Here is a 55,393-nt window from a genome sequence, read left to right on the forward strand (position 1 = left end):
ACGGCGTCCGTCATGCCGTGGTAACAGCATGACGGACGCCGTCCGGTCGATCTTCTCGGGTCCTGCGGTCAGCGGCGCTTCGCGCCGCCCGGCCGGTTGCCTCCGCCACCGCTGGGCCGACCGCCCCGGGCGCCGCTGGGGCGCTTGCCGGTCGGCCGGGAGCCGACCTTGGGGGCGGCGCCGGCCAGCGCCGCGTCCGCCTCGATCGGCTGGTCACCGGTCGACGCGGGACGCGGGGCGCCCTTCGGCGTGACCTCGCCGCGGGCGATGGCCGCCCGGCGGGAGAGCACCCGCTTGTTGTGCGCGCTGATCCGCGGGTCCTGGTTCTTCAGCAGCACCAGCAGCGGGGTGGCCAGCAGGATCGAGGTCAGGAACGCCACCGCCATGCCGACGAAGAGCACCAGGCCCAGGTCCTTCAGGGTGCCGGCGCCGAGCAGGCCGGCGCCGATGAACAGCAGGCCGCCGACGGGGAGCAGCGCCACCACCGACGTGTTCAGCGAACGCATGAGGCTCTGGTTGAGCGCCAGGTTCGACGCCTCGCCGTAGGTGAGGTTGTTGTTCGCGGTGATGCCCCGCGTGTTCTCCTGCACCTTGTCGAAGACCACCACCACGTCGTAGAGCGCGAAGCCCAGGATGGTGAGGAAGCCGATGATCGTCGACGGCGTGACCTCGAAGCCGACAAGCGAGTAGATGCCGGAGGTGAGGACCAGGTTGGTGAGCAGCGAGACGATCGCGGCGACCGCCATCCGCCACTCGAAGCGCAGCACCAGGTAGATCGACACCACGGCGAGGAAGATCAGCAGGCCGAGGAACGCGCGGGAGGTGACCTGGCTGCCCCAGGCCTCGGAGACCTGGCTGCCGCTGATCTGGTCGGCCGGGATGCCGAACTCCTGCGCCATCGCGGTCTTGGCCGCGTTGGCCTGCTCCTGGCTGAGCTGCCCGGTGCGCATCTCGTAGGTCTCGCCGCCGGCCCCGCCGACCTTCTGCGCGGTGACCACCTCGACGCCGGGGGCCTCCTTGGCCAGCACGTCGTCGATGGTGCGCTCGGCCTGGTCGAGCGTGCCGACGCTGGCCGGCACCTGGAACGAGTTGCCGCCGGCGAACTCGATGCCGAGCTTGAACCCGTTGATCGCGAAGCTCAGCACCGCGATCAGCACCAGCGCGCCGGCCACGCCGAACCACAGCTTGCGCTTGCCGACGATGTTGAGATCGGCCTCGCCCCGGTAGAGCCGGGCGGCCAGACCACTCTTAGCCATCTCAGGCCTCCTTGACGCGCGGGTTGCGGGCGGTGCCCGGCTCGGCCGACCGGGCCGGCAGCGCCCGGCCCAGACCGCTGACCCGCGGGGACAGGAACGCCCGGGTGCGGGCGAACATCGTCATGATCGGGTGACGGAAGAGGAACACGACGACCAGGTCGAGCACGGTCGCCAGGCCGAGCGCGAAGGCGAAGCCCTTCACCGCGCCGACCGACACGATGTAGAGCACCACGGCCGACATCAGCGTGATGGCGTTCGCCGAGATGATCGTCCGGCGGGCCCGGATCCAGGCGCGGGGCACCGCGCTGCGCGGGCTGCGGCCCTCGCGGATCTCGTCCTTGAGGCGTTCGAAGTAGATGACGAACGAGTCCGCCGCCACACCGAGTGAGACGATCATGCCGGCAATGCCGGCGAGCGTGAGCGTGAAGCCGATCGACCGGCCCAGCACCACCAGCGCGCCGAAGACCAGCAGCGCGGAGAGCACCAGGCTGAGGAAGATGACCGAGCCCAGCAGCCGGTAGTAGAAGAACGAGTAGATGATGACCAGCAGCATGCCGATGCCGGCGGCCAGCAGGCCGGCCCGCAGGTGGCTGTCACCAAGCGTCGCGGTGACGTTCTGGCTCTCCTGCGGCTCGAACGTGACCGGCAGCGCGCCGTAGCGGAGCTGGCTGGCCAGCGCGTTCGCCGACTTGTTGTCGAAGCTGCCGGTGATCTGCGAGTCGCCGGTGAGCACGCCCTGGATCTCCGGCGAGGAGACGATCTCGTTGTCCAGCACCACGGCGACCCGGCACTTGCCGTCCTGGCCGAGCGCGGTCTGGTCGCAGGCCTGGCCCTCGTTGTTGAACGCCTCGCGGGTCAGCGCGGTCCACTTCTCCTGACCGTCACCCTTGAAGGTGAGGCTGACCACCCAGGCGCTGGTCTGGTCGAGCTGGGCGGAGGCGTTCTTGACGTCGGTGCCCTCCACCTTGGCCACGTCGAGCAGGTACTTGGCGCCGGACTCGCACGCCACCGCCTTCTGCTTCGGGTCGTTGATCGAGCCGGCCGGCCGCTTGTCGAGCTGGGCACAGGTGATGGTCGGGACGTTGAACTGCATCTCGACCGGGAGCACCGCGGTCTCCTGCGGGGAGAGCGTGCCGAACGGCTTGAACGCGGCGGCCTGCGCCGGGTCGGCCGGGGCCTGGAGCCCGGAGGCGGCGGCCCAGGCGGCCGCGCCCACCTTCTGCTCGACGGCCTTGCGCTGCTGCTCGATGCTCTGCGGCACCGGCGCGGCGCTGGCGCTCGGACTCGGCGCGGCGCTCGCCGGGGCCGACGGCGTCGGCGTGGCGCTGGCGCTCGGCGCGGGGGCCATGCCGCCCTGCCCGCCGGCGCTCGGCGACGCGGTGACCTTGGCGCTGGCGCTCGGCTTCGGCGACGCGCTGCCGGACGGCTTCGGTGAGGCGCTGCCCGAGGGCTTGGCGCTGCCGGACGGGGCCGCCGAGGCGCTGGGGCTCGGCGGCGGGGCGGCGGCCGCGCCGCTGCCGTCGGTGGCCTTGAGCACCTTGCGGAAGCGCAGCTCGGCGGCGCTGCCCACGTCGGTCAGGTCACGGTTCTCGCCGGGCAGGGAGATGACGATGTTCCGGTTGCCCTCGGTGACCACCTCCGCCTCGGCCACGCCGTAGGCGTTGACCCGGCTCTCGATGATCTGGCGCGCCTCTTCGAGGTTCTCGGCGGTCGGCGGCTTGCCGTCCACCGTGTTGGTGGCCTCGAGCGTCAGCCGGGTGCCGCCGATGAGGTCCAGGCCGAGCCGGGGCTCCAGCCGGTCCTTCCAGCCACCGCTGGCGCCGCCCGAGAAGAACACCAAAAGATAGAGGACGACGAAGATGAACCCGAGCACGGCGAGTTGCCGTCCGGGGCGCATCTGTCCCTGAGGTGGTGCCACGGCTGTCCTGTCTCCCTGTACGGTCGCGCCGCTTCCACGGCGGCGACACCTGTCGGGCCGGGGGTGTCCGCCCGACTGCTCCGGCTGGCCGGCACCGGCGACCGGCACGCAGACCCCGGCGCGACGCGGGGGCGTCGCGCGGGTCCGGCCGCGTGCCGACGACGGACGCCGACCCAACTATCCACTTGTGGGGGTGTTTCCGCTGCCCCGTCCGGGGCGACTGGTCACTCCTTGATCGGCTCGGCTTCCTCGCTGATGGTCTCGGCCTCGGGCGCCTCGGCCCGCTTGACCACCCGGGCCACGGCGGGACGCGCGTACCGGGTCTGCACACCGGGGGCGACCTCGAGCAGGACCGTCTCGTCCTCGACCACGGTGACCGTGCCGTGCAGGCCGCCGATGGTGACCACCTCGTCGCCCGGGGCGAGAGCGGACTGCATCTGCTCCGCCTCCCGGCGGCGCTTCTGCTGCGGACGGATCATCATGAAGTACATGACGACGAAGAGCAGAGCGATCATGAGGATCGGCGTCAGACCGCCGGCTCCCCCGCCACTCGCTGCTGCGTAAAGCACGGTGTCGACCTTCCGGTTGGCCCCCGCCGGCCCCGGGGGGCACCGCAGCGGAGGCGGATTCTCACGTCCTGTACAGACCGCGGCGAAGTCTAGTCCCTGCTCCTGAGAAGACCGAATGCGGCACAGATCACGTTAGGATCACGGCCGATCGGTCTGCGTCGAGAACAGATCGGGGCCCGAAGGGGCTTCCATGCCAAATGTACCATTCGGGGGGTTGCGCCCCAGGTGCCGCCAGGCCGCCTCGGTCGCCACCCGGCCCCGGGGCGTCCGGGCCAGCAGCCCGGCCCGCACCAGGAACGGCTCGCAGACCTCCTCGACCGTGTCCGGCTGCTCCCCCACCGCCACCGCGAGGGTGGAGACCCCGACCGGGCCGCCCCGGAACGAGTCCACCAGCGCCTTGAGCACCGCCCGGTCGAGCCGGTCCAGGCCGAGCGCGTCCACGTCGTAGACGGTCAGCGCGGACCGGGCGGTCTCCACCGTGACCACGCCGTCGGCGCGGACCTCGGCGTAGTCCCGGACCCGGCGCAGCAGCCGGTTGGCGATCCGCGGCGTGCCCCGGGACCGGCCGGCGATCTCCGCCGCGCCCTCCGGCGTGATCGGCACGCCGAGGATCCGGGCGGACCGGTGCAGCAGCGTCTTGAGGTCGGCCGGGGAGTAGAAGTCCAGGTGCGCGACGAAGCCGAACCGGTCGCGCATCGGGCCGGTCAGCAGACCCGACCGGGTGGTGGCGCCGACCAGCGTGAACGGTTCCACGTCCAGCGGGATGGCGGTCGCGCCGGGCCCCTTGCCCACCACCACGTCGACCCGGAAGTCCTCCATGGCGCTGTAGAGCAGTTCCTCGGCCGGCTTGGCGATCCGGTGGATCTCGTCGATGAACAGCACGTCGCCCTCGGCGAGGCTGGTCAGGATCGCGGCCAGGTCGCCGGACCGCTCGATCGCCGGCCCGCTGGTCACCCGGATGCCGGCGCCCAGCTCGGCCGCCACGATGTTGGCCAGGCTGGTCTTCCCGAGCCCGGGCGGGCCGGAGAGCAGGATGTGGTCGGGCGGGGAACCGCGCCGCATCGCGCCCTGCAACAGCAGGTCGAGCTGGTCGCGGACCCGGTCCTGGGCGATGAACTCGGCGAGCCGCTTCGGCCGGACGCTGGCCTCCGCGTCCAGCTCCGCGTCGCTGACGTACGCCGAGACCAGGTTCTCGTTGCTCATCCGCGCGCTCCCCCCGACGGCCGGCCGACCGACCTCATCGGGTGCGGCCCAGCAGGCGGATGGCCTGCTTGAGCAGGACCGGCACCGGCGGGGTCGCACCGTCGACGGTCTCCGCGACCGCGGCCACCGCCTGCTCGGCCTGGGCCGCCGACCAGCCGAGCCCGACCAGCGCCTGACGCACCTGCTCCGGCCAGGCGCCGGCGGTCACCCCGGCCGCGCCGTCCGGGCCGATCGCCACCGGACCGATCCGGTCGCGCAGCTCCAGCACCAGCCGCTCGGCGCCCTTCTTGCCGATCCCCGGCACCCGGGTCAGCGCCGCGGTGTCGGCGTTGGCGATGGCCTTGCGGACCGCGTCCGGGGTGTGCACGGCGAGCACCGCCTGGGCCAGCCGCGGGCCGACCCCGCTCGCGGTCTGGAGCAGCTCGAACAGCTGCTTGGCGTCGTCGTCGGCGAAGCCGTAGAGGGTGAGCGAGTCCTCCCGGACCACCAGGCTGGTGGCCAGCCGGGCCGGCTGGCCGACCCGCAGGTCGGCGAGCGTGCCGGGGGCGCACTGTACGGCCAGGCCGATGCCGCCCACCTCCACCACCGCGTGATCCGGACCGGTCGCGGTCACGGTGCCGCGCACACTCGCGATCATCGTCGCGCCCCTCCTCGTCGGGCCTCGTCGGCGGCCGCGGCCAGCTTGGACCGGGTGCCGCCCCGCCAGACGTGACAGATGGCCAGCGCCAGCGCGTCGGCGGCGTCGGCCGGTTTCGGCGGCTCCGCCAGCCGCAGCAGGCGGGTGACCATGGTGGTCATCTGCTTCTTGTCGGCCTGACCGGAACCGGTCACCGCCGCCTTCACCTCGCTCGGGGTGTAGGTCGTCACCGGCAGCCCGGCCCGCGCGCCGGCGAGCACCGCGATGCCGCTCGCCTGGGCGGTGCCCATCACGGTGCGCACGTTGTGCTGGCTGAACACGCGTTCCACGGCGACCGCGTCCGGCCGGTGCTCGGCGACCAGGTCGGTGAGCGACCGGTCCAGGTGCAGCAGGCGCAGCGGCAGGTCGTCCCCGGGATCGGTGTGGACGACGTAGTAGGCGACAAGCGTGCAGGCGCGCCCGGGGAAGCCCTCGACCACGCCGACCCCGCACCGGGTCAGCCCCGGGTCGACGCCCAGCACGCGCACGCCGCCTCCTCCCCGAGCCGTCAGCAGTACGTGTGTTCGACACACCCTACTGGTCGGGTCCGACCAGCGGACGGGCGGACACGCCGGGGGCGGAACGGGGCGGAACGCACCACACACCGAAGCGGTCGAGTATGTGTCGCCGCCCCATGTGCCCGGGGCCACACGCCTCGTAACTTCTTGCGCCATGACGGCAGAACCCGTGGCGGTCCCCCACGTCGTACACGTCGACCTCTCCGGTCGCAGCGCGCTGGTGACCGGTGGTGGCAGCGGCATCGGACGGGCCTGCGCCCTGCGGCTGGCGGCGGCCGGCGCCTCGGTCGTGGTGCTGGACCGCAACGTGGAGGCGGCCAAGGCGGTCGCCGCCGAGGCCGGCGGCCGGGCCGAGGGCGTCGACCTGGCCGACCCGGAGGCGGTGGGCCGGCTCGAGGTGGACGCCGACATCGTGGTGAACAACGCCGGCCTGCAGCACGTCGCGCCGGTGCAGGAGTTCCCGGTCGAGCGGTTCGAGTACATCCAGCGGGTGATGGTCGAGGCGCCGTTCCTGTTGATCCGCCGGGCGCTGCCCCGGATGTACGCGAACGGCTGGGGGCGGATCGTCAACATCTCCTCGGTGCACGGGCTGCGCGCCTCGCCGTTCAAGGCGGCGTACGTCTCGGCGAAGCACGCCCTCGAAGGGCTGTCCAAGGTGGTCGCGCTGGAGGGCGCCGCGCACGGCGTGACGGCCAACTGCATCAACCCGGCGTACGTGCGGACCGCGCTGGTGGAGAGCCAGATCGCCGACCAGGCGGCCAGTCACGGCATCGGCGAGGACGAGGTGATCGAGAAGATCATGCTGGCGCGGGCGGCGATCAAGCGGCTGATCGAGCCGGAGGAGGTGGCGGAGTTGGTGGCGTACCTGTGCGCGCCGCCGGCCGCGTTCCTCACCGGCGCCTCGATCGCCCTCGACGGGGGCTGGACGGCCAACTAGTGGCGCCGCGCACAATGTCGGTCATGTCGTCGCCGGTGGAGTTCCTGGAGCTGCTGGCGCGTGAGGCCGCCGCGGTCGAGTTCGAGGGTCCGCTGGTCGCCGCGCGCGCCGCCGGCCTGCCCGCCGACCGGCTGGCGGAGCTGGAGCAGGCGAAGGTGGTGGCGCTACGGGTGCGGGCGCTGCTGGAGCGCCGCCGGCGCCGGGAGACCGAGCTGTCCGGCCTGTACGACACCGCCAGCGACCTGGCCGGCCTGCGGGACCTGGACGACGTGCTGCGCGCGATCGTGCACCGGGCCCGGATCCTGCTCGGCACCGACGTGGCGTACATGACGCTCAACGACGACGAGCGCGGCGACACGTACATGCGGGTCACCGACGGGTCGATCTCGGCCCGGTTCCAGCGGCTGCGGCTGGAGATGGGCGACGGGCTGGGCGGTCTGGTGGCGCAGACCGGCACCCCGTACGTCACCTCGAACTACCAGGAGGACGAACGGTTCCGGCACACCGGGGAGATCGACGGCGGGGTGGGCGAGGAGGGCCTGGTGGCCATCCTGGGGGTGCCGCTGCGGCTGGGCTCCAGCGTGATCGGCGTGCTCTACGCGGCCAACCGGTCGGCGCGCCCGTTCGCCCGGGAGGAGGTGTCGCTGCTGGTCTCGCTGGGGGCGCACGCCGCGGTGGCGATCGACACCGCGCGGCTGCTGGCCGAGACGCGGGCCGCGTTGGCGGAGTTGTCGGCGGCGAACGGCACGATCCAGGCGCACAGCAGCTCGGTGGAGCGGGCCGCCGCCGCGCACGACCGGATGACCGCGCTGGTGGTACGCGGCGGCGGGATGGAGGACGTGGCGGCCGCGGTGACCGAGGTGCTCGGCGGCGCGCTGCTGGCGTTGGACGCCGAGGGGCGGCGGCTGGCCCGGGTCGGCGAGATCGACGAGCCGGACCGGGCGGACATCGTGGAGGCGGTCGCCGCGTCGCGCACCGAGGGGCGCAGCGTACGCCGGGGCCCGCTCTGGTACGCCGCGGTGGTGGCCGGCACCGAGAACCTGGGCGCGCTGGTGCTGCGCCCGGACGACGAGCTGGTCGACGCCGACCAGCGCATCCTGGAGCGGGCCGCGCTGGTGACCGCGTTGCTGCTGCTGTTCCGCCGCACGGTGGCCGAGGCGGAGGGGCGGGTCCGGGGCGAGCTGCTGGACGACCTGATCGCCCGCCCGTTGCGGGACGCCGACGCGCTGCGCGGCCGGGCCCGCCGGATCGGGGTGGACCTGGACGCCCCGCACGTGCTGGTGGCGGTCGGTGACGACGCGTTCGCCGAGACCGGTTCGGCCCGGCAGCGGGTGCTCTCCTGGGCCACCACGTACGCCTCGACGCGGGGCGGGCTGGCCGCGGCGCGGGACGGCCGGGTGGTGCTGATGCTGCCCGGCCGGGACGCCGGCGGCGCGGCCCGCGCGGTGGCCCGGGACCTGTCCCGGGTGACCGGCCGCCCGGTGACCGCCGGGGCGAGCGGGCCGTCGACCGGTCCGGCGTCGCTGGCGGTCGCGTTCGCCGAGGCGGAGCGTTGCCTGACCGCGCTCGGCGCGTTGGGCCGGGCCGGGCAGGGCGCGAGCACCGCGGAGCTGGGCTTCGTCGGGCTGCTGCTCGGGGCGGTCGGCGACGCCGGCGACCGGGACGTGGCCCGGTTCCTCACCGCCACCGTGGGGCCGGTGGTCGACTACGACGCCCGGCGGGGCACCGCGCTGGTGCGGACGCTGGAGGCGTACTTCGGGGTGGGCGGCAGCCTGGCCCGGGCGGCCGAGCAGCTGCACGTGCACGTCAACACCGTGACCCAGCGGCTGGAGCGGGTCGGGCAGTTGCTCGGCGCCGACTGGCAGAAGCCGGAGCGGGCGCTGGAGGTGCAGCTCGCGCTGCGCCTGCACCGGCTGCGCACCCCGGCCGGCTGACGTCGGCGCGCACCCCGGCCGGCGGGCGCGCGGGCCGGGCGTCAGCGGACGCGCAGGCCGTCCAGGACGGCGTCCACGATCCGCTCGGGCAGGATGCGTTCGTCCAGCTCGGGGTGCCAGTGCAACATGCGCTGGGTGAGCATCGGCGCGGTGAGCAACGCCATGGCCACCTCGATGTCGAGGTCGGCACGCAACTCGCCGCTGTCCATCGCGCGGCGCAGCACGTCGCGCATGGCCTGCCGCCGGGGCTCGATGATCGCCTCGTAGGCCTGCCGGTGGGCGGAGCTGCGGCTCACCTCGGGCACCAGGCAGGGCATGATCTTGCGGGCCCGGGGGTCGGTGTGCTGGCCGACGGCGCCGACCAGCAGCACCAGGTCGTCCCGGACGGAACGCCCGCCGGGGCGGGGCGGGACGCCCTTGAGCCGGCGCAGCGCGTCCAGCAGCAGCGCCTCCTTGCCCGACCAGCGGCGGTAGATGGTGGCCTTGCCGACCCCGGCCCGGGCCGCGATCGCCTCGATGGAGAGCGCCTCGATCGTGCTGCCCTCGGCGAGCAGGTCGAGGGTGGCTTCCACGATCGCCTCGTCGGCGCGGGTGCTCCGCGGTCGACCCGGCGATCGCGGAGCACCCGTCGTGGACGTCATGTCAGACATTGTCCACGAACCTACGCGGTCCCGGCCAACTCCGGCTCGGTGGCCGGGGCGGCGTCGGGCGCGACGACCGCCCGCCCCGGCATCCACCGCACCACGATCACGATGCCGAGCGCGGCCACCAGCGCGGAGATGCCGGCGGCCCAGTGCATCGCGGAGACGAAGGAGTCGTTGGCGGCGTCGATCAGTCGCGGCGCGGCCGGGCCGAGGCGGTCGGCGACCGCGTACGCGCCGGAGACCGACTCCCGGGCGGCGTCTCGGACCGGGGCGGGCAGCGCGGCCACCGCGGGGCCGACCTGGTCGCGGTAGACCGCGGAGAGCACCGAGCCGAGCACCGCCACGCCGAGCGCGCCGGCCACCTGGCGGACCGTGTTGCTGACCGCCGAGCCCACGCCGGCCTTCTCGCGAGGCAGCGCCGACATGATCGACTCGGTGGCCGGCGGCATGATGTTGGCCATTCCGGCGCCCTGCACGAAACCCACCGCCGAGAAGATCCAGATGGGCGTGTCCGCGTCGATGAACACGAACGCGGCGAGCGCGATCGTGGTCAGCAGCAGCCCGACCGCGGCGACCGCCCGGCCGCCGTAGCGACGGACCATCGCGGCGCTGCGCGGCGCGAAGATCAGCTGGGCGGCCGCGAAGGGCAGGAAGAGCAGGCCGCTCTCCAGCGGGCTGTAGCCACGCACGAGCTGGAGGTAGAACGCGCCGAAGAACATCACGCCCATGGCGGCGAAGAAGACCAGCCCGACCAACGCCACCGGGGCGGCGAACCGGGGCACCCGGAACAGTCGCACGTCCAGCGACGGGTGGTCACTGCGCAGCTCGTGGGCGACGAACCAGCCGAGCACCGCGAGCCCGCCGACGATCGCGGCCCAGACCTGCGGCCGGCCGAAGCCGTGCTCGCCACCGTCGATGATGCCGTAGGTGAGGGCGACCAGGCCGACCACGGAGAGCAGCACGCCGAGCACGTCCACCCGGCCGGGAGCGGGGTCCCGGGACTCGGGGACCAGCATCGCCACCAGCGCCACGCCGACGACCACCACCGGCACGTTGATCAGGAAGACCGAGCCCCACCAGAAGTGCTCCAGCAGGGCGCCGCCGAGCACCGGGCCGATGGCCACGGCGAGACCGACCGCGCCGGCCCAGACGCCGATCGCGCGGGCGCGCTCGCGCGGGTCGAAGACGTTGGAGATGATCGAGAGCGTCACCGGCATGATGGCGGCGCCGCCGACGCCCATCAGGGCCCGCGCGCCGATGAGCTGCGCCGGGTCCTGCGCGTACGCGGAGAGCAGCGAGGCCAGCCCGAACAGCACCAGCCCGAGGATCAGGAAGCGCCGGCGGCCGAACCGGTCGCCGAGCACGCCGAACGTGAAGAGCAGGCCGGCGAAGACGAGGGTGTAGGAGTTGATCGCCCACTCCAGGTCGCCCTGGCTGGCGCCGAGGCCGTGCACCGGGTCGGCGAGCGTACGCAGGGCGACGTTGAGGATGGTGTTGTCGAGGACGACCACGAGCAGGCTGATCACCAGCACGCCCAGGATCGCCCACCTCCTCGGGTGCCCGGTGTTTTCGTGCGCTTCCATCTGGGTTCTCCCCCCGACTCACCCGCGTCCGAATACGATACGGGGCAGACTCGTAACGCTGCCGAGCGTAGGTGAGCGAGTTTCGATACGGAACAGGTCCGTATCGAATGTGTGCCAGGTCACGCCAGTGCGCCCCCACCCCCATACGCGGGCCCGCACCGGGCCTCAGACGCCCCGCCCCGCCGCCACGCGCCGCCCCCCATGCGCCTGTTTCACGGAAAGAGTGGCCTTCGGGGCCCAGTTAGCCACTCTTTCCGTGAAACAGGGTGCCGGGGCGTCGGGGCCCCGGGGGCGGGGGCGTGGGCGGGGGCGGGCGGGGGGGGCTCAGGCCGGTGGGCCTGCGGCCAGCGCCAGCCGAAGCACCGCGTCCCGCACCGGCAGCAGCCGCCGGGCCTGGGCGAGCCGCCCGGCCCACCGCGCGCCGGCCGCGATCCGCTGGGTGGGCCGGCGTCGGCGCCTGTCGTACGCCCGCAGCGCGGCCGGCAGGTCGTCGGCGTCGCGGACGCAGTCGGCCAGCGCGACCGCGTCGATCAGCGCCTGGCAGGCGCCCTGCCCGAGGTCGGGGGTCATGGCGTGGGCGGCGTCGCCGAGCAGTGCCGTCCGGCCGGCCACGTAGGACGGCAGCGGCGTCAGGTCGCGGATCTCGTGCCGCAGGACGCCGGGCGGGGTGAGGACGTCCAGCACCCGGCGCACCGGCGGGTGCCAGTCACCGAAGAGGCGGCGCAGCTCGGCGACGTCGTCCACCGGCGCGGGATGCCCTTTCGGGAGGCGCACCGAGGCGTACCAGTTGGTCCGCCCGTCACCGATCGGCGTGAGCCCGAACCGGCGGCCCCGCCCCCAGGTCTCACCCCCCTCGGACAGTTCCACGTCAGCCACCCCGCGCCAGGCCACCGCGCCGGCGTAGCGCAGCGGACAGCGCTGCCCGTGCAACGCGACGCGGACCACGCTGTTGATCCCGTCCGCGCCGACCACCAGGTCGTACGCGTCGACGAGCGCGCCCGGGTCGACGACCGGCGCGGCGAATCGCAGCGCCGGTCCGGGCAGCGCGCCGGCCAGCGCCGCGAGCAGCGCCGGCCGGGTGATGAGGTGGACCGGCTCGCCGTGGCGGCGTTCCAGCCGGTCGACGTCGATGGCGGCGATGCGGCTTCCGTCCGGTCGCCGGATCGATCCGCCGCCCTGCCGGCGGGCCCGCCGACGCACCTCGTCGCCCACGCCGAGCGTGTCCAACGCGCGCATCGCCGTGGGCCAGATGCCGAGGCCGGTCCCGGTCTCCGGCAGCCCGGCGGACCGCTCCAGGACCGTGACCTCCCAGCCTGCGGCGCGTAACCCGATGCCCGCCGCCAGCCCTCCGATGCCGCCACCGACCACCACCGCCCGACCCGCCATGCCGGCCACCGTACTACAGATGTAGTCGCTTTCACTACACCTGTAGTCTGATCCGGTGACCGATCGCCGGCAGCTCCTGCTCGACGCCGCCATCCGGGTGCTCGGCACCCGGGGTCCGCGGCAGCTCACCCACCGGGCGGTGGACGCCGAGGCGGGCCTGCCCGAGGGCTCCGCGTCCAACCGGTTCCGCACCCGGGAGGCGCTCGTCGACGGCGTCCTCGCCCGGCTGGTCGAGGTGGAGACGCTGGCCTGGCAGCGGCTCGCCGTCGATCTGCCACCCGGGGACGTCGCCGGCTTCACCCGCGTGCTCGGCCGGCTGATCCGCCGGTTCACCGAGGAGGAGCGGGTGGTCACGCTGGCCCGGTACGCGCTGTTCGTGGAGGCGGCCGTGCGGCCCGAACTACGGCCCGCCATCGAGGCCGGGCGGGCACGGCTGGCCGAGTGGGGGGTACCGCTGGTCGCGGCGCTCGGCTCCACCGATCCGGCGACCCACTTCCGGAGCCTGCTCGCGCTCGTCGACGGGCTCCTCGGCAACCAGCTCGCCGCCCCCGAGGAGGCGTTCGATCCGGAGTCGGCGGTGGCCGCCCTGCTGCACGGCTTCCGCGCCGGCTGAACGCCCGCCGACGGCGCACCCGCCAACGGCCCGCCCGCCGACGGCGCTCCCCGCCAAGCAGGCGCCCACCAAGCGGGGCGCCCATCTCTACCGGAGGCGTTGAGCGGGGGCCCCGCCTTCCAGGCAGGCGGCGGTGGCCTCGGCGAGGGTGGTGAGGCGGCGCGGGGCGGCAGGGCCGGGCGGGAACGGCTCGATCCAACCCGGCCCGGCGGCGAGCAGACGGACGTCCGGGACGTCCCGCCGGAGCCGGACCAGGCGGTACGCCCGACCGGTCACCGGGGTCTGCGACCAGACCACCACCACCCGGGGCCGGACCCGGGCCACCGCGCTGGCCAGCGCGGACCAGGGCAGGGCCGAGCCCAGATGCAGGCAGCCCCGACCGTGCTCGCGCAGCGCCGCCGCCAGGGCGTGCAGCCCCAGGCAGTGCGTCTCGTGCTCGGCGCCGGCGAGCAGCACCCCCTCGACCGGCAGCGGTCGGGTCGGTTCCCGGCGGAACACGTCCAGCCCGACCCGGACGCCCTCGGACAGGGCGTGCTCGACCGCGATCTCGGCGGCGCTGTGCCCGCGCAGCGCGCCCAGCAGCGGCAGGCAGACCTGCTCCCAGAAGGACGTGACCCCGACCTCGGCGGCGAGGTCGAGCACCAGCCCGGCGACCTGGTTGTCGTCCAGGTCCTCGGCGGCGGTGATGAGCCGTTTACGGGCCGACTCGGCGGCCCCGGCCGGCATGTTCTCGGTCAGCAACGGACGTACCCCCGGGTAGCTCTTCTACCTGGGGGTTCGTCCGGGCGGCCCGATCCGGATGCGCCACCGGGAGGTTCATTCGCGCCGGGCGGCTCCCCGACGCCGGGCCAGGTGCGCGACAGTGCCCCAGACGCCCCGCCGGAACAGCAGCACGACCAGCACGAAGATGCCGCCGGTGACCAGCCCGATGGCCTCGAACCCGGAGAACGACAGCCAGTCCTCCAGCCGGACCACCAGCGCCGCGCCGAGCACGCCGCCCCACAGCGTGCCGATGCCGCCGAGCACCACCACGATGACCGCCTTGCCGGACGTGGTCCAGTGCAGCACGTCCAGCGAGACGAACCGGTGACCGACGGCGAACAGCCCGCCGCCGAGCCCGGCGAGGAACCCGGAGAGCACGAACGCGGTCAGCTTGTAACGGTGCACCGGGTAGCCCAGCGCGCGGGCCCGCGCCGGGTTGTCCCGGATGCCGACCAGCACCCGGCCGAACGGCGAGTGCACGATCCGCCACGCCGCGAGCAGCCCGAGCAGCACGATCGGCAGGATCGCGTAGTAGAAGTAGTAGTCGTCGGTGAAGTCGGCGCCGAAGAACGCGCGCGGCACGCCCTGGAGGCCGTTCTCGCCCTGGGTCACCGAGCGCCACTCGTTGGCCACGTAGTAGACCATCTGCGCGAACGCCAGCGTGACCATCGCGAAGTAGATCCCGGTGCGCTTCACCGCCAGGTAGCCGATCGGCAGCGCGAGCAGCGCCGCGGCCAGCGCCCCGGCCAGCACCGCGGCCGGGAACGGCAGGCCGGCGTGGATCGCGACCAGCCCGGTGACGTACGCCGAGGTGCCCCAGAACGCGGCGTGCCCGAACGACATCAGCCCGGTGAAGCCGAGCAGCAGGTCCACCGAGACGGCGAACAGCGCCCAGCACAGGATGTCCACCGCGACCGCCGGGTAGAGCCCGTTGGGCAGCCAGAGCGCCACCAGCAGGCCGGCGGCCAGCAGCGCGTACCGGACCCAGCCGGGCGCCCGCGCGACGGCGAGCAGCCCGGACCGGGCAGCCGGACGGGCCGATTCCTCGGTGGGGGTGTCCACCGTACTGCTCACGCGGGTGCCTCCTCACGGCCGAACAGGCCGGCCGGGCGCCACAGCAGCACGGCGGCCATCACCACGAACACGACGGTCTGCGACACGAGCGGGTAGTCGGACAGGTACGCCTCGCCCCACGCCTGTATCAGGCCGATGCCGAAGCCGGCGGCGACCGAGCCGAAGATCGAGCCGAGCCCGCCGATCACCACCACCGCGAAGACCACGATGATCAGGTCGGCGCCCATCAGCGGGTTGACCGCCCGCATCGGGGCGGCGAGCACCCCGGCCAGCCCGGCGAGCGCGATGCCGAAGCCGAAGACCGGGGTGACCCACCTCCCCACGTCGATGCCGAACGCCCGGGTCAGCTCCGGCCGCTCGGTGGCGGCCCGGACCACCATGCCGATCCGGGTCCGCCCGAGCACCCACCAGACCGCCACGCAGAGCAGCACGGTGAAGCCGAGGATGAACACCCGGTACGTCGGGAAGTCGAACAGCCCGAAGTCGACGGTCCCGCTCAGCTCGGCGGGCGTGGCGTACGGGCTGGACTGCACGCCGTACCGGGACTTGACCAGGTCCTGCAGGATCAGCGTCAGGCCGAAGGTGAGCAGGAAGTTGTAGAGCGGGTCGAGCCGGGTGAGCCGGTGGATCACCGCCCGTTCCAGCGCCATGCCGAGCAGGCCCAGCGCCAGCGGCATGATCACCAACGCGGCCCAGAACGGTACGCCCGCCTCGGCCAGCAGCACGTACGCCCCGAACGCGCCGAGCATGTAGAACGCGCCGTGGGCGAAGTTCACCACCCGGAGCATGCCGAAGATGACCGCGAGCCCGAGGGCGAGCAGGGCGTAGAACGCCCCGCCCACCAGCCCGTTGAACGTGTTCTGCAGGAAGCCGGACATGTCAGAGCTTGCAGTCGGCCGACGGGGCGCGGAACGCCTCGGCCGCCGGGATGGTCTTCAGGATCTTCACGTAGTCCCACGGTTCCTTGACCTCGGCCTGCGGCTTCACCTGCGCCAGGTAGGCGTCGTGGACGACCCGGTGGTCCTCCGCGCGGATCTTGCCGTTGCGCAGGAACAGGTCGTTGATCTCCTTGCCCTCCAGCTCCTTGACCACGGCGTCGGCGTCGTCGGTGCCGGCGGCCTGCACCGCCTCCAGGTACTGCATGGCGGCGGAGTAGTTGGCCGCGTGCGCGAACGACGGCCGGGTGCCGGTCTCTTTCTGGAACCGGTCCGCCCACTCCCGGTTCTGCTTGTCGAAGTTCCAGTACCAGGCGTCGGTGTAGGTGGTGCCGGCCAGCGCGGCCGGGGTGAGCGAGTGGATGTCGGTGATGAACATCAGGCCGACGGCCAGCCCGACGCCCTTCTCCCGCAGCTTGAACTCGTTGTACTGCTTGACCACGTTGACCAGTTCCGCGCCGGCCTGCATGGTGCCGAGCACCTGCGGCTTCGGGTTCAGCGTCGGCGCCTTGAGCAGGAACGACGAGTAGTCGCCGCTGGTGTTCGGGAACGGCGCGCCGTCGGAGCCGACGACCTGCCCGCCGGCCGCGGTGATGGCGGCCGTGAAGCTCTTCTCCATGTCCTGCCCGAACGCGTAGTTCGGGTAGAGGATGTACCAGTTCTTGCCGACCTGCTCGGTGGTCACCGTGCCGGTGCCGTGCGCCAGCATGTAGGTGTCGTACGCGTAGTGGAACGTGTACTTGTTGCAGCTCTTGCCGGTCAGGTCCGTGGTCGCCGCGCCGATGTTGAAGTAGAGCTTCTTCTTCTCCTTGGCCACGTCGGCGACCTTCAGCGCGGCCGACGAGGTCGGCACGTCGAGGATCGCGTCGACGCCCTTGCGGTCGACCATCTCCTGGGCCTTGCTGTTGGCCACGTCCGGCTTGTTCTGGTGGTCGGCGGTCTCCACGCTGATGTTCTTCGTGACCGCGTCGTCGCCGTGCTTGGCCTTGAAGTCGGCGATGGCCATCTCCACGGCCTTGACCGAGTTGCGCCCGGACAGCTCCGAGTAGGCCCCCGACTGGTCGTTGAGCACGCCCAACACGATCTTGTCGCCGGTCAGCTTCGAGTCGCCGCCGGACTGCGGGCCACCGCCGCCGCAGCCGGCCACCAGCAGCGCCGCCGCCGAGGCGGCGGCCACACCCACGCTCCTACGCATGGTCATCCCTTCATCGCCGCGCGGTCCGCGCGGGTTCGGCCGTCGACTGTCAGATCCCGAGGTACGCCAGCAGCTCGCGTTCCCGCGAGCGCACCTCCGTGTTCTCCATCGCCTCCGCGATCCGGCCCTCGGCCAGCAGGTAGTGCCGGTCGGCGACGCCGGTGGCGAAGTGCAGGTTCTGTTCCACCAGCAGCACGGTCACGCCGTGCCGCTTGGCCTCCCGCAGCAGGTCGCCGACCTGCTGCACGAGCAGCGGCGACAGCCCCTCGGTGGGCTCGTCGCAGAGCAGCAGCCGGGCGCCCATGCGCAGCACCCGGGCCAGCGCGAGCATCTGCTGCTCGCCGCCGGAGAGCATGGTCGCGGCCGAGTCGCGCCGGGCGTGCAGCGCGGGGAACGCCTCGTACACCCGCGCCAGCGGCCACGGGTCCGGGCCGACCCGGGGCGGCAGCGTCAGGTTCTCGGTGACCGTGAGCGTGGCGTACGCGCCGCGGTCGTCGGGGACCCAGCCGAGCCCGGCCCGCGCCCGCTTGTACGCCGGCAGCCGGGAGATGTCCCGCCCGTCGAGGTGCACCGCGCCGCGCTGGCCGGGGTGCAGCCCCATCACGGACCGCAGCAGCGTGGACTTGCCGGCGCCGTTGCGCCCGACCAGCGTGACCACCTCGCCGGCGGCCACCTCCAGGCTCACCTCGCGCAGCACCTGGGCCTCGCCGTACCAGGCGGACAGGTTCTCAATGCGCAGCATCGCTGGCTCCCAGGTAGGCGGTGATGACCCGCTCGTCGGCGCGGACCTGCTCGTACGGCCCCTCGACCAGCACGGTGCCGGCCTGGAGGACGGTGACCGTGTCGGCGAGCCGGCCCACCACGCTCATGTTGTGCTCGACCATGACCACGGTCCGTCCGGTGCGGACGGTGGCGATCAGCTCGACGGTGCGGTCGACGTCCTCCAGGCCCATCCCGGCGGTCGGCTCGTCGAGCAGCAGCACCTTCGGGTCCAGGGCGAGCGCGAGGGCCAGCTCCAGGGCCCGCTTGCGCCCGTACGCGAGCGCCTCGGCCGGGGCCTCGGCGAGGTCGGCGAGACCGACCATGGCCAGCAGCTCGTCGGCCCGGTCCCGGTAGCGGCGCATCAGCTTCGCGGACCGCCAGAACCGCCAGCCCAGCCCGCTGGACGACTGGAGCGCCAACTCGACGTGCTCGCGCGCGCCGAGCTGCGGGAAGAGGCTGGTGATCTGGAACGACCGGGCCACACCGAGCCGGGCCACCCGCTCCGGGGGCAGCCCGGTGACGTCCCTGCCGTCCAGCTCGATGCGGCCACCGCTGGGCGGCAGGAAGCCGGTGAGCAGGTTGAACAGCGTGGTCTTGCCGGCGCCGTTCGGGCCCACCAGGGCGTGCACGGTGCCCGACGCCACGTCCAGGTCGACGCGATCGACGGCCCGGAAACCCCGGAAGTCCCGGGTCAGCCCACGGGCCGACAGGATCGCTTGCCCGGCCATCGCCTCACCCTCCGCAGGTCCGTCCGCCACGGCCGGGTCGGTGACCGGGGTCACAGGGCCGTCGCGTGCAGGAAACCTACGGGGCGTCGAACGGGTCGAGCCATGTCGATGCGCCACACATTCCCCCCGCCCGGCACGGGGCGGACCGCCACAGGCGCCGGGCACCGTCGACCCATCGGCAGCCGTCGACATGTGGCCCGGCACCGTGACCGGGCCGGCTCCCGCGACCGGGTAGCGGACCCGGCCCGGTGACCGGGTAGGGGGCTCACCGGCCGGGCGCTGCGGGCCATCGCCGGCCTGGGCCTGGACCGCCACGCGCGCTGGCATGTGGCGATCACGCTGATGGCGTACGTGAAGGGCGTCGCGGTCAACCTGGCGGCCGGCGCGCAGGCGGTGCAGGACACCGGGCTCACCGACGAGGAGTGGGTGGACGGCAGCAGGACACGTTCCACCGGCTGATGGCCGGCGGCCGACTGGCCACCATGGACGCGCTGACCGCCGGCGGCGTCGACCTGGACCTGGAGACGGTCTTCGACTTCGGTCTGCGACGGCTGCTCGACGGCGTCGCGGTCCTGGTCGACGGCGGGCTCAGTCCGGGAACGTGACCACCCAGCGGGCGCCCTCGCCCCGGGCCAGCCGGTCCAGCGCGGCGGGCGCCTCGGCCAGCGACACCGTGCCGCTGACCAGCGGCGCCAGGTCGAGGTCACCGGCGGCGAGCGCGGCGGCCAGCTCCGGCACCTCGCGGTCCGGGTCGGTCGAGCCGTAGACCGAGGAGCGCAGCGTCCGCGCCGAGTGGAAGATCTCCATCGCGGAGAGGCTGAGCAGGTCGTCCCGGCCGCCCATGCCGACCACGGTGACCGCGCCCCCGCGCCGGGTCGCCCGCCAGGCGGCGCGGATGGTGGCGGCCCGGCCGACGCACTCGAACGCGTGATCCACCCCGCGCCCGTCGGTGCGGGCCCGGATCTCCCGGCTCAGCGCGTCGTCGGCGGGCAGGAAGTCGGTCGCGCCGGCGGCCAGGGCCAGCTCCCGTTTCGCCGCCACCACGTCGACGGCGAGGATCGGCGCCGCGCCGGCCCGGCGCGCGGCGGTGAGCACGGCCAGCCCGACGCCGCCCAACCCGATCACCGCGACCGACTCGCCGGCGGCGACCCGGGCGGTGTTGCGGACCGCGCCGGTGCCGGTGAGCACCGCGCAGCCCAGCAGCGCCGCCTGCGCCGGCGGCAGCCCGGCCGGCACCGGCACGGCCGCCCGTTCCGGCACCACCACCTCCTCGGCGAGCGCGCCGAGCCCGAGCGTGACCTGCACCGGCTCCCCGTCGGCGGTCTCGCCGCGCGGCACCGAGGCGGCGCTGTTCGCGACACACAGCCAGGGCTCGCCGTGCCGGCAGTGCCAGCAGTCGCGGCAGGCGGGCGCCCAGTTGAGCACCACCGGCGTGCCCACGGGCAACGCGGTGCCCGGCCCGACCTCGGCCACCACGCCGGTCGCCTCGTGCCCCAGCACCAGCGGGTACCCGGGCGTCAACGTGCCCTGCACCATGGCCAGATCGGAGTGGCACAGGCCGGCCGCGCGGATCCGGACCCGCAGCTCACCCGGGCCCGGGGCGGGCAGGCGCACCTCCTCGACGGCCGGGGTCGCGCCCCGGCCGCGAACCACGAGCGCCCTCATCGCCGGACCGCCGGCAGCGGGCGCGGGACGGGCGGCGTGGCGACGGGATCCATGGCGTCCTTCGGGGCGGAGATCGACGGTGGGTCCTCGACGCTACCCCCGACTAGTTTGGAGCCGACGCCGACCCGAGGAGGCACCGTGGACTTCGCCCTGTCCGACGAGGAACGCGCGATCCGCGACACCGTCCGCGCGTTCGTCACCCGCGAGGTGATGCCGCTGGAGGCGGAGCTGCTGCGTCGCGAACGCGCCCACCGCCCCGGCCTGGACCGCACCGAGCTGCGCGAACTCCAGCTCAAGGCGAAGACGTTCGGCTTCTGGGGACTGGCCACCCCGGAGGAGTACGGCGGGATGGCGCTGCCGGCGGTCACGCAGTCGTTGATCTGGACCGAGCTGGGGCGCAGCTTCGTGCCGTTCCGCTTCGGCGGCGAGGCCGACAACATCCTGTTCCACGCCACCGAGGCGCAGAAGCGCGAGTTCCTGCTCCCCACCATCGCCGGGGACCGGATCTCCTGCTTCGCCATCACCGAGCCCGGGGCCGGCTCGGACGCGGCGAACATCAAGCTGCGCGCCCGCCGCGACGGCGACGACTGGATCCTCGACGGCGAGAAGACGTTCATCACCAACGGCAACGACGCCGACTTCGCCATCGTGGTGGCGGTCACCGACCCGGAGAAGGGCGCCCGGCGCGGCGGCGCCACCGCGTTCCTGGTCGACCGCGCGATGGGCTGGCGGTCGGAGTTCATCCCGACGATGGGCGAGGGCGGCCCCGCCGCGCTGGTCTTCGACGGCGTACGGGTGCCGCACCGCAACATCCTCGGCGAGATCGGGCAGGGCTTCACGCTCGGCATGGAGTGGATCGGCAAGGGCCGCTACACCATCCCCTCGCACGCGATCGGCATCGCCGAGCGGGCCCTCCAGATGGCGATCGACCATGCCAACACCCGGGAGACGTTCGGCGCGCCGATCGCCACCAACCAGGCCATCCAGTGGATGATCGCCGACTCGGAGACCGAGCTGGAGGCCGCCCGCTGGCTGATCCTGCGCTCGGCCTGGACCGTCGACCAGGGGCTGGACCCCCGGCACGCCGCCTCGATGGGCAAGCTCTACGGCGCCGGCATGGTCAACCGGGTGGTGGACCGGGTGCTCCAGATCCACGGCGGCATGGGCTACACCCGGGAGCTGCCGATCGAGCGCTGGTACCGGCAGGTGCGCCTGTACCGCATCTTCGAGGGCACCGACGAGATGCAACGGCTGATCATCGCGCGGGACCTGCTGCGCGGCTACACGAGGATCGGTGGCCACCTGGCCTGAGCCGGGGCTCAACCGGCCAGCGCCTCCAGTGCCAGGTCGACGTCCGCCTCGGTGGTGTAGAGGTGGAACGAGGCGCGCACCCGGCCGGCCCGCACCGCCGCCCGCACCCCGGCCCGGGCCAGCTTCTCCTGCGCGTCCGGCACCTCGACGGTGACGATCGCGCTGTCGCCGGGCGGTCGCCCCAGCCCGGCCAGGAACCGGTTGGCCAGCGCCACGTCGTGGTCGCGCACCGCCACCGGGTCGAGTTCGGTGAGCAGCTCCAGCACCGGGGCCGCGCCGGCGTAGCAGAGCCAGGACGGGGAGATGTCGAACCGGCGGGCGTCGTCGGCCAGCCGCAGCGGCAGGCCGTAGAACGAGGCGCTCGGGTCGCGGCCGGCGTACCAACCGGCGGCGTCGGCACGCATCCGCTCGCGCAGCGCCGGCGCCAGGTAGGCGAAGGCCGCACCACGCGGCGCCATCAACCACTTGTACGCCCCCACCAGCACCGCGTCCGCCCGGTCCGCCGCGAACGGCAGCCACCCGCAGGCCTGGGTGGCGTCGACCACCACGAGCGCGTCGTGTGCCCGGGCCGCCGCGACGATCTCGTCGTACGGGGCGACCGTGCCGTCGGCGGACTGCACCAGGCTGAACGCCACCAGGTCGGTTCCGGCGTCGATGGCGTCGACCAGGCCGTCGAGCGGGACGGTGCGCACCCGCACGCCGCGCTCCTCCTGCACCAACCAGGGGAACAGGATCGAGGTGAACTCGACCTCGGGCACCACCACCGTGGCGCCCGGCGGCAGCGCCGCCGCGATCGGCGCCGCCAGCTGGGAGACCGCCGCGCCGATGCTCACGTCGGCCGCGTCCACGCCGACCAGCCGGGCGAACGCGGCACGGGAGCGCCCGACCGACTCGTCCCACACCTCGAACGACACCCGTCCGGTACGCCAGTCGGCGAGCACCTGCTGCATCGCCGTCCACACCGGATCGGGCGGCAGCCCGTAGGTGGCGGTGTTCAACCAGCCCGGCTCCGGTTGCCACAACTTCCGTGCCTGCTCCAGCTCCATGTCACCGACGCTAACCACCCCCACCCCCACCCAAAACCGCCAATCCCACCCCCGTGGCCCACCCCACCCCCGTCCCTCCCCCGTCCCTCCCTCCCCTCCCCCACTCCCCTCGCCGATCTTGCGGTTTCGGCCCCTTCGGTGGGCGCTTCGTCCGTTTCACCGGGGCAGAAAGTGCAAGATCGCGCGAGGGGGCGGGGTGGGGCCGGGGGGCGAGGGCGGGGGGTTAGGGGGTGGTGGAGGGGGCGAGGGGGCGGGTGGGGGCGGGTGGGGTTCCGGTGTCGGCGGGGCGGTCGTCGTCGTCCTCGTCGAGCATGCTGGTCTCGTCGAACGGGCGGTCGCCGGAGAGCACGGCGCGGGCCTGGTCCCGGTCGAACTCCCCGGTCCAGGTGCCGACCAGCACGGTCGCCACGGCGTTGCCGGCGAAGTTGGTGAGTGCCCGAGCCTCGGACATGAACCGGTCGATGCCGACGATCAGGCCGACGCCGTCGACCAGGTCCGGTCGGTGCGACTGGAGGCCACCGGCCAGCGTGGCCAGCCCGGCGCCGGTCACGCCGGCCGCGCCCTTGGACGCGATCACCATGAACACCAGCAGCGAGATCTGCTCCCCGACCGCGAGCGGCTTGCCCAGCGCGTCGGCCACGAAGAGCGCGGCCATGGTCAGGTAGATCGCGGTGCCGTCGAGGTTGAACGAGTACCCGGTGGGGACCGTGATGCCGACCACCGGCCGGCTGACGCCGACGTGCTCCATCTTCGCGATCAGCCGGGGCAGCGCCGACTCCGACGACGAGGTGGACAGGATCAGCAGGAACTCGCGGCCCAGGTAGCGCAGCAGCGAGAAGATCGAGATCCGGGCGATCAGGCGCAGCAGCAGGCCGAGCACCACGATCACGAAGATCAGGCAGGTGGCGTAGAAGCCGAGCATGATCTGCGCCAGGCTCTTCAGCGCGTCCACGCCGGTGGCGCCGACCACCGCCGCCATCGCGCCGAACGCGCCGATCGGCGCCAGCCACATGATCATCGCCAGCACCTTGAAGACCAGGCGCTGGAGCACGCCGATCGCCCGCAGCACCGGCTCGCCCCGACGGCCCATGCCCTGCACCGCGAAGCCGACCAGCAGCGCCACCAGCAGGGTCTGGAGCACCTCGCCCTCGGTCAGCGCGGAGACCAGCGTGGTCGGGATGATGCCGAGCAGGAAGTCGACGGTGCCGCCGCCCTCCTCGCCGGCCGCGGACCGGCCCGCGTCGGCCACGTCCGGCCCCAGGTCCAGGCCGGCGCCGGGGTGGATGATGTTGCCGACCACCAGGCCGATCGCCAGCGCCACGGTGGACATGACCAGGAAGTAGCCGAGCGCGAGACCGCCGACCTTGCCCACCTTGGCCGCCTGCCGGACCGAACCGACCCCGAGCACGATGGTGCAGAAGATGACCGGGCTGATCATCATCTTGATCAGGTTCACGAATCCGGTGCCGAGCGGTTTCAGCGCCTTGCCGACGTCCGGTGCGAGCAGGCCGACCACGATGCCGGCGACGACGGCGGCGATGACCGCCAGGTAGAGGTACCGGGTCCGGTCCCGGCGGGCGGGCCGGACGTCCTCGGGGGCGGAGGTGGTGGTGTCCATGCCCATACTGTGAGGCAGGTCTCAGCGAACCGCACGAGGGGCGGGCAGGTCCGCGAGCGTGGTCGCCAGCTCCGCCCGGACCCGGTCCAGCGGCCAGGCGGCCAGTTCGGGCAGGCCGTGCCGCGCCCGCAGTCGCCGCACCGCCGCCAGGCCGACCAGGTAGCCGCAGCGCGCGGGCAGGTCGCCGCGCAGCGGCGAGTCCCGTTTGAGGAAGTAGGCGGCGTGGTGGTCCGGGTCGGTGGCGTCCAGGTCGGCCCGGACCCGGCCCAGGATCTCCGGCCAGCGGTGGCGACACTCGTCCAGCCAGGCCCGGTGGCCGGGACGACCGAACCAGAGGTACGCCTCCGGCGGCCGGCCCGGGTCGAGTTCGGCGGTGACCTGGGTGGCCAGCCCCTCGGCGAAGAGTTGGTTCGCCACCCCGTGCTCGGGCCAGCCGCGGATCCCGGCCCGCCGGTCGTGCACCACGTGCGCGGCCTCGTGCCGCACCAGCAGCCCGACGTCCTCCCCCGGGCCGAGCAGTTCCACGGCGAGGAAGAGCGCGTAGCGACCGCCCAGGTCGTCGGCCCAGCCGTTGGCCTGGTGCAGCCCGACCAGCACCACGCACTCGACCGGTCCACCCGCACCGGACCAGCCCAGCGCGCCGGCCGCGTCCGCGACACCGGCGGGCAGCAGTCCGCGTACCGCCTCGGCACGGTCGGCCAGGTCGGCGACCCGGTCGCGGAGCCCGGCCACGGCGGCGGTCGCGGACGCCGGTTCGGACCAGTCGCCGTCACGGTCGAGCACCCGGAACACGTCCGGGTGCCGGTCCAGGTAGCCGGACCGCCAGTGCCGCGGCCAGCGGTCGGCCGGCGCGGACCGGCATTCGCGCAGGCAGGCCAGCGCGTCGGGCACGAGGTCACGGACGTGCAGCAGATGATCGGGCGGCATCCCGTCGATGCTGCCCGATCACCGCCCGCCCCGCACGGTCAGCTCACGTTGGCCGGGCCCAGGACGCTCTTCAGGTCACCCATCAGCGCGGTGGTCGCGGCGACCCGGAACGGCCCGAGACGCAGCGTGGTGACCTTGCCGCCGTTGAGCAGCTTGACGTGCACCTCGGTGTCGCCGGGGTGCAGCACCAGCGTCTCCTTGAGTCGCTCGACGAGCGGCGGCGTGCAGCGGTGCACCGGGATGGTCAGCGTGACCGGCTTGTTCGCCGGGTTGCTGGTGACGTCCGGCATGGACATGTCCATCGCCATGATCCGGGGGGTGTCGTCGCGGCGGTCCACCCGGCCCTTGACCACCACGATCGCGTCCTCGGCGATGTACTGCCCGATCACCTCGTAGGTGTTGGGGAAGAACAGCGTCTCGACGCCGCCGGCGAGGTCTTCGAGCGTGGCCGAGGCCCAGGCCCGGCCCTGCTTGGTGACCCGGCGCTGCACGCCGGAGAGGATGCCGGCGAGGGTGACCACCGCGCCGTCGGGCACGGTGCCCTCCTCGGACAGCGCGGCGATGGTGGTGTCGGCCGCCGCGCCGAGCACGTGTTCCAGGCCGAACAGCGGGTGGTCGGAGACGTACAGGCCGAGCATCTCGCGCTCGAACGCCAGCTTGTCGCGCTTGTCCCACTCGCTGTCCGCGATGACCGGCATGACGGTGGTGCTGCCGGCGTCCGCGTCGCCGAACCCGGCGCCGAACAGGTCGTACTGGCCGACCGCCTCCTTGCGCTTGACGTCGGCGTACGCGTCGATGGCGTCGGCGTGCACGGCGAGCAGGGCCTTGCGCGGGTGCTTCAGCGAGTCGAACGCGCCGGCCTTGATCAGCGATTCAATGGTCTTCTTGTTGCAGGCCACCGCGTCGACCTTGGACAGGAAGTCGTAGAAGTCGGCGTACTCGCCCTTCTCCTCGCGGCAGCGCATGATCGAGGCGACCACGTTCGCGCCGACGTTGCGGACCGCGCCGAGGCCGAAGCGGATCTCCTTGCCGACCGGGGTGAACGGGCCGGCGGAGGTGTTCACGTCCGGCGGCAGGACCTGGATCCGCATCCGGCGGCACTCGGACAGGTAGAGCGCCATCTTGTCCTTGTCGTCGCCGACGGAGGTGAGCAGCGCCGCCATGTACTCCGCCGGGTAGTGCGCCTTCAGGTAGGCGGTCCAGTACGACACCAGGCCGTACGCGGCGGAGTGGGCCTTGTTGAACGCGTAGCCGGCGAACGGGACCAGCACGTCCCACACCGCCTGGATGGCGTCGTCGGGATAGCCGTTCGCGCGGCAGCCGTCCCGGAACGGGACGAACTCCTTGTCCAGGATCTCCTTCTTCTTCTTGCCCATCGCGCGGCGCAGCAGGTCGGCCTGGCCGAGCGTGTAGCCGGCGAGGATCTGCGCGGCGCGCTGCACCTGCTCCTGGTAGACGATCAGGCCGTAGGTGGGGGCGAGGATCTCGCGCAGCGGCTCCTCCAGCGCCGGGTGGATCGGGGTGATCTCCTGGAGGCCGTTCTTGCGCAGCGCGTAGTTGGTGTGCGAGTCGACGCCCATCGGGCCGGGCCGGTAGAGCGCCAGCACGGCGGAGATGTCCTCGAAGTTGTCCGGCTTCATCATCCGCAGCAGCGAGCGCATCGGCCCGCCGTCGAGCTGGAACACGCCCAGCGTGTCGCCGCGCGCGAGCAGCTCGTACGCCGGCTTGTCGTCCAGCGGCAGGCCGAGCAGGTCCAGCTCCTTGCCGTGGTTGAGCTGGATGTTCTTCACCGCGTCGTCGATGATGGTCAGGTTGCGCAGGCCGAGGAAGTCCATCTTCAGCAGCCCGAGCGACTCGCAGGTCGGGTAGTCGAACTGCGTGATGATGACGCCGTCGGCGTCGCGCCGCATCAGCGGGATGTGCTCGATGATCGGCTCGGCGGACATGATGACGCCGGCCGCGTGCACACCGGTCTGCCGGATCAGGCCCTCGATGCCCTTCGCGGTCTCGATGACCTTCTTGACGTCCGGGTCGGTCTCGTAGAGGCCGCGGATCTCACCCGCCTCGGCGTAGCGCGGGTGCTTCGGGTCGAAGATGCCGGAGAGCGGGATGTCCTTGCCCATCACCGCCGGGGGCATGGCCTTGGTGATCCGGTCGCCGACCGCGTACGGGAAGCCGAGGACCCGGGCCGAGTCCTTGATCGCGGCCTTCGCCTTGATCGTGCCGAACGTGGCGATCTGCGCGACCTTGTCCTCGCCCCACTTGTCGGTGACGTACTTGATCACCTCGCCGCGCCGACGCTCGTCGAAGTCGATGTCGACATCCGGCATCGAGACGCGCTCGGGGTTGAGGAACCGCTCGAAGATCAGGCCGTGCGGGATCGGGTCCAGGTCGGTGATGCCCAGCGCGTACGCGACGAGCGAGCCGGCCGCCGAGCCACGGCCGGGGCCGACCGCGATGCCCTGGCTCTTCGCCCACTGGATGAAGTCGGCGACCACGAGGAAGTAGGACGGAAAGCCCATCTGGATGATGACGCCCAGCTCGTACTCCGCCTGGACGACGTGGCCCTCCGGGATGCCGTTCGGGAAGCGGCGCTTGAGCCCGGCGAACGTCTCCTTGCGGAACCAGGACTCCTCGGTCTCGCCGTCCGGGATCGGGAACCGCGGCATCAGGTTGTGGAACGTGAACATGCCGGTCGGGTCGACCTTCTCGGCCACCAGCAGCGTGTTGCGGCAGCCCTGCTGCCACAGTTCGGACGAGTCGACCGCGCGCATCTGGTCGGCGGACTTGACGAAGTAGCCGCCGCCCTCGAAGCGGAACCGGTTGGGGTCGGCGACGTTGCTGCCGGTCTGCACGCAGAGCAGCACGTCGTGCGCCTCGGCCTGCGCCTCGTGCGTGTAGTGCGAGTCGTTGGTGACCACCGGCGGGATGTCGAGCTTGTGGGCGATCTCGGTGAGCCCGTCGCGGACCCGGCGCTCGATGTCGAGGCCGTGGTCCATGATCTCCAGGAAGTAGTTCTCCTTGCCGAAGATGTCCTGGTACGCGGCGGCGACCTTGAGCGCCTCGTCGAACTGGCCGAGCCGCAGCCGGGTCTGCACCGCGCCGGAGGGGCAGCCGGTGGTGGCCATGATGCCCTCGGCGTGCTCGGCGATCAGCTCCATGTCCATCCGGGGCCACTTGACGTAGTGGCCCTCCATCGAGGCGCGGGAGTTGAGTCGGAACATGTTGTGCAGGCCGGTGCGGTTCGCCGCCCACATGGTCATGTGGGTGATGGCGCCGTTGCCGGAGACGTCGTCGCTCTTCTGCTCGGGCCGCCCCCACTTGACCCGCGCCTTGTGGAAGCGCGACTCCGGCGCCACGTACGCCTCGACGCCGAGGATGGGCTTGACGCCGGCGGCCATGGCCTGCTTGTAGAAGTCGTTCGCGCCGTGCATGTTGCCGTGGTCGGTGATCGCCACGGCCGGCATGCCGAGCCGCGCCGCCTCGGCGAACAGGTCCTTGAGGCGGGCCGCACCGTCGAGCATCGAGTACTCGGTGTGTACGTGCAGATGCGCGAACGAATCGCCCATGCGTGGCGCCCCCCGGGTTGTGGATCAAGCTGCGTCGGAGTCGACCGACCCACCCTACCGAGGTGATCTCGGCGGCTCCATTGGCCACGCGGGCGGCGGTGGTGGCCGTCTCTCCGACGACCCGGGACGCACGCCCGGCACGTACGCCACACGATGCTGTATCCGGTTGCCATAGTGTGTGCCACACAGTATCGTGTGACGCATGGTCAGCGACGAGGTCCTCCGGACCCATCTCCAGGAGCTGCGACGCGGCACGGTCGTGGTGGCCAGCCTGGTCGCCCTGCGCCGCCCCGACTACGGCTACGCCCTGCTGCAACGATTGGCCGCGCACGGCTTCGCGGTCGACGCCAACACGCTCTACCCACTGCTGCGCCGGCTCGAGGAACAGGGCCTGCTCACCAGCGAGTGGAACACCGAGGAGAGCCGGCCGCGCAAGTTCTACCGCACCAGCGACGACGGCGAGACGGTGCTGGGCCGCCTGCTCGACGACCTGACCGCGGTGCGGACGTCCGTCACCCAGTTGATCGAAGGAGTAGGGCGATGAGTTCCCTGACCGACCGTTACCTGGCGGCCACGCTGCGGACCGTGCCCGCGCCGCGCCGCGCCGAGCTCGCCGAGGAGCTGCGCGCCTCCATCGCCGACATGATCGACGACCGGACCGCCGGCGGGCAGGACCACGCCGCCGCCGAGCGCGAGGTGCTCACCGAGATGGGCCGCCCCGAGCAGCTCGCCGCCCGCTACAGCGACCGCACGCTCCAGCTCATCGGCCCGCGCTACTACCTGCTCTGGTGGCGGGTGCTGCGCACCCTGCTCACCTGGATCCCGGCGGCGGTCGGCGTGATCACCGGTCTCGTCACGGCCACCGTCGGCGACGAGCCGGGCCGGGCCATCGGCGCGGCGATCTCGGTCGCGCTCCAGACCGCGGTGCAGGTCGCGTTCTGGGTGACGCTGAGCTTCGCCGTCCTGGAGCGCACCCGGGCGCCGCTCGGCCTGCCCGAGTGGACCGTCGACCAGCTCCCGGAGGACACCCGCGACCGGCAGATCAGCCAGCCGGACAGCGTGGCCTCGGTCGTCTTCCTGCTCGGCACCGTCGCGGTCCTGGTCGGGCAGCACTTCCAGCGGTGGGCCAGCGGCGACGGCTCCCGGCTGCCGGTGCTCGACCCGGCACTGTGGAGCTTCTGGCTCCCCGCCCTGATCGTGGTGCTGCTGGCCACCGTCGGCCTGGAGGTCGCGAAGTACCGGGCCGGCCGCTGGACCTGGCCGCTGGTGGCGGTCAACGCGCTGCTCAACCTGGCGTTCGCGGGTCCGGTGGTCTGGCTGCTGCTCACCGACCGGCTGCTCAACCCGGAGCTGATCGAACGGTTCACCTGGCTGCGCGACGGCGGGGCCGACGACGTGGCCCGCGTCACCGTCGTGGTCACCGTGGTCATCGCAATCTGGGACGTGATCGACAGCATGGTCAAGGCGCGGCGCGCCACCCGCTGAGACCTCCGCCGGCCCGGCGCCGCCCGTCGAGGGCGCGCCGGGCCGTCCGGTACGCCGGCCGTCAGCCCGCCGCCCGCCACTCCCGCGCCAGCAGGGCGTAGACCGCCTCGTCGGTCCACTCGCCCTTGACGAACTCGTTCTCCCGCAGGTGCGCCTCGCGACGCATGCCCAATCGTTCCAGCACCCGGGCCGAGGCGGTGTTGCGGGCGTCCAACCGGCCGACGATCCGGTGCAGGCCCAAGCCCTCGAAGCCCAGCCGCAACAACTCCCGGGCCGCCTCCGTCACGTAGCCGTGGCCGGTGTGGTCGGGATGGGCCACGTAACCGATCTCGCCCTGCCGGTGCTCCGCGCTGGTCCAGGTCAGCAGCACGTCACCGACGAACACGCCGGTGTCCGCAAGCGTCACGGCCAGGTTGAGCACGTCGCCCGGCGCGCGCAACGCGGTGCGCCGGACCAGCCGGTCGATCGCCGCCCGGGCGGCGGCGTCGTCGTACGGCTGGTGGTAGAGGAACCGGGTGACCTCCGGACGGCCCCGGTAGTCCCGGACCACGGCGAGGTCGTCGGCGGTGAAGGCACGCAGCACCAGGCGCGCGGTGCGCAACGGCAGATCGGGTACGAGCACCCCGGCAGGCTACGGGCTGCCGGCGCCCCGGTCAGCCCGGTTTCGGCGGGCGTGACGCCAGCGGGTCAGGCGACCGACTTCGCGTGGCAGACGAACGCCTGCCAGGAGCGTGGCGTGAAGGCCAGGACCGGGCCCTGCCGATCCTTGCTGTCCCGAACGGCGACCACACCAGGAAGGTTGTCAGCGACCTCGACACAGTTCCCGCCGTTCGTCCCGGACTTCGTCGACGTACGCCACCGGGCGTTGGTCAGGTCCATGTCAGTGCCGCTTCCGTCATCGGTGGCATGGAAAGCTCCTGGTTGTCGAGGCGGTCGGGGCGGAGCGTCCCGCGTCGTCGCAAGGACGAGAGCCGACGGCGGGCCGTGGGCCGGCCAGCATGCTCCTCGATCGCGCGTGTGGCATTCAGAGGAATTCCTGCCCTTCTGTGAGGGCGAGGAACGCGGACCATGCCATCGGCGTGAAGGCCAGGACCGGGCCCTGCCGATCCTTGCTGTCCCGAACGGCGACCACACCGGGGAGGTTGTCGGCGACCTCCACACAATTGCCCTGGGCACTGCTCCTGGTGCTCGTGCGCCAGGTCGCTTCCGTCAGATCAATCACGGTGTCTCTCCTTGATCTCCCGCATCAGCTTCCGGGATTCCGCCACGCTCAACGCCTGAGCGGCGAGCGCCTTCCAGACTTCCGCGTACGTCCTCACCTCGTCGGTCCGGTCGAGGTAGAGCGCACCCGAGAGACCTTCGTTGTAGACCGTCGTCGGCTCGGCCGACCTCGCGCCCTTCGTCGGGAAATCGAGGATGACAAAACCGCCGGAAACCACTATATGAGTGATCGCGCCACCGAGCGGGAGCACGCGGACGGACACGTTTGGCGCGTCGCTGGCCTGCACGAGTTTGTCGATCTGCGCCCGCATTCCCGGCACGTTCTTGTGGAGGAGCGCCTCCTCGACGATCGCGTCCAGCACGGGCGCTGCGGGCCGCTTCCGGGTGAGCAGTCGTTGACGCTCGATGCGCAGCTCCACCACTTTCGCCGCCTCGTCGTCGGAGACGTTCGGCCGCGTTCTGGCCACCTGAGCCGCGTACTCCGGCGTTTGCAGCAGTCCCGGCACCAGCGCGTGCTCGTAGGTGCGTAGTCGGCTGGCCGCCGACTCCAGGCCGACGTACAGCTCGAACCAGCGGGGAATCACATCCCCGTAGGCGTGGTACCACCCCTTGCTCTTGGACTCCCGGGCGAGGCTGACGAGAACCTCCGTCATGTCCGGAGGGGCCTGGTAGAGCCGGCACATCTGGTCCACGTCCAGGGCCCGCATGGGAGTCTGCCCGGCCTCGATGCGGTACATCTTGGCGCGCGACCACTCAAGCTCGGCGGCGGCAGCCTCGAGCCCGATGCCCGCCTCCTCCCGGGTCTGCCGCAGCAGACGGCCCAGCTCCCGCCTCGGCACCGTCGATCCCGCTTCGTTCATCGGCCCGTCCTCGCTGTCTCATCCTGACGCCTCCCCCGGCCTGGCGTGAGACGCCTTCTGCATCAACAACCGTCAGTCGCGTCTTACGGTGACCATCTCACGCAGAGTGTTGCAGCAGGCACCGAAAGTCCCCGATCGTGACGCTCCGGAGCAGCAACGAGACAGGGGGTGGCACGTGGGGCGGCGGAAGTGGTTCCAGCGGCAGGACGAGCCCGTCGACGTGGTGCAGCGCCCGGCGTACGCGCACCGGGGCGGCGCCTACGGCACGCACGGTCCGGAGGCGTCGACCGACGACCGGCCGACGGACCGGCCCCGGGACGGGCGGTCCGACAACGACACCGGGCGCTCGCGGAGCGCGTCGTGACGGGGGCGGAGCAGCGGCTGCCCGAGCCGCCGTTCGCCGTCATCCTGGCCGGCTACGTCGTCGACCTGCACCATCGGGACGCGTGTTCCCGGTGCCGGCCGGACGGCGGCTGCGAACGGCTCGCCCGGGCCGGGGAGACGCTCCGGGCGTGGCGGGACCGGAAGCGCGGGTGACGCCGCGCGCCGGGGAGCTGCTGGAGATCAGCCGGGCAGCCTCGGTCCAGTTCGTCCGGCCGATCATGTTCCGGGTGATCAGGACGCTGGACTGGACCACGTACGACGGGTGGGCCTGGCTGGAGGGTTACGAGCTGGACGCCGCCGGCGACGCTGTCGCCCGCCGGACCGTCTTCGTCCGGCCGGCGGGCCTGCGCCGGCTGTCGGCGGCACACCCACCAGCGCACCCACCGACGCGGCGACGCACCGGTACGGCGTAGTGGCGGGGTACCCGGGGGGGGGTACCCCCCCAACCCCCCGCCCGGGGGGCGAGGGGAGGGGGGCCGCCCCCCGCGGCCCCGGGGTACGCGGGCGGGGGCGGGGGGGGTGGCCCCCCCCCCCACCCCCCCGAGCCGGTGTCGATCAGGAAGGGGGTCAGCCGACCGCGGCCATGACCTCGTCGGAGACGTCGAAGTTGGCGTAGACGTTCTGCACGTCGTCGCAGTCCTCCAGCACGTCGATCAGCTTGAAGATCTTGCGGGCGCCCTCCTCGTCCAGCGGCACGTTCACGCTGGGGATCAGGGAGGACTCGGCCGACTCGTACTCGATGCCGGCGTCCTGCAACGCGGTCCGGACCGCGATCAGGTCACCCGGCTCGGAGATCACCTCGAACGCCTCGTCGAGGTCGTTGACCTCCTCGGCGCCGGCGTCGAGGACCGCCATCATCACGTCGTCCTCGGAGGTGCCGGTCTTCGGCACGATCACCACGCCCTTGCGGGAGAACATGTAGGACACCGAGCCGGCGTCGGCCAGCGAGCCGCCGTTGCGGGTCAGCGCGGTGCGGACCTCGGTGGCGGCGCGGTTGCGGTTGTCGGTCAGGCACTCGATCAGCATCGCCACGCCGTTCGGGCCGTACCCCTCGTACATGATCGTCTGCCAGTCGGCGCCGCCGGCCTCCAGGCCGGAGCCCCGCTTGACCGCGCGGTCGATGTTGTCGTTCGGGACGGAGTTCTTCTTGGCCTTCTGGATGGCGTCGAAGAGCGTCGGGTTGCCGGCCGGGTCGCCGCCGCCGGTGCGGGCCGCCACCTCGACGTTCTTGATCAGCTTGGCGAACATCTTGCCGCGCTTGGCGTCGATCACGGCCTTCTTGTGCTTGGTGGTCGCCCACTTTGAGTGGCCGGACATCTGATACCTCCGTCTGTTGACCCACGCCTGCGTCGACTGCTCGCGCCGGCACCCCACCGCCCGGGCGCCGCGAGCCGCAGCACCCCCGACGGCTCCGCGTGACGGGCTGGGGCGGTGACGGCCCTGCCGAACCGTCGGCAATCCTACCGAGGTCGCACCCCGGGCGTCGCACACCCGCCGGCCGGAGGCGGCATCCGGGCCGGAGTGGCCGCCGCGCCGGGCGGATGACGGAGATCCGACAATCATTCGGGTACGCCCCGGGCTGCCGCGCCCGACCGGCGTCCCGCCCCGCGTCGGATGGCGGTCGGCTCGCGTATTCGCGTCGACCTGCGTCTTTGGGTCGACCTGCGGCACACGTTCAACCGAACAGCCATCCGGGCCCAACGACGGGTCAGTCTCTCCTGCCTTGTCCGGTCCTTAGGAGCTGATCGGCATTCCGGCTAGCCTGCGAATCCCCGAAAGCGATGAGCGGAGGAAACGTGCTCGAGACGTTCGACGAATTCTCCGCCGGAATCGACATGCTGGGGCCGCACGGTGTGGACGCCCTGAATGGTTTCTCCCTCATCGTCGAACTGCCTGCGGCGCGGGACCTCCAGGGACTGGACGCGTTGCGGCGCGAACTGGGCGCGCGACTCTACCGGGCGGTGGCGGAGGTGCTGGAGGCCAGCGAGCTGCACGAGGTGGACACGCTGCGGCTGGACTGGAGCGACGGCGACGTCGGCGTGGTCTACAAGGAGCCCTCGTTCGGTTTCCGCATCGACATCCGGCGGGACCTGCGGATCACCCTGAGCCGTTCGGGCTCGTCGCTGCGGTTGTTCCACAACTGGTACCGGCTCCTGATGCCGTACCTCCGGGGGCTCGTCTCCCGAATCGCGATCGACCTGTCCGAGGTGCTGCACTCGGACTTCGATCTGCAACCCCTGCGCGCCGCCTACCGCTTCTCGATGATCGTCTACGACTTCATTCCGGTGCACCGGCAGAAACCGGTCAGCAGCCATGAACTGATCGGACCGCTGCTGTCCCGTCGGCCCGACGAGGACGGCCGGTTCCGGCCGGTGCCGACCGGTCAGGACGCGGCCAGCTCACTGCGCACCGGTCGACTCGACATCAAGATCTCCAATTTCCGGGAGGCCGCCCCCGGCGTGCACCTGCGGGAGGTCTACGACATCCAGGCGCCGGCCAATCAGGGTTACCGGGGCATCTGGCTGGACTTCCACTCCATCGCCGAGACGATCGGCTCGGACAACGCGGAGCCGGGTGCCCGCATCGCGCCCCGTCCGGATTTTTTGCTCGAGAACTACGAGGTGCCGTACCGCGACTTCTTCCGCGACCGGGTGGTGAAGGGTTTCATGGCGGATTTCTTCCGGGAGTGGAACTTCTCCTGCGCCGTCGGCACGATGCCATGAGTCAGGAATCGCTCAACACGCTCCAGGTCGTCGGGTTGGCCGTCACGCTCACCCTGAGTGTCATCGCCCTGATCCTCTCCTGGCAGAACAACCGCGCCACGGCCCGGGAGGCGCGGATCGCCGGCGAACAGCTCGAGGCGTCGGTGGTGCCGGTCGCCATGATTCAGGACTCCCGGCTCACCTGGCGCGGGCAGGAGCTGGTGGTGCTCTCCGTCCGGCTGCGCAACGTCGGCGCCGGCCCGCTGCTCGGCCTGCGGATCGACCAGATCACGCTGGACCAGTCGGCGCTGGAGTTCGTGCCGTTGGGCGAGCCGAAGGCGGACGCGGTGCAACCCATGACGGACATCGAACAGCGGCTGCGGTTCAGCGACCCGCCGCACATCCCCGAGCTGGGCTCGCTGGTGCTCCGGATCCGCTACTTCGACGTGCTCGGCAACGAACACGACAAGCCCCTCAACCTCCGCATCTCAGCCGGGTCCGGCAGCGGCACGATGACCGGTTTCACGCCCGCCCACATCACCCGTCGTCGAGCGTGAGGGGATCCCGGTGTCCAAGCTGATCATCGGACGCTTCCTGGCCCGCCACCTCGATCCGGAGTCGAAGTCGAGGAGCCAGTTCGCGCCGCGTCGAGCGAGCGTCACCGACGCCCGGATCCGGCTCGGCCTGCGTGAGGAACACATCATCGCGGACGACGCGCTGGGCCCGGTGGTCGCCTCGGACGACGACAGCCATCTCATGACCATCGCGCCCACCGGCGCCGGCAAGGGCCGCGACGTGATCATCCCGAACCTGCTCAGCTACGAGGGCTCGGTGGTGGTGCTCGACCCGAAGGGGGAGAACTACGACGTCACCCACGCCCACCGGCGCGACGCGCTGGGGCACGAGATCGTGCTGCTCGACCCGTTCGGGGCCAGCAACGGCACCCGAGCCGACCGCGGCGCCCTGAACCCCTTCGACGTGTTCGCCGAACTGGTTCGGGACAACGAGGACGCCGAGGAGCCGGAGGACTTCGGGCGGCTCCTGTCCGACCTGCTGATGGGGGGCGAGAAGTCGACGGTCGAGCCGTTCTGGGACGAGATGGCCCAGCTCCTGATCGCCGGCCTGACCACCCACCTGATCACCGCGGAGGCAACGGCCGAACCGTCGGGCGCCTCCTCGCTGACCCTCCAGAAGCTGCGCAGCCGGCTCTTCCAGAGCGACCTGGTGATGTATCTGGCCGAGGCGTTGGACAACGACCGGGACGGCCGGATGCCGGCCGGCACCCGGCAGGAGTTCCAGATGCTGCTCGGGGTCGACCAGCAGAAGACCTTCCCCAGCATCGTGGTCACGGCGGCCCAGCAGCTCGCGCCGTTCAGTTCCCGGCGGACGGTGGAGGCCACCGACCGTACGAGCTTTCCGCTCGCCCACCTGGTGGACCCGGACCGCCGGATCTCGATCTACGTGGTCGTACCGCCGCACAAGCTCCGTACCCACCAGCGCCTGCTCCGGGCCTGGATCGGCTGCCTGCTCTACTACGTCATGAACAGCCGGACGATCAACCAGTCACGCCTGCTGTTCCTCATCGACGAGGCGGCGCAACTGGGCCGGTTCTCCCTGCTCCAGGACGCGATCACCCTGTTGCGCGGCTACGGGCTGCGCACCTGGACGTTCTGGCAGGACCTGGCGCAGCTCACCAGCATCTACCGGGGCGTCGGCGAAACGATGATCAACAACTCCGGCGTACTCCAGGTGTTCAGCCCGGCGAACTTCGGCGCCGCCGCCGAGTTGTCCCGACGGCTCGGCGTCAACGTGGGCGAGCTGTTGCAGTTGTCCCCCGGAGAGCAGGTGGTCGCCTTCAAGAGCGAGCAGCCGACCCGGATACAACGCTTCAACCACCTCACCGACCCGGTGCTCCGGGAGTGGGCCGCACCCAATCCGCGACACCACTGACCGTCGTCGGGTGGGCGCGTCAGGACGCGGCCCGGACCAGGTCCACGAAGAGGCGGTGCAGGCGCAGGTCGCCGGTCAGCTCGGGATGGAACGAGGTGGCCAGCAGGTTTCCCTGCCGGACCGCGACGATCCGGTCGGCGGCCGGGCCGTCGGTGACCCGGCCGAGCACCTCCACGCCCGCGCCGACCCGCTCCACCCAGGGCGCGCGGATGAACACCGCGTGGAACGGCTCGCCGTCGACCCCGGTGATCGTCACCGGGGCCTCGAACGAGTCGACCTGGCGGCCGAACGCGTTGCGCCGCACGGTCATCTCGATACCGGCGAAGCCGCGCTGGTCGGGGCGGCCGTCCAGCACCTCGGCGGCCAGCATGATCATGCCGGCACAGGAGCCGTAGACCGGCATGCCGCCGGCGATCCGCTTGTCGATCGGCTCGCGCAACTCGAAGATGTCCACCAGCTTGCTGATCGTGGTGGACTCGCCGCCGGGCACCACCAGGCCGTCGACCGCGTCCAGCTCGCCCGGCCGGCGGACCGGCCGGGCCTCGGCGCCCGCACCGGCCAGCGCCGCGACATGCTCACGCACGTCGCCCTGGAGGGCCAGCACCCCGATCACGGGTACGGTCACGCCACTCCTCTCACAGGTGTTAAGCGGGGGCCCCGCCTATGCGGAATGCGTTAAGAAGGGGCCCCTCCTTACAAGCTCACCAGCCGCGGTCGGCGAGGCGGTGCGGGACGGGGATGTCGTCGACGTTGATGCCGACCATCGCCTCGCCCAGGCCCCGGGACACCTTCGCCAGCACGTCCGGGTCGTCGTGGAACGTGGTCGCCTTGACGATGGCGGCGGCCCGCTGGGCCGGGTTGCCGGACTTGAAGATGCCCGAGCCGACGAAGACGCCCTCGGCGCCGAGCTGCATCATCATGGCCGCGTCCGCCGGAGTGGCGATGCCGCCGGCGGTGAACAGCACGACCGGCAGCTTGCCGCGCTCGGCGACCTCCTTGACCAGCTCGTACGGGGCCTGAAGCTCCTTCGCCGCGACGAACAGCTCGTCGGCCGGCAGGTTCTGGAGCCGGCGGATCTCCTGCCGGATCTTCCGCATGTGGGTGGTGGCGTTGGAGACGTCCCCGGTGCCCGCCTCACCCTTCGAGCGGATCATGGCGGCGCCCTCGGTGATCCGGCGCAGCGCCTCACCCAGGTTGGTCGCACCGCACACGAACGGCACCGTGAACGCCCACTTGTCGATGTGGTTGGCGTAGTCGGCCGGGGTCAGCACCTCGGACTCGTCGACGTAGTCCACGCCGAGCGCTTGGAGGACCTGCGCCTCGACGAAGTGCCCGATCCGGGCCTTGGCCATCACCGGGATCGAGACGGCGGAGATGATGCCGTCGATCATGTCCGGGTCGCTCATCCGGGACACGCCGCCCTGGGCGCGGATGTCCGCCGGCACCCGCTCCAGCGCCATCACGGCCACCGCGCCGGCGTCCTCGGCGATCTTCGCCTGCTCGGGGGTGACCACGTCCATGATCACGCCGCCCTTGAGCATCTCGGCCATGCCCCGCTTCACGCGGGCGGTGCCGACGGTGGGGTCGGTGGTCGGTGCGGTGGGTTCGGACACGGTCATCGCTCCTCGGCAGGCGGTCAGGGTGGCTGCGCGGAAATGCTACGGCCGCCACGACGCCGCTCCGACAGCCAATCGCACCCCTGGTGGCCTGCCCTGTGGCCGCCGTCACGGCCCCGCCCGGCGCCGCCTCAGCCGGTGGTGACGTCCGCGCGCGGGACCAGCGTCGGGTCGTCGATGTCGAAGTAGCGGGGCCACTCGCGTCCCCGCCCCATCCGGAACAGGCGCACCACCGGACGGCCCCGCGCCGAGCGGGCGTCCCGGACCAGATCGGTGTGCACCTGCCGGGCCAGCGCCAGCCGCCGGCTCGCCGCGATCACCGCGCCGCAGGCCGGGTCGTCCGGGTCCAGCCGCACCGCGCGCAACTGCCGGGTCAGGTCGTTCTCGGCCGCCTCACGCTCCTCCGGGAGCGCGTCCAGCGCGATCCGGGCGGCGGCGTACAGCTCCACGCCGTACCGCTGCTCGGCCAGGACCGCGGCGGCGGCCGCGCGGCGCAGCAGGTGCGCGTCCAGCGCGCGGGCCGCCGACTCCGCGCGGACCTGGAGCCGCTGCACCCGGCCGGCGGTCCAGATCAGGTACGCCGAGACCAGCCCGAGCACCAGTGCCGTGCCCACCACCCACCACATGCCCGGCATCGTAGTGCTGCCCCTCATCCCGGCCGGCCGGCGTGGGCACCGGTCGACGCGCTCGTCACAGCGGCCCCACCGGCCACCATGGTCAGCCCAGCCCCGCCCACTCCTGGTCCATGACCCGACCGTCGGTGGCCTCGATCGCCGCTGCGTATACCTCCAGAACGCGGCGGGCAACCACGGGCCAGTCGAAATTCGCCACCACCTGGTCGCCCCGGCCGGTCAGCGCGGCCCGCCCACCGGCGTCGTCGAGCAGCTCGGTCAGCGTGGCCCGCAGGCCGGCCGCGTCCCCGGTCGGGAAGAGCCGCCCGGCCCGCCCGCCGTCCAGCACCCGGCGGAACGCGTCCAGGTCGCTGGCGACCACCGTGGTCCCGGCGGCGAGCGCCTCGGTGAGGATCATCCCGAACGACTCCCCGCCGGTGTTCGGTGCGACGTAGAGGTGCACGCTGCGCAGCATGCGCGCCTTGTCCGCCTCGGAGACCAGACCGAGGAAGGTGACCCGGTCACGCAGCTCGGCCGGGAACCGGCCGTACAGCTCGTCGGCGTCACCCGGCCCGGCCACCAGCAGGCGCAACCCCGGGCGGTCCGGGGCGAGCGCCACGAACGCGTCCCGCAGGATCGGGAAACCCTTGCGCGGCTCGGTGAACCGGCCCAGGAAGCCCAGCGTGCCGCCGGCGCCCGGCGCGCACTCCCCCGGCCAGCCGGGCAGCGGCTCGACGCCGGCGAACTTCGCCACCGCCACGCCGTTCGGGATCTCCACCGCGCCGCCGTCCATGTGCTCGACCTGCACCTTGCGGGCGAGCGCGCTGACCGCGATCCGGGCGGTGATCCGTTCCAGCAGGATCTGGAGCACGCCCTGCGCCGCGGAGAGCACCCGGGACCGGGTCATCGCGGTGTGGAACGTGGCCACCACCGGGCCCCGGGCGCAGAGCACCGCCAGCATCGACAGGCTCGGCGTGAGCGGCTCGTGCACGTGCAGCACGTCGAAGTCGCCCCGGTTGATCCAGCGGCGCACCCGGGTGGTGGAGACCGGGCCGAACGCGATCCGGGCCACCGACCCGTTGTACGGCAGCGGCACCGCCCGCCCCGCCGACACCACGTACGGCGGCAGCGTCGCGTCCTCGTCGGCCGGGGCCAGCACGCTCACCTCGTGGCCCAGCCCGAGCAGCGCCTCGGCCAGGTCCATGACGTGGTTCTGCACGCCGCCCGGGACGTCGAAGGAGTACGGGCAGACGATGCCGATCCGCATGGCGTCCCCCTAGACCGTCCCGGTGGTGGCCGGCGGCTGCGCCGACGTCGGCGCCCCGGCCGGTCCCTGGTCCAGCCACATCCGCTGCAACATGTGCCAGTCTTGCGGATGCCGGGCGATGCCCGCCGCCAGACCGTCGGCTATCCGCTGGGTCACCAGCGTGACCCGGGTGTCAAGCGGGGCGTTGTCCGGTTCCGGCAGCGCCAGCGGGCCCTCGATCGAGGCGCAGGCGGCGTCCGGCTCGTACCACATCGAGGCCACGTAGAGCGGGGCGCCGGTGCGCAGCGCCAGCAGCGCCGGGCCGGCCGGCATCCGGGTCCGGCCGCCGAAGAAGTCCACCTCCACGCCCCGGGCGGAGAGATCCCGGTCGGCGAGCAGCGGCACCACGTGACCGGCGTTCAGCCGGTCCACCAGGACGTCGAACGCCGGGCGCGGGCCACCGCGGTTGGGCAGGATCTCCATCCCCAGGCCCTCCCGGAACGTGACGAACCGCTCGTAGACGCCGTCCGGCAGCCGCTCGGCCACCGTGGTCATCGGCCAGCCGGTGGCCGCCACCCAGGCGCCGGCCGCGTCCCAGTTGCCGGCGTGCGGCAGCGCCACCACCGCGCCCCGCCCGGCCGCCACGTCCGCGGCGAGCTTCTCCGCGCCGTCCAGGCGGAACCCGGCAAGGATCTCCGCCCGACTCAGGCCGGGCAACCGGAACGCCTCCAGCCAGTAGCGGGCGTACGAGCGCAGGCCGGCGCGGACCAGCGCGTCCAGCTCCGCCTCGGGCAGTTCCGGGCCGACCACCCGGCGCAGGTTGGCGCGCAGTCGACGCGTACCCCCGCCGTCCTTGCGGTGGGCGCGGTCGGCGCCCGCCCGGAAGGCCGCGGCCGCGACGGGCCGGGGCAGCGCCCGGACCAGGCGCCAGCCGGCGACGAAGCCCACCTCGGTGACGTTCACTCCGTGCCGACCCGCTGGGCCTGCCGGTAGACGTGCGCCATCCGCTGCCCCACCGTGAAGATCGAGACGGCGGCGAGCAGCCAGAGCGCGACCTCCAGGGCCCGGTCCAGGCCGACGCCGGTGAGCACACCGCCGACGCCCACGATGAGCAGCCGCTCGGTGCGCTCGGCGATGCCCACGTTGCAGGTCATGCCGAGCCCCTCGGCGCGGGCCTTGACGTAGGAGACCAGGCCGCCGGCGGCCAGGCAGACCAGCGCGGCGGCCACGCCCGAATATTGCTGCTGGGTGGCCAGCCAGTAGGCGACCGCGCCGAACACCGCGCTGTCGGCGACCCGGTCCATGCTCGAGTCGAGGAACGCCCCGAACCGGGTGGAGCCGCCGCTCATCCGCGCCATCGTGCCGTCGAGCAGGTCGGTGAGGGCGAAGACCGTGACGATCAGCGCGCCGGCGACCAGCTGGCCGCGCGCGCCGAAGCCGAGCGCGCCGACGAGCACGCCGACGGTGCCGGTCACGGTGACCGCGTTGGGGGACACGCCCGCGCGGAGCAGTCCGCGCGCGATCGGCTCCACGACGCGGGTCATCCCCGCTCGGGCCGTCACTTGGAAGATCTTCGCCATGGCGGTCCCACGATAACGGCCGGCCGGGACCGGGGACACAGCCGGGCGGACGACCCGCCCGGCGGACCTTGTGCGGGCACCGGCGCGGGTGTGAGATCGAGCGTGGGAGGTGAGCCAGTTCACCGGATCACGGTCGGCGTTCCCGTCCCGCAGGAGTCCACCGGAAGATATCGCCGCGGCGCCCACCCCGGGGGTCCGCTCCCGTCGCCCGCGGCGGTCGCCACCACCACCGGTTGAGGGAGGTGCGCCGCGATGGCGCAGAAGAGTCACGAGAAGGGTGTCACCGGCGGCGCGCCGGTGGTGACCGAGCCCGGCAGGGTTCGCAACGTGGTGCTCGTCGGGCACTCCGGCGCGGGCAAGACCACGCTGGTCGAGGCGCTGCTCGCGGCCAGCGGCACGATCGGCCGGGCCGGGTCCGTCACCGAGGGCACCACGGTCTGCGACCACGACCCGGCGGCGGTCCGCCAGCAACGCTCGGTGAGCCTGGCCTGCGCCCCGCTGGTCCACCGCGACGTCAAGGTCAACCTGCTGGACACGCCCGGCTACGGCGACTTCGTCGGCGAGTTGCGCGCCGGCCTGCGCGCCGCCGACGCCGCGCTGTTCGTGGTCTCCGCGGTCGACGGGATGGACGCCGCCACCGCCGCCCTCTGGGAGGAGTGCGCCGCGGTGGACATGCCGCGCGCGGTGGCGGTCTCCCGGCTGGACCACCCGCGTGCCGACTTCGACGAGGCGGTGGCGCTCTGCCAGCGCGTCTTCGGCGACAACGTGCTCCCGCTCTACCTGCCGATGCTGGGCGACGACGGCGAGTCGGTGGCCGGGCTGATGGGCCTGATCACCCGCCGGGTGTTCGACTACTCAGGCGGGCTGCCGCCGGCGGTGCGCGAGCCGGACCCGGAGCACCTGCCGGCCATCCAGGAGGCCCGCGACGAGCTGATCGAGGGGATCATCGCGGAGAGCGAGGACGAGACCCTGATGGACCGCTACCTCGGCGGCGAGCAGATCGACCCCGAGGTGCTCATCGCCGACCTGGAGACGGCGGTCGCCCGCGGCCACTTCTACCCGGTGGTGCCGGTCTGCGCGGAGACCGGCGTCGGGCTGGACGCGCTGCTCGACGGCCTGGTCTCGGCGTTCCCGTCGCCGCTGGAGCACGACCTGCCGGCGGTCACCGGGCTGGACGGCTCGCCCCGCCCGCCGCTGACCTGCGACCCGGACGGCCCGCTGGTCGCCGAGGTGGTCAAGACGACGGTGGACCGGCACGTCGGGCGCGTCTCGCTGGTCCGGGTCTTCTCCGGCACGCTCCGCCCCGACCAGGTGGTCCACGTGTCCGGGCACGGCCTGGCCGAGCGCGGCCACCCGGACCACGACGCCGACGAGCGGGTCGGGCACGTCTACAGTCCGCTCGGCGCGACGCTGCGCGAGGTACCGGTGTGCGTCGCCGGTGACCTCTGCGCGATCACCAAGTCGGGCAGCGCGGAGACCGGCGACACGGTGTCCGCCAAGGACGATCCGCTGCTGATCGCGCCCTGGGAGATGCCCGAGCCGCTGCTGCCGGTGGCGATCGTGGCGCGCAGCCGGGCCGACGAGGACGCGCTGGCCCGCAACCTGTCCCGGCTGGTCGCCGGCGACCCGACGCTGCGCCTGGAGCGCAACCCGGAGACCCACCAGTTGGTGCTCTGGTGCATGGGCGAGGCGCACGCCGACGTGGTGCTCGACCGGCTGCGCGGCGGCGGCGTCGAGCTGGACACCGAGCCGGTCCGGGTGTCGCTGCGGGAGACGTTCACCGCGGCCTCCCGGGGGCACGGCCGGCACGTCAAGCAGTCCGGCGGCCACGGCCAGTACGCGGTCTGCGACCTCGAGGTGGAGCCGCTGCCCCGGGGCGCCGGCTTCGAGTTCGTCGACCGGGTGGTCGGCGGCGCGGTCCCACACAACTACATCCCGTCGGTGGAGAAGGGCGTCCGGGCGCAGATGGAACGCGGCCTGGTCGCCGGCTTCCCGGTGGTGGACCTGCGGGTGACGCTCGTCGACGGCAAGGCGCACAGCGTCGACTCGTCCGACGCCGCGTTCCAGACCGCGGGCGCGCTGGCGCTGCGCGACGCCGCCGAGAAGGGCCGGCCGACGCTGCTGGAGCCGGTCGACGAGGTCGTCGTCCGGGTGCCCGACTCCTCGGTCGGCGCGGTCATGGGCGACCTGTCCGGCCGACGCGGCCGGGTGCTCGGCACCGAGCCCGACCCGGACGCCGAGGGCCGGACGCTGGTGCGCGCCGAGGTGCCCGCCACCGAACTGCTGCGGTACGCGGTCGAGCTGCGCGCGATGACCGCCGGCACCGGCACGTTCCGCCGCGAGTTCGCCCGCCACGACCCCATGCCCCCACACCTGGCCGACCAGACCCTCAAGGAGTCCACCCCCCACCCCTAACCCCTTCCCGCGGTGGTCCGCGCGGGTGGAGGTGGGTCAGGGGCGGACGGTGGGGATGGGGGGCATCGGCCAGTGCGGGCGGTCGGCGTCGCGGCGGGCGGCCGACCTGACCGCCGCCAGTTGGCGCTCGACCTCGGCGAAGTGGTCCGGGGCGAGCGGGCCCCGGGCCAACGCGGCGGCGTTCTCCTCCACCTGGGCGACCGTACGCGCGCCGGGGATCGGCACCGCCCGGTCGCTGCGCGCCCAGATCCAGCCGAGCGCGCCCTGGGCCAGGGTGCGGCCGTCGGCGGTGAGCGCGTCCCGGACCGCGGCCACCCGGCGCAGCCACTCCGGGGCGGGCCGGCCGCTGCGGAACCACTCCAGCCAGGTCGGCCCGAGGCCGCGCACGTCGTCGCGGGGCAGCGTGGACTCCGGCGTGTACTTGCCGGTGAGCAGTCCCATCCCGAGCGGCCCCCGGGCCAGGCTGGCCAGGTCGTGCTTGTCGCAGGCGGCCAGCATGGCGGGGGCGTCCCGCAGCACCGACAGCGCGTGCTGCACAGCGGCGGCACCGTGGGCCACCTGGGCGAAGGCGCCGGCCCGGTCGGCCCGGTCGGTGCTCCAGCCGTACGCGAGGATCAGGCCGGCGGCGACCAGCTCGTCCAGCGTGCCGACCAGCGCCTCGGCCCGGGGCAGCGGCAGGTCGCCGAGGTGGAGCTGGTAGAGGTCGATCCGGTCGGTGCCCAGCCGGCGCAGCGAGTCGACCACCGCCCGGCGCAGGTACTGCGGCGAGGCGTTCTCACCGGTGGCCTGCCGGGTGCGCTCGTCGAACGTGTAGCCCCACTTGGTGGCGATCACCGCCTCGTCGCGCCGGCCCGCGAGGGCCCGCCCGAGGACCCGCTCGCTGTGCCCGGCCCCGTACGTGTCGGCGGTGTCGAAGAGCGTCACCCCGAGGTCGAGCGCACGGCGGACGGCCCGGACCGACTCGTCGTCGTCGACCGCGCCCCAGCCCAACGGGCGGGCGCCCTCGGCCCACGGGCCGCCGATCGCCCAGCATCCCATGCCGAGCGCACTCACCTCGATGCCGCTGCGGCCGAGCGGCCGCGTGCTGACTGCCATCGCCGAATCCTGTCACCTTCCCGGCACGCGCGGGCCCGTTCGTCACCGGGCGTACCGGAATCTCGTCACTCTCCGTGACGCCAGCGGGGAAGCGTCGCCAGGTAACCGACATACCGCAGAGTCATAATTATGACTCCTCGTCATATCGCTCCGGAGCGATCGTTCGTCGAGCGCCACACCGTCGAGCACCGCACGTCGAAGCGGGCCGGAACGCCGGCACTCGGCACTCGGCGCCGGGCGCTCGGCACTCGGCCGCGAACCGCGGGCCCGCAACGGCCGGGAGTCAGCGGGCGTAGGCCAGCAGCACCGGCGCGTCCCGGCCCGGCCACGCGCCGGTGAGCCGGCCCGCCGCCGGCGTGTCGGCCGGGGCGGGCCGGCGGACCAGGGCCAGCTCCACGCCGTCGACGCGGATCACCGTGGGATCGCCGTCCACCACCTCGTCGGCCGGGCCGGCCGGCAGCGCGCGGTCGGTGCGGCTGCCCGACACGGTCATGCTCGGGGCCCGCACCTCCCGCTCGCCGTCGACCTCGAAGTGCTCCTCCGCCTGGCCCGCGTCGGCGAGCACCGCGGCGGCCAGCGCCGGCGGGTAGACCGGGTCACCGCAGGCGTCGTACACCCAGCGGCGGCCGAGCACCGAGTGCTCGACCACGCCGACCAGGAACCGCTCCGCGCCGGGCAGCGGGGCGCCCCGGTAGGTCAGCGGCACCTGGAGCACCGGACCGTCGCCGGCGCGCACGAGCAGCGTCTCCATGCCGACCTCACCGGCCGGGTCGTCGAACCGGTAGGCCGCCACCCGGGTCACCGGCCCGTCGGCGCCGCCGGTGAACCAGGGCCGGGCGGGCAGCCACCCGGCGAGCAGCTCCAACTTCGAGGGGCGCAGTTCCGCGCGGTGCAGCAGGGCCATGCGCAAGATCGTACTGTCGAGGGGTGACCATCGGGGTTTGCCGAGCCCGGTGGCGCGGGCACCACCGGGCCGGGAGGCGCGCATGGAGACGTCGGTGGATCAGGTCGACGAGGCGGCGCGGGTACGCCCGGCGCCCCGCTGGGTGGCGCCCACGTTCGTGGCGCTGGCCGTGCTCACCCTGCCCTGGATCGGCTACCTGGCGTTCACCCTGCCCCGGCACCAGGTCACGGTGCACTACCGGGCCGCCTGGGTCGGCTTCGACCTGGGCCTGGTGGCGCTGCTCGGGCTGACCGCCTGGCACGCGTACCGGGGGAACCGGCAGGTGGTGCTCGCGGCCGCCGCCACCGCGACCATGCTCGCGGTGGACGCCTGGTTCGACGTGACGACCACGCCGCCCGGGCCGGACCTGGTGGTGTCGGTGGTGCTGGCGGTGCTGGTCGAGCTGCCGTTGGCCGGGGTCTGCCTGTGGATCGCGCGGCACGGCGACCGGATGGTGCAGCGTCGGCTGCGTCAGCTCGCGGTCCGCGCGGAACTGGCCGCGGACCGGGCCGCGGCGGCCCAGCGGACCGCCACCGGGGCCCGCCGCCGACTCGCCCGGGTGCGGGGCCGGCTGCGCTGAGTCGGGCCGGTGCGGGGCCGGCCGCGCCGAGTCAGGCGGGCCACGCCTCGGCGAGCAGGGCGCGGGTGTCGGCGAGCAACTGCGGCAGCACCTTGGTGCGGCCGATGACCGGCATGAAGTTGGCGTCGCCGCCCCAGCGCGGCACCACGTGCTGGTGCAGGTGCGCGGCGATGCCCGCACCGGCCACGCCGCCCTGGTTCATGCCCAGGTTGAACCCGTGCGCGCTGGAGGTGCGCCGGACCACCCGCATGGCGTCCTTGGTGAACGCGGCCAGCTCGGTCGTCTCCGGCGCGTCCAGCTCGGTGTAGTCGGCCACGTGCCGGTAGGGGCAGATCAGCAGGTGGCCCGGATTGTAGGGATAGAGGTTGAGCACCGCGAAGACGTGCTCGCCCCGGGCGACCACCAGGCTCTCCTCCGGCGGCCGGCCCGGGGCCAGGCAGAACGGGCAGCCGGTCGGCTTCTCGTACCCGCCCTCGGGCCGGTCGTCGCCGGAGATGTAGGTCATCCGGTGCGGCGTCCAGAGCCGGTCCAGCCCGTCCGCCAGGCCACTGTCCGTGTGCCGCTCCACCCCTGTCACACCGGCGATCCTACGATCCGCGCCCCACCTCCGCTGAACAGCGCCGCCGCTCAGGCGGCGCTGGGGCCGCTGTTGGTGCGGGACTCCGTCACCTCACGGACGTGCGCCACCGCCTCGGCCAGCGGCACCCCGTTGCGCTGCGAGCCGTCCCGGTAGCGGAACGAGACGGTGCCGGCGGCCACGTCGTCGTCGCCGGCGATCACCATGAACGGGATCTTCTGCTGCTGCGCGTTGCGGATCTTCTTCTGCATCCGGTCGTCACCCAGGTCGACCTCGGCCCGGATCCCGTGCCGCCGCAGCGTCGCCGCGAACTCCTCCAGGTAGTCGCCGTGGTCGTCGCGGATCGGGATGCCGACCACCTGCACCGGCGCGAGCCAGGCCGGGAACGCGCCCGCGTAGTGCTCGGTGAGCACGCCGATGAACCGCTCGATCGAGCCGAACTTCGCGCAGTGGATCATCACCGGCTGCTGCCGGGTGCCGTCGGCGGCCTGGTACTCCAGCCCGAAGCCCTTCGGCTGGTTGAAGTCGTACTGGATCGTCGACATCTGCCAGGTCCGGCCGATGGCGTCCTTGGCCTGCACGGAGATCTTCGGGCCGTAGAACGCCGCGCCGCCCGGGTCGGGCACCAGGTCCAGGCCGGTCTCCCGGGCGCACTCCTCCAGCACGGCGGTGGCGGTGGCCCAGTCCTCATCGGTGCCGACGAACTTGTCCGGCCGGGTGTCGTCGCGGGTGGACAGCTCCAGGTAGAAGTCGTCGATGCCGAAGTCACGCAGCAGGCTGAGCACGAACCCCAGCAGGTGCTTGATCTCCGCCGGCGCCTGCTCGCGGGTGCAGTAGGAGTGCGAGTCGTCCTGGGTGAAGCCGCGCACCCGGGTCAGCCCGTGGATGACGCCCGACTTCTCGTACCGGTAGACCGACCCGAACTCGAACAGCCGGATCGGGAGCTGCCGGTAGGACCGCCCGCGCGACCGGTAGATCAGGTTGTGCATCGGGCAGTTCATCGCCTTGAGGTAGTAGTCGCTGCCCTCCATCTCCATCGGCGGGAACATCGTGTCCTTGTAGTAGGGCAGGTGTCCCGAGGTGTGGAAGAGACCTTCCTTGGAGATGTGCGGCGTCCCGACGTACTGGAAGCCCTCCTCGATGTGACGGGTGCGGACGTAGTCCTCCATCACCCGCTTGAGCACGCCACCCTTGGGGTGGAAGACCGGCAGGCCGGAGCCGATCTCGTCGGGGAAGCTGAACAGGTCGAGGTCCGCGCCGAGCTTGCGGTGGTCGCGCCGGGCGGCCTCCTCCAACAGCTTCAGGTACGCCTTCAGCTCGTCCCGGGTCGGCCACGCGGTGCCGTAGACGCGCTGGAGCTGCGGGTTCTTCTCCGAGCCCCGCCAGTACGCGGCGGCGGAGCGCATCAGCTTGAACGCGCCGATCAGCCGGGTGTTCGGCAGGTGCGGCCCCCGGCACAGGTCCGACCAGCAGACCTTCTCCTCGTTCGCGGCGAGGTTGTCGTAGATGGTCAGCTCGCCGCCGCCCACCTCCATCACCTCGGAGGAGTCCAGCCCTTCGCCCTTGACCTCGATCAGCTCCAGCTTGAACGGCTCGGCGGCCAGCTCGGCCCGGGCCTCGTCGAGGCTGGCGAAGCGCCGCCGGCGGAACCGCTGGCCGGACTTCACGATCTCCTGCATCCGCTTCTCGAGCTTCGCCAGGTCGTCCGGCTGGAACGGCTTGTCGACGCCGAAGTCGTAGTAGAAGCCGTTCTCGATCGGCGGGCCGATGCCGAGCTTCGCCTCCGGGAAGACGTCCTGCACGGCCTGGGCGAGCACGTGCGCGGTGGAGTGCCGCAGCACCTCCAGGCCGGCCGGGCTGTTCAGCGCCACCGGCTCGACGGGGGTCTCCTCGGCCGGCACCCAGTCCAGGTCACGGAGCTGACCGCGCGGGTCGCGGACCACCACGACGGCCTTGGGCCCGGTCGTGGGCAGGCCGGCCGCGGCCACCGCGTCGGCCGCCGTGGTCCCGGCGGCGACGACGACGGGGTCGGCCACGGCGGGGGTACGGGGTGCGGACACGGTGACTCCTGTCGTCGACGGTACGGATCTGCCGGGGACCGGCCCCTGCGATGCTATCGGTCACCCGGACCACGCCGTCGCCGACGCCGGCCCGCCGGTCACGACTTCCCCGCCGCGTTGAACCTTTCCGTCCTCCCGGCCGAACTACCGGGTGGGGCCGGAGCCGGAACCGGCCCCAGTCGACGAGGATGGGGACGACCATGAGGATGACCCGTCAGGGCCGGTGGGCGGCGTCGCTGCTGGCCGCCGCGCTGGCCGGCGCGGTGAGCTGGCCGGGCCCGGTCGCCGCCGCCGGCGTGACCGTCACGACCTCTCCCGGCGAGGTACGCCAGGGCGACGCGATCGAGCTGTCGGTGGTGGTGCCCGCCGACCGCCCCGGCACCCGGACCAGCAAGATCGAGCTGACCATGCCGGCGGACGCGCCGATCGGCGAGGTCTATCCGCTGTCCGTGCCGGACTGGGCGCCGAGCATCACCACCCGCACCCTGGACCAGCCGGTGGCCGGCATCCACGCCGCCGAGCTGAACCAGGTGACGCACGCGGTGACCTGGCTGCGGGTGCCCGGCGGCGACGCCGGGGCGGCCCGGCTGCCACTGGGCATGGGCCCGATGCCGGCCACCGACCGGCTGACCTTCACCGTGGTGCAGACGTACGCCGACGGCACGGTGGTCCGCTGGGCGGACCCGGCCGGTGGTGCGCACCCGGCGCCGACGGTCGCGTTGCTGCCGCCGTTGTCGGGGGCCGCCCCGCACGGCGGGGACGCCGGTGCGGCCGGTGGCGCCGGTGCGGTCGGTGGTGCGCACGGCGGCCACGGCGCGCCGGGCGACCCGGCGCCGGCCGACGTGACCGCCGCGGCGCCGGCGGCCGACGACGGGCCGAGCGCGGACCTGCTGCTCGGCGGTGGCCTGCTCGCCGGCCTGGCCGGCGGTGGGGCGATCGGCTGGCTGCTCAGCCGCCGCCGAAGCGGCACCATGACCCTGTCGCCCGGACCCGACTCCCCCACCGCCGAGGCACCCCCGGCCGGTACCGCGCACCGGAGCGCGACGGGCCACGGCGACGGCGACGGCGTGACCATGGTCGAGCCCGTCCCGGTCGGCGGCGCGCGCCCGCCCGCGTGAACGCGCGGGCGTGTCGGGACGGCACTTCGTCGGCGTGTCGCGCCGCGGGGATAGTGAGTCCGCCAAGCGATATACCTCAGCGTCATAATTATGACGCTGAGGTATATCGCTTCGTCGCACCATGCCCCACCGGCCCGTCACTGACGGTGATGGCGGGGCTGGCGGCAGCCGCCGGCGGCACCACGCGCGGGCGGCACAGCGGACGTGACGGGCACGGGCGGCACAGCGGGTGCGAGGAGCGTGACGGGCGCGGATCGGCGCGGGGCGCGCCCCGCCGGAGCGCCGACGGGGCGGGGTCAGGCCGGGGCGGTGAGCCAGCCGGGCAGCGGCTCGCGCGCCGTCAGCCAGCCCTCCGGGACGCCGCCGGGCGTGCCGACCCCGGCGTACGCGGCGACGACGCCGCCGACGATCGCGGCCGTGGTGTCCACGTCGCCGCCCGCCTCCACGCAGGCGCGGATCGCGGCCGGGTAGTCGGCCAGCGTCGTGGCGGCGACCCAGAGTGTGAACGGGACGGTGTCCTGCGCGGTGACCCGCGAGCCGTTGCCCACCGCGTCGACCACCTCGGCGGCCGGGCGACCGAGCAGCGCGACGGCCCGGCGTACGCCCCGGTGCACCTCGCCGGCCGGGTCGAGCGCGCCGGCCACGGCGGTGAGCAGGCGGGCCGGTTCGGGCCGGTCGCCGTCGAGGCGGGCCCGGGCGGCCAGCGAGGCGGCCACCGCCACCGCCACCGCGCCGGCGATCCCCTCCGGGTGCGCGTGGGTCACCTCGGCGCAGGCCCGGGCCTGGTCCGCGGCGCGCCGGATGGAGTCGGCGTGCCAGGCGCCGAGCGGGGCCACCCGCATCGCCGCGCCGTTGCCGCAGGAGCCCTGCCCGTCGAACGCCGACGCGGCGGCCACCGGCCACGGCGTGCCGGTGCGGATCAGCCGCAGGACGGTCACCGCGCCCGGGCCGTAACCCCGGTACGGCTCGCAGCGCTCGGCGAACGCCAGCGCCAGCCGGTCCCGGTCGATCCGCCCGGCGGAGGCCAGCTCGGCCACCACGGAACAGGCCATCTCGGTGTCGTCGGTCCACTCCCACGGCGGCGCCGGCAGCCGGCCCTCGGCGAGGTCGCCCGGGTGCCGACCGGGCACGAAGAACTGGGAGCCGAGCGCGTCGCCCACCGACAGGCCGGCCAGCGCGTCGCGGGCGAGCGTGAGGCGGGCGTCGGGGAAGAGGGTGAACGTCATCGCCGTTCCAGCTTGCCCGGTTCCCCGGGCTGCCGCAACGCGACCGACTTGCCACGCCGAGTACGGTGCTGACGTGGCAACCGTCCTGCTGGTCGAAGACGACCACGTCGTCCGCGGCGCGATGCTGCGGTCGCTGACCGACCGGGGCCACGCGGTGCACGCGGTCGGCACGGCGCTGGACGCGTTGCGCCGGGTCGCCGCGGAGACGCCCGACCTGGTGGTGCTCGACCTGGGCCTGCCGGATCTGGACGGCTCGGACGCGCTGCGGATGCTGCGCGGCATCACGGACGTGCCGATCATCATCGCCACCGCCCGCGACGACGAGCAGTCGGTGGTCCGGCTGCTGCGGGCCGGCGCGGACGACTACATGGTCAAGCCGTTCACCGGCGCGCACCTGGACGCCCGGATCACCACCGTGCTGCGCCGGGCCGGCCGGGCCAGCCGTACCGTGCAACCGGCCGTGCACACGGTCGGCGGCCTGCGGGTGGACGTGGGCGAGCGCAGCGCGGTGCTGGACGGGGAGGCGCTGGCGCTGACCCGCAAGGAATTCGACCTGCTGGCGTATCTCGCCGCGCGTCCCGGCCGGGTAGTGTCCCGGCGGGAACTCTTGGAGGAGGTATGGCGGCAGCCATCGGTCGGCGAGGACCAGACCATCGACGTTCACCTGTACTGGCTCCGCCGCAAAATGGGCGAGTCCGCGGCGAAGCCGCGCTACCTGCGCACCGTGCGGGGGGTCGGCTTCCGGCTGGTGGCACCGGACTGAGGACGGCGCTGGCCTGGCTCACCGCCGGCATGTGCAGCCTGGTCGCGCTCGCCTTCCTCGTCCCGCTCGGGATCACCCTGTCGGACCAGTCCCGCGAGGAGAAGCTGGCCGACGCCGCCCGGCGCGGCGCGCTGGTCACCGGCGCGCTGGCGGTCAGCACCGACCCGGAGGTGGTCCGGCGGGCGGTGGCGGCCAGCGGTGACGACCCGGCGCTTCGGCCGGTCGTGCACGGCGTCGGCGCCGACGAGTCCGCCGGCCGGGCCGACTCCGCCGCGCTGGCCGACGCCGCCGCGCAGCGGCGCTCGGTGGTGACCGAGGTGGACGGTGGCGTGCTGCGGCTGGACCCGGTGGTGCTCGGTGACCGGGTGGCCGTGGTGGAGGTCTTCGTCCCCGACGAGGTGCTCGACGCGGGCAGCGGTGGGCGGTGGCTGCTGCTGCTCGCGGTGGCGCTGGCGCTGGTCGGCGCCGCGGTGATCGTGGTCGACCGGGTGGCGGCCCGGGCCGTGGACGCCACCGGCGACCTGGTCAAGGCGGCGCTCGCGGTGGGCGACGGCGAGCTGGGCGTACGGGTCGAGCCGGCCGGCCCCCGGGAGCTGGCCGAGGCGGGGCACGCGTTCAACCGGATGGCGGAACGGCTGGTGGCGCTCCGCGCCGACGAGCACGAACTCGTCGCCGACCTGTCGCACCGGCTGCGTACCCCGCTGACCGCGCTGCGGCTGGACGCGGAGGCCCTGGAGTCCGACGACACCAGCATCGGCACGTTCAGCGAGGCGGAGCTGGACCGGCGACGCGGCATCCGGCGGATCCGGCAGGCCATCGTCACGTTGGAGGGCGAGGTCGACCAGCTCATCAAGACGACCCGCAAGGCGGTGAGCCAGGAGACCGCCCCGGCGTCCTGCGACGTCAGCGAGGTGGTGCGGGACCGGATGGTCTTCTGGTCGGCGCTGGCCGGCGACCAGAACCGGCCGCACCGGGTGGTCGGGGCGCAACTGCGCATCCCCGCGCCGGTGCCCCGGGCCGAGCTGGCCGCCGCGCTCGACGCGGTGATCGGCAACGTGTTCCGCTACACGCCGCAGGGCACCGCGTTCGAGGTGGCGGTGAGCCGCCGGGACGGCTGGGTGGCGATCCGGATCGACGACGCCGGGCCGGGCATCGCCAACCCGGACCGGGCACTGCGCCGGGGCGAGAGCGACAAGGGCTCCACCGGGCTCGGGCTGGACATCGCCAAGCGGGTCGCGTTGCAGGCCAACGGTTCGGTGAGCATCGACCGGGCCCGGCTCGGCGGGGCCAGCGTGGTGATGTTGCTGGCCGATCCGGACGCGGCGCCCCGGCAGGTCAACCGGTTCGGGCTGGTCGGTCGGATGACCCGGGAGGCCCGGGAGCCCCGCGCCGGACGGCGCTGGCCGCGCCCGCGCTGACCCCTGGTTGTGGGCCGGCGCAAGTTCTCCTTAGGAGTGGTTTAACGACCGCCCCGACACCGCCGCGAAATGCCAGGATCTCTGACAGAACCCATCAGTTCCGTCGGCCGGGACGCCCCGTAACACCTTCCGGCCGGCGGATCCGTGCGCGCGGCGGGAGTCCGGTCCCCCCACACCTCGCTCCCGTCGCGCGCCGCTCTCCGTCCGGTCGGTCAGCGGGCCGCGCCCGCCGCGTACGCGTCGATCTCGGCCTTGATCCGGGCCGCCTCGGCCGGCGCCAGGAACGCGGCGTCCACCGCGGCGCGGGCCAGCGCGGCCACCCCGTGCGCGTCGAGTTTCAGCAGCCGGGCGGCGACCGCGTACTCCTCGTCGAGCGTGGTGCCGAACATCGGCGGGTCGTCGGAGTTGATGCTGACCGGCACGCCGGCCTCGACGAGCTGCGGCAGCGGGTGCTCGTCCAGGCTGGCCACCGCCCGGGTGCGGACGTTCGAGGTGGGGCAGACCTCCAGCGGGATCCGGTGCTCCGCCAGGTGGGCCAGCAGCGCCGGGTCGAGCACGGCGGAGATGCCGTGGCCGATCCGCTCGGCGCCCAGCTCGCGCAGCGCGTCCCAGATGGTCTCCGGCCCGGTGGTCTCACCGGCGTGCGGCACCGACCGGAGCCCGGCCGCGCGGGCCTGGTCGAACCAGGGCTTGAACTGGGGCCGGGGCACGCCG

General features: G+C 73.1%; 55 protein-coding genes (1 of these 55 cut by a window edge). 18 read left to right on the plus strand and 37 right to left on the minus strand.

Features of this window, described 5'->3' with window-relative positions:
* Positions 1-68: 68 nt before the first annotated feature.
* The 6 genes from secF to ruvC form a co-directional block, all read right to left on the minus strand.
* Positions 69-1,256 (minus strand): protein translocase subunit SecF, encoded by a 1,188-nt coding sequence (gene secF / locus ACLQ2W_RS15465; protein WP_425787030.1) that lies wholly within the window; start codon positions 1,254-1,256, stop codon positions 69-71.
* A 1-nt stretch (position 1,257) separates the two neighbouring features.
* A complete protein-coding gene (gene secD / locus ACLQ2W_RS15470; protein WP_425787031.1) occupies positions 1,258-3,174 on the minus strand; it encodes a protein translocase subunit SecD in 1,917 nt (638 codons plus the stop codon).
* 224 nt (positions 3,175-3,398) lie between these two features.
* Positions 3,399-3,743, minus strand: coding sequence for a preprotein translocase subunit YajC (gene yajC, locus ACLQ2W_RS15475; RefSeq protein WP_425787032.1), 345 nt, complete (start codon positions 3,741-3,743; stop codon positions 3,399-3,401).
* 138 nt (positions 3,744-3,881) lie between these two features.
* Entirely contained in the window at positions 3,882-4,946 is a 1,065-nt protein-coding gene (gene ruvB / locus ACLQ2W_RS15480; RefSeq protein ID WP_405093577.1) for a Holliday junction branch migration DNA helicase RuvB, read from the minus strand.
* A 34-nt stretch (positions 4,947-4,980) separates the two neighbouring features.
* Positions 4,981-5,583, minus strand: a complete 603-nt coding sequence (gene ruvA / locus ACLQ2W_RS15485; protein ID WP_357300388.1) for a Holliday junction branch migration protein RuvA — start codon at positions 5,581-5,583, stop codon at positions 4,981-4,983.
* Positions 5,580-6,110 (minus strand): crossover junction endodeoxyribonuclease RuvC, encoded by a 531-nt coding sequence (ruvC, locus tag ACLQ2W_RS15490; RefSeq protein WP_405093576.1) that lies wholly within the window; start codon positions 6,108-6,110, stop codon positions 5,580-5,582. The genes ruvA and ruvC overlap by 4 nt, the downstream gene beginning before the upstream one ends.
* A gap of 184 nt (positions 6,111-6,294) precedes the next feature.
* Here ruvC and ACLQ2W_RS15495 point away from each other — a divergent pair, with 184 nt between their 5' ends.
* Entirely contained in the window at positions 6,295-7,077 is a 783-nt protein-coding gene (locus ACLQ2W_RS15495; protein ID WP_425787033.1) for a 3-hydroxybutyrate dehydrogenase, read from the plus strand.
* Positions 7,078-7,091: 14 nt separating this feature from the next.
* Entirely contained in the window at positions 7,092-9,011 is a 1,920-nt protein-coding gene (locus ACLQ2W_RS15500) for a helix-turn-helix domain-containing protein (protein WP_425787034.1), read from the plus strand.
* 41 nt (positions 9,012-9,052) lie between these two features.
* On the opposite strand, the gene ACLQ2W_RS15505 is transcribed toward ACLQ2W_RS15500, so the two are convergent.
* The 3 genes from ACLQ2W_RS15505 to ACLQ2W_RS15515 all read right to left on the minus strand — a co-directional run bounded on the left by ACLQ2W_RS15505 (position 9,053) and on the right by ACLQ2W_RS15515 (position 12,624).
* On the minus strand, positions 9,053-9,661 hold the full coding sequence (locus tag ACLQ2W_RS15505) for a TetR/AcrR family transcriptional regulator (protein WP_405093574.1): 609 nt from the start codon (positions 9,659-9,661) through the stop codon (positions 9,053-9,055).
* 11 nt (positions 9,662-9,672) lie between these two features.
* On the minus strand, positions 9,673-11,238 hold the full coding sequence (locus ACLQ2W_RS15510) for an MFS transporter (protein ID WP_405093573.1): 1,566 nt from the start codon (positions 11,236-11,238) through the stop codon (positions 9,673-9,675).
* Between the two features lie 324 nt (positions 11,239-11,562).
* On the minus strand, positions 11,563-12,624 hold the full coding sequence (locus ACLQ2W_RS15515; protein WP_425787036.1) for an FAD-dependent monooxygenase: 1,062 nt from the start codon (positions 12,622-12,624) through the stop codon (positions 11,563-11,565).
* Positions 12,625-12,679: 55 nt separating this feature from the next.
* On the opposite strand from ACLQ2W_RS15515, the gene ACLQ2W_RS15520 reads away from it, so the two are divergent.
* Positions 12,680-13,237 carry a TetR/AcrR family transcriptional regulator gene (locus ACLQ2W_RS15520; protein WP_425787038.1) on the plus strand — a complete coding sequence of 186 codons (558 nt, stop codon included), beginning with the start codon at positions 12,680-12,682 and terminating at the stop codon, positions 13,235-13,237.
* Positions 13,238-13,324: 87 nt separating this feature from the next.
* On the opposite strand, the gene ACLQ2W_RS15525 is transcribed toward ACLQ2W_RS15520, so the two are convergent.
* The 6 genes from ACLQ2W_RS15525 to ACLQ2W_RS15550 all read right to left on the minus strand — a co-directional run bounded on the left by ACLQ2W_RS15525 (position 13,325) and on the right by ACLQ2W_RS15550 (position 18,693).
* Positions 13,325-13,978, minus strand: coding sequence for a transcriptional regulator (locus ACLQ2W_RS15525; protein WP_425787039.1), 654 nt, complete (start codon positions 13,976-13,978; stop codon positions 13,325-13,327).
* A 75-nt stretch (positions 13,979-14,053) separates the two neighbouring features.
* Positions 14,054-15,073, minus strand: a complete 1,020-nt coding sequence (locus tag ACLQ2W_RS15530) for a branched-chain amino acid ABC transporter permease (RefSeq protein WP_425787040.1) — start codon at positions 15,071-15,073, stop codon at positions 14,054-14,056.
* Positions 15,070-15,951, minus strand: a complete 882-nt coding sequence (locus tag ACLQ2W_RS15535; protein WP_281939640.1) for a branched-chain amino acid ABC transporter permease — start codon at positions 15,949-15,951, stop codon at positions 15,070-15,072. Before ACLQ2W_RS15535 ends, ACLQ2W_RS15530 begins: the two co-directional genes overlap by 4 nt.
* A 1-nt stretch (position 15,952) precedes the next feature.
* Positions 15,953-17,209 (minus strand): ABC transporter substrate-binding protein, encoded by a 1,257-nt coding sequence (locus ACLQ2W_RS15540; RefSeq protein WP_425787042.1) that lies wholly within the window; start codon positions 17,207-17,209, stop codon positions 15,953-15,955.
* A gap of 43 nt (positions 17,210-17,252) precedes the next feature.
* Positions 17,253-17,945 carry an ABC transporter ATP-binding protein gene (locus ACLQ2W_RS15545; RefSeq protein ID WP_425787044.1) on the minus strand — a complete coding sequence of 231 codons (693 nt, stop codon included), beginning with the start codon at positions 17,943-17,945 and terminating at the stop codon, positions 17,253-17,255.
* The gene (locus ACLQ2W_RS15550; protein WP_425787046.1) at positions 17,932-18,693 is read right to left on the minus strand and encodes an ABC transporter ATP-binding protein; all 762 of its coding nucleotides are present in this window, start codon (positions 18,691-18,693) and stop codon (positions 17,932-17,934) included. The genes ACLQ2W_RS15545 and ACLQ2W_RS15550 overlap by 14 nt, the downstream gene beginning before the upstream one ends.
* 422 nt (positions 18,694-19,115) lie before the next feature.
* On the opposite strand from ACLQ2W_RS15550, the gene ACLQ2W_RS15555 reads away from it, so the two are divergent.
* Entirely contained in the window at positions 19,116-19,298 is a 183-nt protein-coding gene (locus ACLQ2W_RS15555) for a hypothetical protein (protein WP_425787048.1), read from the plus strand.
* Here ACLQ2W_RS15555 and ACLQ2W_RS15560 read toward each other — a convergent pair.
* Entirely contained in the window at positions 19,282-20,358 is a 1,077-nt protein-coding gene (locus ACLQ2W_RS15560; protein WP_405093564.1) for an alcohol dehydrogenase catalytic domain-containing protein, read from the minus strand. The genes ACLQ2W_RS15555 and ACLQ2W_RS15560 overlap by 17 nt on opposite strands.
* Positions 20,359-20,496: 138 nt before the next feature.
* Here ACLQ2W_RS15560 and ACLQ2W_RS15565 point away from each other — a divergent pair, with 138 nt between their 5' ends.
* Positions 20,497-21,669, plus strand: coding sequence for an acyl-CoA dehydrogenase family protein (locus ACLQ2W_RS15565; protein WP_425787050.1), 1,173 nt, complete (start codon positions 20,497-20,499; stop codon positions 21,667-21,669).
* 8 nt (positions 21,670-21,677) lie between these two features.
* Here ACLQ2W_RS15565 and ACLQ2W_RS15570 read toward each other — a convergent pair whose 3' ends face one another.
* The 4 genes from ACLQ2W_RS15570 to dnaE all read right to left on the minus strand — a co-directional run bounded on the left by ACLQ2W_RS15570 (position 21,678) and on the right by dnaE (position 28,829).
* Complete coding sequence (locus tag ACLQ2W_RS15570; RefSeq protein WP_425787052.1) at positions 21,678-22,715, minus strand: aminotransferase class V-fold PLP-dependent enzyme; 1,038 nt, start codon at positions 22,713-22,715, stop codon at positions 21,678-21,680.
* Positions 22,716-22,938: 223 nt separating this feature from the next.
* Positions 22,939-24,333 (minus strand): cation:dicarboxylate symporter family transporter, encoded by a 1,395-nt coding sequence (locus ACLQ2W_RS15575; protein ID WP_425787053.1) that lies wholly within the window; start codon positions 24,331-24,333, stop codon positions 22,939-22,941.
* A gap of 21 nt (positions 24,334-24,354) precedes the next feature.
* The gene (locus ACLQ2W_RS15580) at positions 24,355-25,260 is read right to left on the minus strand and encodes a hypothetical protein (protein ID WP_425787054.1); all 906 of its coding nucleotides are present in this window, start codon (positions 25,258-25,260) and stop codon (positions 24,355-24,357) included.
* 38 nt (positions 25,261-25,298) lie between these two features.
* Complete coding sequence (gene dnaE / locus ACLQ2W_RS15585) at positions 25,299-28,829, minus strand: DNA polymerase III subunit alpha (protein ID WP_425787055.1); 3,531 nt, start codon at positions 28,827-28,829, stop codon at positions 25,299-25,301.
* Between the two features lie 202 nt (positions 28,830-29,031).
* On the opposite strand from dnaE, the gene ACLQ2W_RS15590 reads away from it, so the two are divergent.
* Together ACLQ2W_RS15590 and ACLQ2W_RS15595 are read left to right on the plus strand one after the other, a co-directional pair.
* Positions 29,032-29,373 carry a PadR family transcriptional regulator gene (locus ACLQ2W_RS15590; protein ID WP_107161211.1) on the plus strand — a complete coding sequence of 114 codons (342 nt, stop codon included), beginning with the start codon at positions 29,032-29,034 and terminating at the stop codon, positions 29,371-29,373.
* The gene (locus tag ACLQ2W_RS15595) at positions 29,370-30,314 is read left to right on the plus strand and encodes a permease prefix domain 1-containing protein (RefSeq protein WP_425787056.1); all 945 of its coding nucleotides are present in this window, start codon (positions 29,370-29,372) and stop codon (positions 30,312-30,314) included. The genes ACLQ2W_RS15590 and ACLQ2W_RS15595 overlap by 4 nt, the downstream gene beginning before the upstream one ends.
* Positions 30,315-30,375: 61 nt before the next feature.
* Here the strand turns inward: ACLQ2W_RS15595 and ACLQ2W_RS15600 are convergent, their stop codons facing one another.
* The 4 genes from ACLQ2W_RS15600 to ACLQ2W_RS15615 form a co-directional block, all read right to left on the minus strand.
* Positions 30,376-30,936 carry a GNAT family N-acetyltransferase gene (locus ACLQ2W_RS15600; protein ID WP_425787057.1) on the minus strand — a complete coding sequence of 187 codons (561 nt, stop codon included), beginning with the start codon at positions 30,934-30,936 and terminating at the stop codon, positions 30,376-30,378.
* Between the two features lie 65 nt (positions 30,937-31,001).
* Entirely contained in the window at positions 31,002-31,193 is a 192-nt protein-coding gene (locus tag ACLQ2W_RS15605) for a DUF397 domain-containing protein (RefSeq protein WP_343442211.1), read from the minus strand.
* 145 nt (positions 31,194-31,338) lie between these two features.
* The gene (locus ACLQ2W_RS15610) at positions 31,339-31,533 is read right to left on the minus strand and encodes a DUF397 domain-containing protein (protein ID WP_425787422.1); all 195 of its coding nucleotides are present in this window, start codon (positions 31,531-31,533) and stop codon (positions 31,339-31,341) included.
* A complete protein-coding gene (locus ACLQ2W_RS15615; protein ID WP_425787058.1) occupies positions 31,529-32,395 on the minus strand; it encodes a helix-turn-helix domain-containing protein in 867 nt (288 codons plus the stop codon). The genes ACLQ2W_RS15610 and ACLQ2W_RS15615 overlap by 5 nt, the downstream gene beginning before the upstream one ends.
* A gap of 175 nt (positions 32,396-32,570) precedes the next feature.
* On the opposite strand from ACLQ2W_RS15615, the gene ACLQ2W_RS15620 reads away from it, so the two are divergent.
* The 3 genes from ACLQ2W_RS15620 to ACLQ2W_RS15630 are packed head-to-tail and all read left to right on the plus strand — an operon-like array spanning position 32,571 to position 33,192.
* Positions 32,571-32,759, plus strand: coding sequence for a hypothetical protein (locus ACLQ2W_RS15620; RefSeq protein ID WP_425787059.1), 189 nt, complete (start codon positions 32,571-32,573; stop codon positions 32,757-32,759).
* Positions 32,756-32,932, plus strand: a complete 177-nt coding sequence (locus ACLQ2W_RS15625; RefSeq protein ID WP_425787060.1) for a hypothetical protein — start codon at positions 32,756-32,758, stop codon at positions 32,930-32,932. Before ACLQ2W_RS15620 ends, ACLQ2W_RS15625 begins: the two co-directional genes overlap by 4 nt.
* Positions 32,929-33,192 (plus strand): hypothetical protein, encoded by a 264-nt coding sequence (locus ACLQ2W_RS15630; RefSeq protein ID WP_425787423.1) that lies wholly within the window; start codon positions 32,929-32,931, stop codon positions 33,190-33,192. Before ACLQ2W_RS15625 ends, ACLQ2W_RS15630 begins: the two co-directional genes overlap by 4 nt.
* 154 nt (positions 33,193-33,346) lie before the next feature.
* On the opposite strand, the gene ACLQ2W_RS15635 is transcribed toward ACLQ2W_RS15630, so the two are convergent.
* The gene (locus tag ACLQ2W_RS15635; RefSeq protein WP_425787061.1) at positions 33,347-34,096 is read right to left on the minus strand and encodes a YebC/PmpR family DNA-binding transcriptional regulator; all 750 of its coding nucleotides are present in this window, start codon (positions 34,094-34,096) and stop codon (positions 33,347-33,349) included.
* Positions 34,097-34,575: 479 nt separating this feature from the next.
* Between ACLQ2W_RS15635 and ACLQ2W_RS15640 the strand changes: the two genes are divergently transcribed.
* From ACLQ2W_RS15640 to ACLQ2W_RS15650, 3 genes are read left to right on the plus strand one after another with little or no spacing between them, the layout of a single operon-like run.
* A complete protein-coding gene (locus tag ACLQ2W_RS15640) occupies positions 34,576-35,502 on the plus strand; it encodes a hypothetical protein (protein WP_396770993.1) in 927 nt (308 codons plus the stop codon).
* Positions 35,499-36,038 carry a hypothetical protein gene (locus ACLQ2W_RS15645; protein WP_425787062.1) on the plus strand — a complete coding sequence of 180 codons (540 nt, stop codon included), beginning with the start codon at positions 35,499-35,501 and terminating at the stop codon, positions 36,036-36,038. Before ACLQ2W_RS15640 ends, ACLQ2W_RS15645 begins: the two co-directional genes overlap by 4 nt.
* 10 nt (positions 36,039-36,048) lie before the next feature.
* The gene (locus ACLQ2W_RS15650; RefSeq protein WP_425787063.1) at positions 36,049-37,431 is read left to right on the plus strand and encodes a type IV secretory system conjugative DNA transfer family protein; all 1,383 of its coding nucleotides are present in this window, start codon (positions 36,049-36,051) and stop codon (positions 37,429-37,431) included.
* Between the two features lie 19 nt (positions 37,432-37,450).
* Here ACLQ2W_RS15650 and pdxT read toward each other — a convergent pair whose 3' ends face one another.
* The 6 genes from pdxT to pgsA form a co-directional block, all read right to left on the minus strand.
* Entirely contained in the window at positions 37,451-38,056 is a 606-nt protein-coding gene (gene pdxT / locus ACLQ2W_RS15655; protein WP_425787064.1) for a pyridoxal 5'-phosphate synthase glutaminase subunit PdxT, read from the minus strand.
* A gap of 76 nt (positions 38,057-38,132) precedes the next feature.
* On the minus strand, positions 38,133-39,044 hold the full coding sequence (pdxS, locus tag ACLQ2W_RS15660; protein ID WP_281939598.1) for a pyridoxal 5'-phosphate synthase lyase subunit PdxS: 912 nt from the start codon (positions 39,042-39,044) through the stop codon (positions 38,133-38,135).
* Between the two features lie 134 nt (positions 39,045-39,178).
* A complete protein-coding gene (locus ACLQ2W_RS15665; protein WP_281939596.1) occupies positions 39,179-39,682 on the minus strand; it encodes a hypothetical protein in 504 nt (167 codons plus the stop codon).
* An 82-nt stretch (positions 39,683-39,764) separates the two neighbouring features.
* Positions 39,765-40,925 (minus strand): glycosyltransferase family 4 protein, encoded by a 1,161-nt coding sequence (locus ACLQ2W_RS15670; RefSeq protein ID WP_425787065.1) that lies wholly within the window; start codon positions 40,923-40,925, stop codon positions 39,765-39,767.
* 9 nt (positions 40,926-40,934) lie between these two features.
* Positions 40,935-41,867, minus strand: coding sequence for a phosphatidylinositol mannoside acyltransferase (locus tag ACLQ2W_RS15675; protein WP_425787066.1), 933 nt, complete (start codon positions 41,865-41,867; stop codon positions 40,935-40,937).
* Complete coding sequence (pgsA, locus tag ACLQ2W_RS15680; RefSeq protein ID WP_425787067.1) at positions 41,864-42,484, minus strand: phosphatidylinositol phosphate synthase; 621 nt, start codon at positions 42,482-42,484, stop codon at positions 41,864-41,866. The genes ACLQ2W_RS15675 and pgsA overlap by 4 nt, the downstream gene beginning before the upstream one ends.
* 252 nt (positions 42,485-42,736) lie before the next feature.
* Between pgsA and ACLQ2W_RS15685 the strand changes: the two genes are divergently transcribed.
* Positions 42,737-44,899, plus strand: a complete 2,163-nt coding sequence (locus ACLQ2W_RS15685) for an elongation factor G-like protein EF-G2 (RefSeq protein ID WP_425787068.1) — start codon at positions 42,737-42,739, stop codon at positions 44,897-44,899.
* A gap of 36 nt (positions 44,900-44,935) precedes the next feature.
* Here the strand turns inward: ACLQ2W_RS15685 and ACLQ2W_RS15690 are convergent, their stop codons facing one another.
* Positions 44,936-45,994 carry an aldo/keto reductase gene (locus tag ACLQ2W_RS15690; protein ID WP_425787069.1) on the minus strand — a complete coding sequence of 353 codons (1,059 nt, stop codon included), beginning with the start codon at positions 45,992-45,994 and terminating at the stop codon, positions 44,936-44,938.
* A 283-nt stretch (positions 45,995-46,277) separates the two neighbouring features.
* A complete protein-coding gene (locus ACLQ2W_RS15695; RefSeq protein ID WP_425787070.1) occupies positions 46,278-46,898 on the minus strand; it encodes a CG0192-related protein in 621 nt (206 codons plus the stop codon).
* Between the two features lie 82 nt (positions 46,899-46,980).
* Here ACLQ2W_RS15695 and ACLQ2W_RS15700 point away from each other — a divergent pair, with 82 nt between their 5' ends.
* Positions 46,981-47,517, plus strand: coding sequence for a hypothetical protein (locus ACLQ2W_RS15700; RefSeq protein ID WP_281939584.1), 537 nt, complete (start codon positions 46,981-46,983; stop codon positions 47,515-47,517).
* Between the two features lie 31 nt (positions 47,518-47,548).
* On the opposite strand, the gene ACLQ2W_RS15705 is transcribed toward ACLQ2W_RS15700, so the two are convergent.
* Together ACLQ2W_RS15705 and thrS are read right to left on the minus strand one after the other, a co-directional pair.
* A complete protein-coding gene (locus ACLQ2W_RS15705) occupies positions 47,549-48,094 on the minus strand; it encodes an HIT family protein (RefSeq protein ID WP_281939582.1) in 546 nt (181 codons plus the stop codon).
* 50 nt (positions 48,095-48,144) lie between these two features.
* A complete protein-coding gene (gene thrS / locus ACLQ2W_RS15710) occupies positions 48,145-50,154 on the minus strand; it encodes a threonine--tRNA ligase (protein ID WP_425787071.1) in 2,010 nt (669 codons plus the stop codon).
* Between the two features lie 200 nt (positions 50,155-50,354).
* On the opposite strand from thrS, the gene ACLQ2W_RS15715 reads away from it, so the two are divergent.
* On the plus strand, positions 50,355-51,272 hold the full coding sequence (locus tag ACLQ2W_RS15715; RefSeq protein WP_425787072.1) for a DUF1775 domain-containing protein: 918 nt from the start codon (positions 50,355-50,357) through the stop codon (positions 51,270-51,272).
* Between the two features lie 296 nt (positions 51,273-51,568).
* Here the strand turns inward: ACLQ2W_RS15715 and ACLQ2W_RS15720 are convergent, their stop codons facing one another.
* Positions 51,569-52,498 (minus strand): ADP-ribosylglycohydrolase family protein, encoded by a 930-nt coding sequence (locus ACLQ2W_RS15720; RefSeq protein ID WP_425787073.1) that lies wholly within the window; start codon positions 52,496-52,498, stop codon positions 51,569-51,571.
* Positions 52,499-52,571: 73 nt separating this feature from the next.
* Here ACLQ2W_RS15720 and ACLQ2W_RS15725 point away from each other — a divergent pair, with 73 nt between their 5' ends.
* Together ACLQ2W_RS15725 and ACLQ2W_RS15730 are read left to right on the plus strand one after the other, a co-directional pair.
* On the plus strand, positions 52,572-53,261 hold the full coding sequence (locus tag ACLQ2W_RS15725; protein WP_107160748.1) for a response regulator transcription factor: 690 nt from the start codon (positions 52,572-52,574) through the stop codon (positions 53,259-53,261).
* A 29-nt stretch (positions 53,262-53,290) separates the two neighbouring features.
* Positions 53,291-54,679, plus strand: coding sequence for a HAMP domain-containing sensor histidine kinase (locus ACLQ2W_RS15730; protein ID WP_199199906.1), 1,389 nt, complete (start codon positions 53,291-53,293; stop codon positions 54,677-54,679).
* A 212-nt stretch (positions 54,680-54,891) separates the two neighbouring features.
* Here the strand turns inward: ACLQ2W_RS15730 and ACLQ2W_RS15735 are convergent, their stop codons facing one another.
* Positions 54,892-55,393, minus strand: the 3' end of a protein-coding gene (locus ACLQ2W_RS15735; RefSeq protein ID WP_425787074.1) for an adenosine deaminase. Its footprint extends 524 nt past the window's final position; 502 of the gene's 1,026 nt are visible here — the last part of the coding sequence; its start codon lies off the right edge, out of view — the gene reads right to left on this strand; it ends in the stop codon at positions 54,892-54,894.

This window comes from Micromonospora sp. DT227 (assembly GCF_049841835.1).
In the GTDB taxonomy this organism is placed as follows: Bacteria; Actinomycetota; Actinomycetes; order Mycobacteriales; family Micromonosporaceae; genus Micromonospora.

Bases quoted from the DNA above. Each gene is read 5' to 3' on its own strand.
- ACLQ2W_RS15575 (WP_425787053.1), bottom strand. From the start codon at position 24,333: ATGGACACCACCACCTCCGCCCCCGAGGACGTCCGGCCCGCCCGCCGG.
- ACLQ2W_RS15615 (WP_425787058.1), bottom strand. From the start codon at position 32,395: ATGAACGAAGCGGGATCGACGGTGCCGAGGCGGGAGCTGGGCCGTCTG.
- ACLQ2W_RS15645 (WP_425787062.1), top strand. From the start codon at position 35,499: ATGAGTCAGGAATCGCTCAACACGCTCCAGGTCGTCGGGTTGGCCGTC.
- ACLQ2W_RS15540 (WP_425787042.1), bottom strand. From the start codon at position 17,209: ATGACCATGCGTAGGAGCGTGGGTGTGGCCGCCGCCTCGGCGGCGGCG.
- ACLQ2W_RS15495 (WP_425787033.1), top strand. From the start codon at position 6,295: ATGACGGCAGAACCCGTGGCGGTCCCCCACGTCGTACACGTCGACCTC.
- ACLQ2W_RS15590 (WP_107161211.1), top strand. From the start codon at position 29,032: ATGGTCAGCGACGAGGTCCTCCGGACCCATCTCCAGGAGCTGCGACGC.
- ACLQ2W_RS15730 (WP_199199906.1), top strand. From the start codon at position 53,291: ATGTGCAGCCTGGTCGCGCTCGCCTTCCTCGTCCCGCTCGGGATCACC.
- ACLQ2W_RS15720 (WP_425787073.1), bottom strand. From the start codon at position 52,498: ATGACGTTCACCCTCTTCCCCGACGCCCGCCTCACGCTCGCCCGCGAC.
- ACLQ2W_RS15560 (WP_405093564.1), bottom strand. From the start codon at position 20,358: ATGAGGGCGCTCGTGGTTCGCGGCCGGGGCGCGACCCCGGCCGTCGAG.
- ACLQ2W_RS15700 (WP_281939584.1), top strand. From the start codon at position 46,981: ATGGAGACGTCGGTGGATCAGGTCGACGAGGCGGCGCGGGTACGCCCG.
- ACLQ2W_RS15605 (WP_343442211.1), bottom strand. From the start codon at position 31,193: ATGGACCTGACCAACGCCCGGTGGCGTACGTCGACGAAGTCCGGGACG.
- ACLQ2W_RS15595 (WP_425787056.1), top strand. From the start codon at position 29,370: ATGAGTTCCCTGACCGACCGTTACCTGGCGGCCACGCTGCGGACCGTG.
- ACLQ2W_RS15695 (WP_425787070.1), bottom strand. From the start codon at position 46,898: ATGGCCCTGCTGCACCGCGCGGAACTGCGCCCCTCGAAGTTGGAGCTG.
- ACLQ2W_RS15500 (WP_425787034.1), top strand. From the start codon at position 7,092: ATGTCGGTCATGTCGTCGCCGGTGGAGTTCCTGGAGCTGCTGGCGCGT.
- ruvA (WP_357300388.1), bottom strand. From the start codon at position 5,583: ATGATCGCGAGTGTGCGCGGCACCGTGACCGCGACCGGTCCGGATCAC.
- ACLQ2W_RS15690 (WP_425787069.1), bottom strand. From the start codon at position 45,994: ATGGCAGTCAGCACGCGGCCGCTCGGCCGCAGCGGCATCGAGGTGAGT.
- ACLQ2W_RS15665 (WP_281939596.1), bottom strand. From the start codon at position 39,682: ATGCCGGGCATGTGGTGGGTGGTGGGCACGGCACTGGTGCTCGGGCTG.
- ACLQ2W_RS15580 (WP_425787054.1), bottom strand. From the start codon at position 25,260: ATGCCGCCCGATCATCTGCTGCACGTCCGTGACCTCGTGCCCGACGCG.
- pgsA (WP_425787067.1), bottom strand. From the start codon at position 42,484: ATGGCGAAGATCTTCCAAGTGACGGCCCGAGCGGGGATGACCCGCGTC.
- ACLQ2W_RS15515 (WP_425787036.1), bottom strand. From the start codon at position 12,624: ATGGCGGGTCGGGCGGTGGTGGTCGGTGGCGGCATCGGAGGGCTGGCG.
- ACLQ2W_RS15510 (WP_405093573.1), bottom strand. From the start codon at position 11,238: ATGGAAGCGCACGAAAACACCGGGCACCCGAGGAGGTGGGCGATCCTG.
- ruvB (WP_405093577.1), bottom strand. From the start codon at position 4,946: ATGAGCAACGAGAACCTGGTCTCGGCGTACGTCAGCGACGCGGAGCTG.
- dnaE (WP_425787055.1), bottom strand. From the start codon at position 28,829: ATGGGCGATTCGTTCGCGCATCTGCACGTACACACCGAGTACTCGATG.
- ACLQ2W_RS15635 (WP_425787061.1), bottom strand. From the start codon at position 34,096: ATGTCCGGCCACTCAAAGTGGGCGACCACCAAGCACAAGAAGGCCGTG.
- ACLQ2W_RS15715 (WP_425787072.1), top strand. From the start codon at position 50,355: ATGAGGATGACCCGTCAGGGCCGGTGGGCGGCGTCGCTGCTGGCCGCC.
- ACLQ2W_RS15670 (WP_425787065.1), bottom strand. From the start codon at position 40,925: ATGCGGATCGGCATCGTCTGCCCGTACTCCTTCGACGTCCCGGGCGGC.
- ACLQ2W_RS15570 (WP_425787052.1), bottom strand. From the start codon at position 22,715: ATGGAGCTGGAGCAGGCACGGAAGTTGTGGCAACCGGAGCCGGGCTGG.
- ACLQ2W_RS15545 (WP_425787044.1), bottom strand. From the start codon at position 17,945: ATGCTGCGCATTGAGAACCTGTCCGCCTGGTACGGCGAGGCCCAGGTG.
- ACLQ2W_RS15535 (WP_281939640.1), bottom strand. From the start codon at position 15,951: ATGTCCGGCTTCCTGCAGAACACGTTCAACGGGCTGGTGGGCGGGGCG.
- ACLQ2W_RS15685 (WP_425787068.1), top strand. From the start codon at position 42,737: ATGGCGCAGAAGAGTCACGAGAAGGGTGTCACCGGCGGCGCGCCGGTG.
- ACLQ2W_RS15550 (WP_425787046.1), bottom strand. From the start codon at position 18,693: ATGGCCGGGCAAGCGATCCTGTCGGCCCGTGGGCTGACCCGGGACTTC.
- secF (WP_425787030.1), bottom strand. From the start codon at position 1,256: ATGGCTAAGAGTGGTCTGGCCGCCCGGCTCTACCGGGGCGAGGCCGAT.
- ACLQ2W_RS15505 (WP_405093574.1), bottom strand. From the start codon at position 9,661: ATGTCTGACATGACGTCCACGACGGGTGCTCCGCGATCGCCGGGTCGA.